General features: G+C 43.6%; 38 protein-coding genes and 3 pseudogenes (2 of these 41 cut by a window edge). All 41 read left to right on the forward strand.

The window, feature by feature from the left end:
* A pseudogene (locus tag D791_RS20990) lies at positions 1 to 1,573 on the forward strand (type I polyketide synthase) (it extends 1,615 nt beyond the left edge of the window).
* Positions 1,462 to 1,776, forward strand: a complete 315-nt coding sequence (locus D791_RS21470; RefSeq protein WP_081763845.1) for a polyketide synthase dehydratase domain-containing protein — start codon at positions 1,462 to 1,464, stop codon at positions 1,774 to 1,776. Before D791_RS20990 ends, D791_RS21470 begins: the two are co-directional and overlap by 112 nt.
* On the forward strand, positions 1,773 to 5,915 hold the full coding sequence (locus D791_RS19705) for an SDR family NAD(P)-dependent oxidoreductase (RefSeq protein WP_237748619.1): 4,143 nt from the start codon (positions 1,773 to 1,775) through the stop codon (positions 5,913 to 5,915). Before D791_RS21470 ends, D791_RS19705 begins: the two co-directional genes overlap by 4 nt.
* Complete coding sequence (locus D791_RS11190) at positions 5,912 to 7,243, forward strand: aminotransferase class I/II-fold pyridoxal phosphate-dependent enzyme (protein WP_036511636.1); 1,332 nt, start codon at positions 5,912 to 5,914, stop codon at positions 7,241 to 7,243. Before D791_RS19705 ends, D791_RS11190 begins: the two co-directional genes overlap by 4 nt.
* 139 nt (positions 7,244 to 7,382) lie before the next feature.
* A complete protein-coding gene (locus D791_RS11195) occupies positions 7,383 to 7,793 on the forward strand; it encodes a DVU3141 family protein (protein WP_036511639.1) in 411 nt (136 codons plus the stop codon).
* Between the two features lie 31 nt (positions 7,794 to 7,824).
* The gene (locus D791_RS11200; protein WP_051514449.1) at positions 7,825 to 9,513 is read left to right on the forward strand and encodes a polysaccharide biosynthesis/export family protein; all 1,689 of its coding nucleotides are present in this window, start codon (positions 7,825 to 7,827) and stop codon (positions 9,511 to 9,513) included.
* A 62-nt stretch (positions 9,514 to 9,575) separates the two neighbouring features.
* Positions 9,576 to 10,364, forward strand: a complete 789-nt coding sequence (locus D791_RS11205) for an ABC transporter permease (protein ID WP_036511646.1) — start codon at positions 9,576 to 9,578, stop codon at positions 10,362 to 10,364.
* Positions 10,361 to 11,053, forward strand: coding sequence for an ABC transporter ATP-binding protein (locus D791_RS11210; RefSeq protein ID WP_036511648.1), 693 nt, complete (start codon positions 10,361 to 10,363; stop codon positions 11,051 to 11,053). The genes D791_RS11205 and D791_RS11210 overlap by 4 nt, the downstream gene beginning before the upstream one ends.
* Positions 11,050 to 12,219 carry a KpsE/RkpR family capsule polysaccharide export protein gene (locus D791_RS11215; protein WP_081763840.1) on the forward strand — a complete coding sequence of 390 codons (1,170 nt, stop codon included), beginning with the start codon at positions 11,050 to 11,052 and terminating at the stop codon, positions 12,217 to 12,219. Before D791_RS11210 ends, D791_RS11215 begins: the two co-directional genes overlap by 4 nt.
* A 148-nt stretch (positions 12,220 to 12,367) precedes the next feature.
* Positions 12,368 to 15,154 carry a hypothetical protein gene (locus D791_RS11220; protein WP_036511649.1) on the forward strand — a complete coding sequence of 929 codons (2,787 nt, stop codon included), beginning with the start codon at positions 12,368 to 12,370 and terminating at the stop codon, positions 15,152 to 15,154.
* Positions 15,155 to 15,167: 13 nt separating this feature from the next.
* On the forward strand, positions 15,168 to 15,455 hold the full coding sequence (locus D791_RS11225) for a hypothetical protein (protein ID WP_157682337.1): 288 nt from the start codon (positions 15,168 to 15,170) through the stop codon (positions 15,453 to 15,455).
* Position 15,456: 1 nt separating this feature from the next.
* The gene (wecB, locus tag D791_RS11230; RefSeq protein WP_036511733.1) at positions 15,457 to 16,587 is read left to right on the forward strand and encodes a non-hydrolyzing UDP-N-acetylglucosamine 2-epimerase; all 1,131 of its coding nucleotides are present in this window, start codon (positions 15,457 to 15,459) and stop codon (positions 16,585 to 16,587) included.
* A 26-nt stretch (positions 16,588 to 16,613) separates the two neighbouring features.
* Positions 16,614 to 17,896 (forward strand): annotated as a pseudogene (gene wecC, locus D791_RS11235) (UDP-N-acetyl-D-mannosamine dehydrogenase).
* Between the two features lie 63 nt (positions 17,897 to 17,959).
* Positions 17,960 to 23,179, forward strand: a complete 5,220-nt coding sequence (locus D791_RS19005; protein ID WP_051514450.1) for a glycosyltransferase — start codon at positions 17,960 to 17,962, stop codon at positions 23,177 to 23,179.
* A gap of 22 nt (positions 23,180 to 23,201) precedes the next feature.
* On the forward strand, positions 23,202 to 24,788 hold the full coding sequence (locus tag D791_RS11245; protein WP_036511653.1) for a DUF6270 domain-containing protein: 1,587 nt from the start codon (positions 23,202 to 23,204) through the stop codon (positions 24,786 to 24,788).
* A gap of 492 nt (positions 24,789 to 25,280) precedes the next feature.
* A complete protein-coding gene (locus D791_RS11250) occupies positions 25,281 to 25,865 on the forward strand; it encodes a serine O-acetyltransferase (protein WP_051514451.1) in 585 nt (194 codons plus the stop codon).
* A 179-nt stretch (positions 25,866 to 26,044) separates the two neighbouring features.
* Positions 26,045 to 28,300, forward strand: coding sequence for a heparinase II/III family protein (locus D791_RS11255; protein ID WP_036511655.1), 2,256 nt, complete (start codon positions 26,045 to 26,047; stop codon positions 28,298 to 28,300).
* 11 nt (positions 28,301 to 28,311) lie between these two features.
* Entirely contained in the window at positions 28,312 to 28,647 is a 336-nt protein-coding gene (locus D791_RS11260) for a hypothetical protein (protein ID WP_036511657.1), read from the forward strand.
* 286 nt (positions 28,648 to 28,933) lie between these two features.
* Positions 28,934 to 29,620 carry an FkbM family methyltransferase gene (locus D791_RS11265; RefSeq protein WP_157682339.1) on the forward strand — a complete coding sequence of 229 codons (687 nt, stop codon included), beginning with the start codon at positions 28,934 to 28,936 and terminating at the stop codon, positions 29,618 to 29,620.
* A 48-nt stretch (positions 29,621 to 29,668) separates the two neighbouring features.
* Positions 29,669 to 31,000, forward strand: coding sequence for a phosphoglucosamine mutase (gene glmM / locus D791_RS11270; protein WP_036511661.1), 1,332 nt, complete (start codon positions 29,669 to 29,671; stop codon positions 30,998 to 31,000).
* 52 nt (positions 31,001 to 31,052) lie between these two features.
* A pseudogene (glmS, locus tag D791_RS11275) lies at positions 31,053 to 32,881 on the forward strand (glutamine--fructose-6-phosphate transaminase (isomerizing)).
* Between the two features lie 24 nt (positions 32,882 to 32,905).
* Positions 32,906 to 33,625 (forward strand): sugar phosphate nucleotidyltransferase, encoded by a 720-nt coding sequence (locus D791_RS11280; protein ID WP_051514452.1) that lies wholly within the window; start codon positions 32,906 to 32,908, stop codon positions 33,623 to 33,625.
* Positions 33,626 to 33,663: 38 nt separating this feature from the next.
* Entirely contained in the window at positions 33,664 to 35,727 is a 2,064-nt protein-coding gene (locus D791_RS19010; RefSeq protein WP_081763842.1) for a glycosyltransferase family A protein, read from the forward strand.
* Positions 35,724 to 36,749 carry an ATP-grasp fold amidoligase family protein gene (locus tag D791_RS11290; RefSeq protein WP_036511663.1) on the forward strand — a complete coding sequence of 342 codons (1,026 nt, stop codon included), beginning with the start codon at positions 35,724 to 35,726 and terminating at the stop codon, positions 36,747 to 36,749. The genes D791_RS19010 and D791_RS11290 overlap by 4 nt, the downstream gene beginning before the upstream one ends.
* Before the next feature lie 2 nt (positions 36,750 to 36,751).
* Entirely contained in the window at positions 36,752 to 37,684 is a 933-nt protein-coding gene (locus tag D791_RS11295; RefSeq protein WP_036511665.1) for an ATP-grasp fold amidoligase family protein, read from the forward strand.
* A 98-nt stretch (positions 37,685 to 37,782) separates the two neighbouring features.
* The gene (locus tag D791_RS11300; protein ID WP_036511667.1) at positions 37,783 to 38,850 is read left to right on the forward strand and encodes an SGNH/GDSL hydrolase family protein; all 1,068 of its coding nucleotides are present in this window, start codon (positions 37,783 to 37,785) and stop codon (positions 38,848 to 38,850) included.
* Positions 38,847 to 39,779 (forward strand): hypothetical protein, encoded by a 933-nt coding sequence (locus tag D791_RS11305; RefSeq protein ID WP_036511669.1) that lies wholly within the window; start codon positions 38,847 to 38,849, stop codon positions 39,777 to 39,779. The genes D791_RS11300 and D791_RS11305 overlap by 4 nt, the downstream gene beginning before the upstream one ends.
* 109 nt (positions 39,780 to 39,888) lie before the next feature.
* Positions 39,889 to 41,055 carry a nucleotide sugar dehydrogenase gene (locus D791_RS11310; RefSeq protein ID WP_036511743.1) on the forward strand — a complete coding sequence of 389 codons (1,167 nt, stop codon included), beginning with the start codon at positions 39,889 to 39,891 and terminating at the stop codon, positions 41,053 to 41,055.
* A 119-nt stretch (positions 41,056 to 41,174) separates the two neighbouring features.
* Positions 41,175 to 42,242: a dTDP-glucose 4,6-dehydratase gene (gene rfbB / locus D791_RS11315; protein ID WP_036511671.1), complete on the forward strand. Its 1,068-nt coding sequence runs from the start codon at positions 41,175 to 41,177 to the stop codon at positions 42,240 to 42,242.
* Positions 42,243 to 42,244: 2 nt separating this feature from the next.
* Positions 42,245 to 43,123 carry a dTDP-4-dehydrorhamnose reductase gene (rfbD, locus tag D791_RS11320; RefSeq protein WP_036511673.1) on the forward strand — a complete coding sequence of 293 codons (879 nt, stop codon included), beginning with the start codon at positions 42,245 to 42,247 and terminating at the stop codon, positions 43,121 to 43,123.
* Entirely contained in the window at positions 43,120 to 44,010 is an 891-nt protein-coding gene (rfbA, locus tag D791_RS11325) for a glucose-1-phosphate thymidylyltransferase RfbA (protein WP_036511675.1), read from the forward strand. Before rfbD ends, rfbA begins: the two co-directional genes overlap by 4 nt.
* Positions 44,011 to 44,052: 42 nt before the next feature.
* The gene (locus D791_RS11330; RefSeq protein ID WP_036511677.1) at positions 44,053 to 46,167 is read left to right on the forward strand and encodes a hypothetical protein; all 2,115 of its coding nucleotides are present in this window, start codon (positions 44,053 to 44,055) and stop codon (positions 46,165 to 46,167) included.
* Between the two features lie 34 nt (positions 46,168 to 46,201).
* Positions 46,202 to 47,311, forward strand: a complete 1,110-nt coding sequence (locus D791_RS11335) for a coiled-coil domain-containing protein (RefSeq protein ID WP_036511679.1) — start codon at positions 46,202 to 46,204, stop codon at positions 47,309 to 47,311.
* Positions 47,295 to 49,067: a glycosyltransferase family 2 protein gene (locus D791_RS11340; protein ID WP_051514454.1), complete on the forward strand. Its 1,773-nt coding sequence runs from the start codon at positions 47,295 to 47,297 to the stop codon at positions 49,065 to 49,067. The genes D791_RS11335 and D791_RS11340 overlap by 17 nt, the downstream gene beginning before the upstream one ends.
* A 71-nt stretch (positions 49,068 to 49,138) precedes the next feature.
* Positions 49,139 to 49,729: a hypothetical protein gene (locus D791_RS11345; protein WP_036511681.1), complete on the forward strand. Its 591-nt coding sequence runs from the start codon at positions 49,139 to 49,141 to the stop codon at positions 49,727 to 49,729.
* A 7-nt stretch (positions 49,730 to 49,736) separates the two neighbouring features.
* Positions 49,737 to 50,426 carry a hypothetical protein gene (locus D791_RS19710; RefSeq protein ID WP_081763843.1) on the forward strand — a complete coding sequence of 230 codons (690 nt, stop codon included), beginning with the start codon at positions 49,737 to 49,739 and terminating at the stop codon, positions 50,424 to 50,426.
* A 14-nt stretch (positions 50,427 to 50,440) separates the two neighbouring features.
* Entirely contained in the window at positions 50,441 to 50,983 is a 543-nt protein-coding gene (gene rfbC / locus D791_RS11355) for a dTDP-4-dehydrorhamnose 3,5-epimerase (protein WP_036511683.1), read from the forward strand.
* A gap of 24 nt (positions 50,984 to 51,007) precedes the next feature.
* The gene (locus D791_RS11360; RefSeq protein ID WP_036511685.1) at positions 51,008 to 52,606 is read left to right on the forward strand and encodes an aldolase catalytic domain-containing protein; all 1,599 of its coding nucleotides are present in this window, start codon (positions 51,008 to 51,010) and stop codon (positions 52,604 to 52,606) included.
* 37 nt (positions 52,607 to 52,643) lie between these two features.
* Positions 52,644 to 53,354, forward strand: coding sequence for an acylneuraminate cytidylyltransferase family protein (locus tag D791_RS11365; protein ID WP_036511687.1), 711 nt, complete (start codon positions 52,644 to 52,646; stop codon positions 53,352 to 53,354).
* 10 nt (positions 53,355 to 53,364) lie between these two features.
* Entirely contained in the window at positions 53,365 to 54,012 is a 648-nt protein-coding gene (locus D791_RS11370) for an HAD family hydrolase (protein ID WP_036511689.1), read from the forward strand.
* A gap of 36 nt (positions 54,013 to 54,048) precedes the next feature.
* Positions 54,049 to 57,671, forward strand: partial view of a glycosyltransferase gene (locus D791_RS19015; protein ID WP_051514455.1) — the 5' portion only. Its footprint extends 1,426 nt past the window's final position; the window shows 3,623 of its 5,049 coding nt (coding positions 1–3,623); its start codon is at positions 54,049 to 54,051; the stop codon falls past the right edge of the window.

A 57,671-nucleotide genomic window follows, 5' to 3' on the forward strand; every position in this document is an offset into this window, starting at 1 on the left:
GTTGTCAGTGGGAAACCATGGGGAAGCATCTGCTGAATGAATCGGCTGTGTTTCGTCTTGCGGTTGAAGAGGTCAATCAGCATTTTCAAACCTACGCCGACTTCTCAATTGTTGAAGAGCTGCAGGGACTCAATGGCAGCGGGCGCTTTGTCAAAACTGAAGTGGCACAGCTACCTTGTTTGCCATTCAGGTTGGGGTGACACGTTTTCTGGAAGAACAGGGTGTTGTGCCTGTTGCCGTCACGGGACATAGCGTGGGCGAAGTGGCGGCGGCTTGGGCCAGTGGAGCCTTGCCATTGGCCGATGCAGTCAAAGTGATTTATTTCCGCAGTGCCTATCAGGGTAAAACAGCCGGTGCTGGGCAAATGACGGCGGTGGCCTGCTCCAGTGAAGACATTCAGCAGTATTTAGACGAGCCACGCTTTAATGCCATTAACCTAGCGGGCATCAACTCCGCCAAGGGTATTACCCTTGCTGGCGACATTGAACAATTAACGTTGCTGGAAGCCGAGCTAAAAGACAAAGGTGTGCGTCTAAAACGCTTGGATCTTGACTATGCATTCCACAGTCAGTTTATGGATGTGATTGAAGAGGGCGTGATTGAAGCGCTGGACAGCATTCAGCCTGGACAGACTCGTGTTCCTTTTTACTCCACAGTCACGGGAGCTGAGCTTGAGGGTTCTGAGCTTAAAGCGGACTACTGGTGGCATAACATTCGCCAACCTGTTCTTTTTAAACCATCCATAGACGCTTTGCTTGAGCAGGGCAATAGCGTGTTTGTTGAAATAGGCGCGCACCCCGTTCTAAGTGGCTACATCAACGAAGGGCTCAGAACCCATCAACGCAAAGGGCTTGTCATTTCGACCTTGTCGCGTGATGATGACCGTTTATATACCTTGCAAAGTGCCTATGCCAAGCTGTTGCTCAGTGGTGCGTTGACGAATTTCTCGCAGACGTTTCCTGTGACAGGACGTTGTGTTGATCTGCCAAGTTATCCTTGGCAGCGCGAGCGCTTTTGGCACCCCGTAACCAGTGAATCCATGGGATTGCTCTATCGTCATTATGAGCACCCCTTGCTTGGCTATCGTTTAAAGCATCACCCTATGTCGTGGGAATCGGAGCTGGATACTCAGCGTCAGCCTTGGCTGGCAGATCACAAGGTTGGCGACGGTGTGCTTTTTCCGGGTGCAGGCTTTGTGGAATTGGCATTGGCGGCGGCTTTGTCAGCTCAAGCGCGTGATGTGTTGGACGTCGAAGAACTGGAAATTCTATCGCCCCTGCTATTGAGCGATCAGCACAGTAAAATGGTGCGTTTGCACCTGCTGTCAGACTCAGGTCAGTTGCGGGTTGAATCGCGTGAGCGTGGCTCAGATGAAGAGTGGAACACCCATCTGCGTGGGCGAGTCATCGCTCAATCACGGGGCTTGTCTTTGGCGATTGAGCGCCTGCATTGCCTTCGCGTGTGCCTGATTTTACGCGAGAAGCCCACCTGCAAGCCGCCAGCTCAATTGGTCTCGATTACGGCCCAGCTTTTCAAGCGGTGCAATCCGGTTGGGTCGATCAGGATCAGGTGATTGGTCGCTTTGATCTGTCGCCTGAGGTGAGAGCGAGTTTGCCTGACTTTGTTTTGCATCCGGGTGTGCTGGATAGCGCGTTCCAGCTCTTTATTCCCCTGCTTAAGCAGCATGCTCAAGAGTATGAAGGCTTGGCCTTTGTGCCGACGCAAGTTGGGCGCATTCAAGTTGCGGTGGAGCATCAAGCAGCTGCCCAGTATTGACGCGTGTTCGACTGTTAAAGCGCTCACCGCACTCTTTATTGGCGCGTGTCGAAATGTTCAACGAGCAGGGCAATGCCTTGGCGGTGTTGCAAGATGTGCGCTTTAAAGCGGTTCCGCTGCGCAAAACCCAACAGCAGGCCGTGAGTTGGCTGAACTACTACCTTACGCCAGCACCTTTGCCGCACATGCGTCAGCCTCTGTCATTGTTGACAGAAGACGTGCTGAACCACTTCAAACAAGGCTGTGAAAAAGCCTTTAGTAAAGATGTGTATGCCACCGATATTGAGCCGCTGCTCGATAGCATGGCCGATGCGATTCTGGGGCAGGTTTTCGAGTCCTACGCCGATGAGCGCGGACATATTCAGGACTGGCCAGATACACCTCTAGCGCAACGCTTGCTCCAGCGTGCCGAAAAGCAAATGTTGCTTGAGAGTACTGAAGAGGGCTGGACGTTGATCACGCCACCTGAAGTGGGGGCCGATGAAATCTGGAATGCGCTGGTGCAAGAATACCCGGCCTATTTCTCGATGACGCATTTAATGGGGCGCTTGAGTCTAGGCTTAGGTGCCTATCTATCAGGTGATGCAGACAGTCGTGAGTTGGAATTGACGCAAGAACGCTACTCCGAATTACTCAAACAAATGCCGGGTTCAGACGCCGTTGATTTGCTGACCACCCAGATTTCGAACTGGTTGGCGGCACAAACCCCCAGTCTTCCCGAAGGTGAGCGCCTGTCGATCATTGAGATGAGTTCAGGGGCGCCCTTGTTTGGTGAAAAAATTGCGAAAATGATCGATTTCAACGTTGCGGATTATGCGTTTGCTTCGTTCCAATCGGATGCCATCAATCAAGCCAACCTGATACTCGAATCTTACCCGCTGACCGATGTTGTGCCTTTAGACGACGGCCAGTCTCGCTTGACGCTGTCACAGGGGCCGCAGTTGGCCATCGTCCACTTGGATGCGATGAATCTGCATGAAGCCCAAGCCCAGCTCAAGCTCTTGAGCGAATCCTTGATGCCCGGTGCCGAACTCTTGGTCATTCATCATCATCCCGCGCTGTGGCTGGATTTTATCTACGGCTTACAAGACGAGTGGTGGATCGACAGTCATCAGTCGCAACAAGCCAGCGCTGAGCAATGGTCTGGCCTCTTGTCTGAAATGGGCTGGGTGGTTGACGGGCGTGTCGATCTTCAACCTATGTCCAGCGGCTGGTTGATGACGCTCTGTCGTTTGTCTGTGGTGCATCCGCAGGTTCAACTGGCAGGGGGCGAATCAAGTGACTCCGACCGTGAAGAAGAGCCAGAAGTGAAGCGCCAATGGTTCTTTATCGAAGACGCTTGTACCGATGAGCACACGGCGCTCGGTTCGGCCCTGGTCGGTGTGATGGAGGCTCACCAGCAATCGGCGGAATCCTTCACCGATATTGAGAGCCTGACACAGCGCGTGACCGAATGCTCTGGAGAAGGTGTGCTGCACTGGGTCTTGATTGCCGAGCCGCACCAGCAGGTGATTGACTGCAGCGTTGCGCGTTGCAGTCAGTTGCTCGATATATTGCGTTTGTCTGAATCCTTGAGCTTGCCGGTCTCCATCTGGGTGGTGACCACGGGCGTGGGCGCAACCTTGCCCGTGGATCAAGCACTCAGCAAGCAAGCCTTTGCTGCATCTGACACCTCATTGGCCAGCGCAATGGTGTGGGGCTTTGTTCGCACCTTAATGAATGAAGTGGGGCAGACACAACTGCGTCTTATCGATGTGCCGAGCATTTCACCTAGCCGTCATATTCTAATGGCATTGGTTGAATCCTTGCTGTATCCAGATGCTGAAAATGAAATTGTCATCAGTCCTTCCGGTGCGCGCTTGGCCACACGCCTGCGTATTGAGCCTCCAACGCTGGGGCTGGCATCAACTCAGTCCAATACGAGTGAGCATGGCGACGCTCTGACCCTGGGCTTTAAGCTCCCGGGTCAGCTGCGCAATTTGGCGTGGCAAACTAAAGCGCTCAGCCCAATGGGACCCAGAGATCTCACCGTCAAAGTTAAGGCGACAGGTCTTAACTTCCGTGATGTAATGTATGCCTTGGGGTTATTGTCTGACGAGGCCATCGAAAACGGCTTCTCGGGTCCAAGTTTAGGGCTTGAATTTTCGGGTTATGTGCTGGATGTGGGCGATGAAGTCACCGAGTTCTCTAAAGGTGATCGTGTTGTGGGCTTTGGGCCGTCCAGCTTTAGTACGACCATTGTGACATCGGCAGATACGCTCTCCATCATGCCTGAGGGCTTGGGATACGAAGCGGCGGCGACGATTCCAACCACCTTCTTCACGGTGTACTATGCCCTCAAACACTTAGCACGTATGGAGCCAGGTGAACGCATCCTGATACATGGTGCTGCTGGTGGTGTTGGCGTAGCGGCGATCCAAATTGCGCTATGGTTAGGTGCTGACATATATGCCACGGTTGGTTCACAAGAGAAGCGTGATTTCTTAACGCTGATGGGCGTCGATAAAATCTATGACTCACGCTCGCTGACTTTTGCCGAAGAAATCCTGGCTGACACCCCAGACGGCAAAGGCGTTGATGTCGTTTTAAACTCTTTGGCAGGCGAGGCCATCAATCAAAACCTGCGAGTGCTTAAGCCCTTTGGACGTTTTCTAGAGCTGGGCAAGCGTGACTTCTACGAAAACACCGCCATTGGGCTGCGTCCTTTCCGCAATAATATCAGCTATTTCGGTATCGATTCCGATCAGCTCATGAAAGAAAAGCCCGCGCTTACGCAACGTCTCTTCCGAGAAATGATGGCACTGTTCGAAGACGGCCAGTTTTTTGCCTTGCCGTACAGCCTGTTTAGTGCAGATCAGGTTGTTGAAGCCTTCCGTTACATGCAGCAAGCCAAGCAGATTGGCAAGGTCATTATTAACTATCCACAGCGGCCCAAGAGCAATGCGCCGTTGCTCAGTCAGCCTGTATCACCGCTGATGTTAAATCCCGATGCAACCTATCTCGTCACGGGTGGTTTGGGTGGTTTTGGCTTGCGAACCGCACAATGGCTGGTTGAAAAGGGCGCGCGGCACCTTGTCCTTTTCAACCGTTCGGGCATCGCGCAAGAAGACGCCTGTGCAACGCTAAAAGCGCTTGAAGCGCAAGGCGTGCAAGTGGTGCGTCGTGCCTGTGATGTTACCCAAAAAGCGGCCATTGAAACGCTCTTATCCGAAATTGAAGCGCACTTGCCGCCTCTAAAAGGGGTGGTGCATGCGGCAACGGTGTTTGAAGATGGTTTGGCGCTCAACCTAACTGAAGCACAAATACGTCAGGTGTTTGAGCCAAAGATGCAGGGCGCGCTGTATTTGCATGAGTTGACACGTAGCCTTGATCTGGATTTGTTTGTGCTGTTTTCATCGGCAACAACCCTGTTCGGTAATCCAGGGCAAAGCAATTATGTTGCGGCCAATCTTGGCTTGGAAGCCTTGGCCAGTCTTCGTGAACAGCAAGGCCTTGCTGCCACTTGTGTTCGCTGGGGGGCAATCGACGACGTGGGCTTTTTAGCCCGCAATGAAAAAATCAAAGAATCCTTGCAAAGCCGCATGGGTGGCGATGCACTTAAGTCAGACGTGGCCTTGTCTATTCTCGACATTCAGCTGCAACGCAACATCACCTTACTGGGTGTCATGGAGCTGGACTGGAGTGCCTTAAATCGCTTCTTACCCACGGCAGACTCACCTAAGTTTAAAGAGGTGGCCGCTTTTGCCGGGGATCTTGATCAGGATGCGGAAGGGCGTGCGTATATAGAGCATTTAATGCACACCCTCTCGCCAGAGGAATTTAAAAGGACCCTTATGGATATGTTAAAAACGGAGTTGAGTAAGATTTTGTTAATTTCAGAAGATAAAATTGACACGGAACGTTCAGTGTATGACATGGGCTTTGACTCGCTTATGGGCGTTGAGCTTATGACAGCCATCGACAATCGGTTCGGGTTGCAGTTGCCCGTTATGGCATTGAGTGAAGCCTCTTCGCTCTCTAAATTAAGCCAAATGCTGATTGACAAGCTTCAGTCCGCCGAAGCAACCAGTGACGATGTGACCCTTGCACAAATGGCGCACAGTCATGGAGTTGATGTTGAAGGGGCGTTGGCTGAATGAAACGTAAAAACTTATCCGGTCAGCTTAAGCAAAAGCTGATCGAGCGATCTATGCAGCGTAAGCTTGAAAACGCGCAAGATGACAGCCAAGGATTGCTCGAAAAGCTCACGCTCTCAGGTAGCCAGCGTCGCTCTCGATTTGTCGACTTTACGCGTCATCCTGCTCATCAGCAAATCACAATTATGCGCGAAGGTGCTCAGCGCTTAGGCGTGAAAGATCCCTTTTTTCGCGTGCATGAAGGTTGCGCAGGTGCCACAACACGCATTGACGGGCGAGAGTGCATTAACTTTGCCAGCTACAATTACTTAGGCCTATCTGGCGATCCGCGTGTCAATCAAGCCGCGATTGAAGCCGTTGAGCGCTACGGAACCTCTGTCTCTGCCAGTCGAATGGTGGCGGGCGAGCGTCCTATCCATCAAGCCTTAGAGAGCGAAATAGCGGACACCTATGGGGTCGATGATGCTGTAGCGTTCGTCAGTGGCCACGCCACTAACGTATCGAGCATTGGCTTTTTAATGGGGCCAAAAGACCTCATAGTGCATGATGAGTACATCCACAACAGCAGTGTGGTGGGTGCCCAGCTGGCCGGATCAAAGCGGATTGCCTTTAAGCACAATGATATGCGCTCGCTTGCCGATATTTTAGAAGCGCAGCGTCCACACTTCGAGCGGGTGTTAATCATTGTCGAAGGGCTGTACAGCATGGACGGCGATTTTCCTGATTTGCCAGAACTGGTGAGCTTAAAAAATCGCTATGATGCTTGGCTAATGGTGGATGAGGCTCACTCCTTCGGCGTGATGGGCTCAACCGGTATGGGTCTGCGTGAACATTTCGGCTTGCCGGGGCACGTGGTGGACATCTGGATGGGGACGTTTAGTAAAACCCTTGCGGGCTGTGGTGGCTATATTGCAGGCAGTCAAGCCTTGATTGATATGCTGAAAACCCTATCACCTGGTTTTTTATACAGTGTGGGTTTGCCAGCCCAAGTCGCGGCCCCCGTCTTGGCCAGTTTGCAAATTCTGCGGCAAGAACCTGAGCGAATTGTCAAGCTTAAGCTGATCTCGGATTACTTCTTAGACAAAGCCAAGTCTAAAGGATTCGATACAGGCCATAGCTTGGGGTGGGCCGTGGTGCCAATTTTGACGGGCAGCTCGTTAAAAGCAGGGCAGCTCTCGGTTGAGCTGTTTGATCGCGGTATCAATGTGCAACCGATTTTATACCCAGCGGTGCCTGAAAAAAGCGCACGTTTGCGATTCTTTTTAAGTTCGCAGCATAGCTACGAGCAAATTGACTATACATTAAACAATTTGTCTAAAATTTGGCAGTAATTAAACGATTGAATCAATTTTTACTAGCCGCAAAGTCTGAATAGGGTTACCATTTCGTTGCAGTTTTGCTGAGAGAGAATAAGAAAAGTCTTATTTAGCGAAGGTAACCCCTAAGGAATACACGGGAGACAAGGTCATAATGGTTTCAATCTCTTCAGCTCATACCAAGGCATTGGTCTTGGGCTCATTTGTTTTTTTATTGAGTGCATGTGCTCAGTTCCCACAAACGCCTCAACACGACGCTGCACACAGTACCCGCACGGTTTTGTCACCCTCTGTTTACCCCCCGTTACCAGCTGATATCAGTCAATATTTTTCAGACAGCCTTCAGGCATCCTTGATCGCTTTGCCCACGTCACCTTGGGGAAGTAATGTCGAAATCGAACTGCAAGATGCCTATTTTGCTGCCAATGGTCGCTTATGCCGGGCTTTCTTCGTTCGTGATATATCGGGCCAAGCCTCAGAGCGCTTGGCATGCCAAACCTCGGCTAAGCAGTGGCAAGAAGTGCGGCCAGTAACTCGAATTTTAAATACGTCAAGCCATGGATAACCTATCGCCATCGCGCCTAGAGAAACGGATTATGTTGCGTAAAACTTTTCAACGTGTTGTTCTGATCAGTAGTGTGCTTATGAGTGCTTGGGCAGGTGCCCAAAGCCTAACCGACTCCGGTATTTTACCCTCGGGTGACCGTGCCATTGCCGTGCCCGAGCGGGTAGAGGAACAAACCCGTAGCCAGTGGAACACTGGCACCTACGGTCCGATACCTCCTAGCACTATCACTGGTGAAATTCGCCCCTTTGGTTCACATTTGTTTACGGGCGGTTTTAGTGGGCTGCGCTCCGATGGCCTTAATGATGACTACGTGATAGCGCCGGGCGACCAAGTCACTTTGCGTGTCTGGGGTGCCATTGAGCTCGAACGTGTATTGCCCGTTGATGCTCAAGGCAACATTTTTATTCCATCTATTGGCCCCATCAGTGTTAAGGGACTTAGCAACAGTCAACTGAACGGGCGCGTCAAGTCGGCTATCCTTAGTGTTTACCCTGAGAATGTGAACGTCTACACCAACCTGCAGGGCGTACAGCCAGTTGCCGTGTTTGTTGCTGGATATGTGACACATCCGGGGCGTTACGCAGGCACACCCAATGACTCCTTATTGTACTTTTTAGACCAAGCGGGCGGTATTGACGATCAACTGGGCAGTTACCGTCGTGTGAAAGTGCTGCGCCAGAATAAAGTCATCGCTGAAGCGGATCTGTACGACTTTTTAATTGAAGGCAAGCTGGTTCGGCCACAATTTAAAGACGGCGACACCATCTTGATTGAAGAGCGTGGCCCGAGTGTGACGGTGACGGGTGATGTTCAACGTGAATACCATTATGAATTAAACCCCTCTGACTTATCCGGTGAAGCTTTATTACGCCTTGCGCGTCTTAAATCCGGTGTGTCGCATGTGTTATTAAGAGGCGGACGTACTCAGGGCCCGATTTCGGTGTATTACGATATTAGCGAGTTTCCGCAGCAACGTTTGCAAAGTGGGGATGAGTTATTGTTTAGCGCGGATCAACGTGACGAAACAATCGTGGTCCAGCTCGAAGGCAGTTTTTACGGCCCTTCACGTTATGCTTTGCCAAAAGATGCTCGCTTGCATGAACTGCTGAGCGCCGTTGCGGTGCCGCAAACCCTAACCGATGTCAATAGCGTGTCTTTGCGTCGTGTGAGTGTGGCCGAGCGGCAAAAGCAATCCTTGCTGGATAGCCTCAACCGCTTAGAAGCGACCTATTTAGGTGCCTCTTCATCGACAGCTCAAGAAGCACAGATTCGGGTGACGGAGTCTGAGTTGATTTCGCGCTTTGTGCAAAAAGCCTCGCAGGTTGAGCCAACAGGGCGCTTAGTTGTCGCGCGTAACGATCAAATCAGTGATATACGCCTGCAAGATGGCGACATCATCACACTGCCAGAATACAGTGATGCCGTGTTAATTAGCGGTGAAGTGCGCGTGCCTCAATCTGTTGTCTTTACACCGGGATTAACGGCCTACGAGTACATTGAGGGGGCCGGTGGCTTTACCCAGCATGCGGACATGAACCAAGTGCTGGTGATCCGCCAAAACGGTGAAGTCGTGGAAGCTCGGAACATTGTTTTGCGTGCAGGTGACGAGATTCTTGTTCTGCCGAAAGTGCCTGTTAAGAATCTGCAGTTGGCCTCTGTTATCAGCCAAATTGTGTTTAATATGGCCGCTGTTGCAAAAGTGGTGTTGGACCTGTAAACCCATCGGAATTTGAAGACGTCAGTGCTGGCTGACGTCTTTGTTGTAAAAGGGAGCCAGTTGTGAAAAAACGTACGCCTTGGCAAGTGACGAGAGCGGTTTGGTACGCCATGTTTATGCGCGAGGCCGTCGCACGCACCATGGCTGACCGTATGGCGTGGTTTTGGATGTTGGCTGAGCCGATTCTGTTTGTATCTATCATGATTTTCGTGCGAACAGTCATCCTTGGGCGTAGCCGTATGCTTTACAATGCTGACTTTGTGCCTTGGCTAATTGTTGGTTTGCTTGGATTCTTTCTATTCAGAGAAAATATGATGCGCTCGTTAGGAGCGGTTGAAGCAAACAGTGGGCTATTCGCGTATCGTCAAGTTAAACCTGTGGATTCAGTACTGGTGCGTTGCTTTTTAGAGGGAATTCTAAAAAGCTTTATTCTGGTGCTGTTTATCTTGGGTGGTTATCTCTTAGATTTAAAACTCATTCCCGATCTAGCTTTAGAAGCCATGTTTGCTTGGGTTTCCTTATGGTTGCTGGGGCTCGGCATAGGTCTAGTGGTGTCTGCTCTTGCAGGTCTTGTGGCTGAAGTGGGGATTATCGTTAAACTTTTATCTTTCCCACTGATGATTTTGTCGGGAGTTATACTTCCCGTTACTATGCTTCCACATTTTCTTCAGCCGTATGTGCTAATGAATCCAATCGCTCATGGAATCGAAGTTCTTCGTCTCGGTTTTTTTGAGCACTATGTTACCTTGCCAGGTATTAACCTCTTGTACCTTTGGTACTGGATCATTGGCAGCATCGCTCTTGGCTTGCTGTTGCACATCCGTTTTGAAATGAGGTTAAAAGCACAATGATTAAAATCCATAAAATGTGGAAGCGCTATCACCACCACATCGCCAATGATTGGATTTTAAAAGATGTGAATCTCCTTATTCCCAAAAAAGTCAGTGTGGGTCTTATCGGCCATAACGGTGCAGGGAAATCGACGTTGCTGCGTTTAATTGCGGGCATGGATACACCGACACGTGGCAATATTTGGCGCAAATGCAGCGTGTCTTGGCCCATAGGCTTATCCGGTGGTTTCAAACCCTCCATGACCGGACGTCAGAATGTCAAATTTGTAGCCAGAGTGATGGGCGGGGACGATGACGAAATTCAACGCGTTATCGCCTTTGTGCAAGATTTTGCCGAGATCGGTAAGTCTTTTGACGAGCCTGTGCAAACCTATTCATCGGGGATGCAAGCGCGTTTACGCTTTGGCTTGTCACTGGCATTTGATTTCGACGTGTATTTGTCTGACGAAGCAACGGCCGTGGGGGACAAAGCCTTTAAAGCAAAAGCCACCAAGGCTTTTAAAAAACGGGTGGGCAAGTCCAGCTTGATAATTGTTTCGCACAGCGAAGGGATCATCAAAGACTTATGTCAAGCCGGGGTGTGGGTACACGAAGGTCAAGCGCATTGGTATGAAGACGTCAACGACGCGTTAAATGATTACACCGACAGTTTAAAAAATCGCACAATTAAGGTTCCGACAGCATCATGAGTGATTCTTCCGTTTACAAGGGCGTTCGTTTGGCAAGGCATCAACAGGGTAAGCTTAATCCCGTTAGCTTGCAGGCCATAAAGCGCTACCCACATTGGTTCTTAGCCATCGTCTTGTCCATTATTGTCGGTTTGTATTGGAACCTGGTGGCCACCCATCGCTATGTGTCGGAAGCCAACGTGGTATTAGAAAGCCCACAATTAGCCGCCCCAACACTCACCTTTCAATCCTTGATTGGCGGCGGTGGGGCTCAAGGGCGTGGTGATATGCTCCTGCTGAGAGATCATTTGTTGTCCGTGGATATGTTAAATAAGCTGCAAGCACAACTGGACGTTCGTGCTCACTATTCTGGCCAAGGTGGCCACTCCATTGACTGGTTAAGCCGAATGCGTCGAGCTGATTTACCGATGGAAGACTTTCATAAATACTTTAAAAAGCGAGTGTCTGTTGAATTAGACGATTACGCGCAGGTGTTGCGTGTGCGGGTTGAGGCCTTTGATGCAGAAACGGCACAAAGTATTGCTCAACTCTTATTGGCGGAAGGCGAGCAGCACATGAACAACATGGGCCAACGCCTTGCGCAAGAGCAAATTCGGTTTTTAGAAGTACAAGTGAATGAGTTGAGCGAGCGTTTTGATGAAGCCTTGGGCGTCTTAATTGATTATCAAAACCAAAGTGGTTTAGTGTCACCCCAGGGTACAGTTGAAAGTATTAATGCAGTGGTCGCAGGGTTAGAGTCACAGTTAGCCAACCTACAAGCACGTCGCAATGCACTTTTAAGCTTCCAAAGCGCAAGATCACCCGAAGTGGTTCGGGTGGACAGTGAAATACAAGCATTGAATCAGCAAATCAATCAAGAGCGTGCGCGTATGGCGCAGGCATCAGGTGGGGCATTGAATACCATTTCGTCTGAATACCAGTTGTTGGAGATGAAAACGCAGTTTGCGAAAGAAAGTTACGCAGGGGCATTGGCAGCCTTAGAGAACACTCGAATTGATGCGGCGCGCAAGCTCAAACAGATTTCAGTCCTGCAAAGCCCAAGTTTGGCTGAATACGCAATAGAGCCCAGACGCGTGTATAACACGGCTGTCTTTGCAATTATTGCGTTGTTCTTAGCCATTATTACGCAAATGCTGGTGTTGATCATTAAAGATCATTTGGATTAACCCGTTTAACCTTGGCTGTCTGTCGCAGCCTGTTTGACATCGACAGATCCTTTCCCGAGGTTGTTGCTGAACTGTCAGTACCGCGACCGGGCGGTAGCGTACCAAATCTATACCGAACTTTTGTCAAAGTGCTCAAAATGGAAATCCTATGCAAAATATAAAACTAGATCAGTCAATAAAAACGGTTGTTCATCTAGGAGCAGGGTACTGCTCTGAGCTTGCCTTTTATCAGGATTCAAAAATTGAGCGAATCATTTTGGTTGAAGGGGATACTGAGATTGCTCAAGAGTTAAGAGAAAACTATCAAACTATTCCATCCGTTGAAGTGGTAGAAGCTGTTGTTGATGTAGATGCTAATACAAAACCTTTCTTTGTCTTTTCATTAAGTGAGTTGAACAGCGTAAGGAGAGCGACAAGCCTTACTGAGTTTTTTCCAAGTGTACGACAGCTCAGCAGCGTGGAAAAAAACGTTCAGGACATTAATACTTTAGTTCAAAACCTTAAAATAAGTGAAGGTGCTTTGTTAGTTGTCGATTTGCCTGGTATTAGTTTAGACGTTCTTACACATCTTGAGGTACACGATCAATTATCCGTCTTTACTCAAGTTTGTGTACATGCGAATAGATCCGCTCTGTATGAGAGTGAGTCTACGGCTGATGAGCTCAAGAGTTGGATGGAAGAGCAAGGGTTTGTTATTGAGGCTAAAGATGAAAACACAGACTTTGATCGACCTGTGTTTGTTTTTCAACGTAGCGCTTTGTTTATTAAGAATAAAGAGTTGCAGGAAGTAAATACTAATTTGATAAAGAAAGTCGCTGAGCAGTCTGATCTTCTATGTACTGAACGCCAAGAAAAAGCAGATTTGTCTAATAAGCTTAATGAAGAACAAGAAAAATTTTCTACGTTACTTGCAGATCATTCAGCGTTGTCAAAGCGGAAAGAAAGTTTGGATGATGCCGTTAGTCAGCTTACAGAACAGCTAAGTCAACTGAAAAGTGAGTTAGATGCGACGATACTTAAGAAGAATGAAGACATTGATCAATTAAAGAAAAAGATCGTAGATTTAGAGTCTATTCATTCGTCAGTTTCATCTGCACTCGATGATTTAAAAGTAGAACATGCTGCTCAGGCTGATCTTTTGTCTACTGAGCGTGAACAAAAAGCAGACTTGGCTAATCAACTTAAGGAAGAGCAATCTAAGCTCGCTGCGTTATTCGCAGATAATTCGGTTTTATCAAAACAGAATGAAAGTTTGGATGCTACTGTTAGTCAGCTTACAGAACAGCTAAGTCAAGTGAAAAGTGAGTTAGATGCGACGACACTAAAGAAGAATGAAGAAGTTGATCAATTAAAGAAAAAGATCGTAGATTTAGAGTCTATTCATTCGTCAGTTTCATCTGCACTCGATGAATTAAAAGTAGAACATGCTGCTCAGGCTGATCTTTTGTCTACTGAGCGTGAACAAAAAGCAGATTTGACTAAGCAACTTAAGGAAGAGCAATCTAAGCTTGCTGCGTTACTCGCAGATAACTCGGTATTATCTAAACAGAATGAAACTTTGGATGCTGCTGCTAGTCAGCTTACAGAGCAGCTCAGCCAAGTAAAAAATGAGTTAGAAAAGTCTGCACTTAAAAATAATGAAGACGTAAAACAATTAAAAATCCAGATTGAAAATAATCATGCTCAAAGAAATACTGAAGTTGAAGGGTTAAAAAAACAGATATCAGAGCTATTTGTTGATCTAGATACAAAAAAATTAGCTATAGTTGGGCTTGAAAAAAATATTAGTGATCAAGTCCTAGTGTTACAAAGTGAAAAAAAATCGAAAGTCGAATTGCAAGAAACCTTAAAGAAAATACAAGCTGACTCTGAAAAAAAACTATCAGATCAAAAAGAAGCTTATACTAAAATTAAAGATGAGTTGGATAAGACAAAAGCAAAGCTTGATGAAACGCACCAGTACTTTATTAATCGTCGAAAACAGGCCGAAGAAGGGGAAGTTAAAATTAAAGAGCTTTCTGTTATAAATGCATCTCTACAGAAAGAGCTTGATCATGCAAAGACCTTAATAGAGAACGAAGCCACCGCGAAAAAAAACTTGGATTTGTTGGAGTCTAAACTTGTAGATCTGCTAACCAAGCAAAGTGAGCAAATTAATCAAAATACCAATGCGCTTGGACAACATGTCACCCGAATGGTTACGAACTCATCAAAGCAGATTGAGTCATTTGTGGGTTTGCAGAGTTACTTTGCAAATGATGGTCAGCCTTTAGTACTTCAAAATACAGGGCTGTCCTCGGATTTGGCTTTGTATCTAACTGAAAAAATACATTCAACGAATTTTGATTGTATTTTGCAATTTGGTACAGGTGCAACCACCCTGTTACTTGCCAAGGCGCTTCGTAAACAGAAATTCCAAAAATCTGAAAATCATAAGCTAGTTGTTCACGATCAGTTAGACATGGAAAAGTTAGATACTTTGCCAAGGCATATCATCTGTTTTGAACATGATAAAAAACAGACATCACAGCTTCAGACTGATCTAAATAACAGCTCATTTCATAATCTAGTAGACCTTAATTTTAGTCCGCTGGTTGATTATAGACATAAAGGTGAAGATTTCTTGTTTTACGATTGTAAAGCAAAGTTGCAACATCTTGCCCATGTTTTTAGCCAGCGAACTGCAAAGTTTCTTGTGTTAGTTGAAGGGCCAAATACACTTGATGGCTGTCTATCACGCTACCCCGTTTTAACGCACTTACTCAAATACCTGTCTGCTCATCAGTTGCAAATACTAATTGTTGATAAAGACAATAGTTTCAATGCAGAAACTGAAAAGCGTTGGGACGAGTTGCTGGAAAAAAGAGAGTTGGTGTTTAGTAAAAAGAGGCTAGCACTTACTACGAATACTCTCTTACTAAATATAAATGTTTAATATGGAAATAATCATGGGGACTTTGATTAAATTAGCAGTTGAAAACTTCAAACAAGGAAACTATCAACAGGCAAAAGAGTATTACCAAAAAGCCAGTGTGGCCTATGGTGAAGAGCTCTTTAAAGAAAATATTATTATTTGTGAACGCTATTTATCATTAGATACGTCTTGTGCCATATCTACTGATCAAAAATCTGTGACAATTTCTGAAAAAACACAGTTAATTCAGACACAAGCATTACTCGAGTACTATTACACGCAGTGTCAGGAACTTCAACACAAACTTATGGATGTTAAGTGAAATGCAAACCCCTAAAAAAATACTGACTGTTTTTGGTACACGACCAGAAGCGATTAAAATGGCCCCCTTAGCCTTGCAATTAGCGGCTGATGAGCGTTTTGACGCCAAAGTCTGTGTGACTGCACAACATAGAGAAATGCTTGATCAGGTTTTAGAACTGTTTGAATTAAAACCTGATTTTGATCTTAATTTAATGAAGCCCGGGCAGGATTTAACGGATATTACAACGGGTATTCTACAAGGACTTAAACAGGTTTTTTTAGATTTTAAACCTGATGTTGTTCTTGTTCATGGTGACACTGCCACGACTTTCGCCACCACTTTAGCAGCTTACTATCAGCAAATTGCTGTTGGTCACGTGGAAGCGGGGTTAAGAACTGGCAATATTTATTCGCCCTGGCCTGAAGAAGGTAATCGCAAACTAACGGGTGCACTTGCTAATATTCATTTTGCTCCTACGTCAACGTCAAAGCAAAACTTGCTTAATGAAGGTGTCAGTCCCGAGTGTGTTCATGTTACCGGCAATACGGTGATTGATGCGCTTTTCGAAGTTATTGAAAAGCTTAAGAGCAATGCGACCCTTTCCAGTCAGTTCAATACTCAATTTGAATTTTTAGACTCTTCAAAAAAATTGATATTGGTTACAGGCCATCGTCGAGAAAGTTTCGGAGGTGGATTTGAGCGGATCTGTCAGGCACTTGCTAACACGGCGATAAGTCATCCAGATGTTGAAATCGTTTACCCAGTTCACTTAAATCCTAATGTACAAGAGCCCGTCAATCGTTTATTGGCAGGTATTGATAACATTCATTTGATCGACCCTTTAGATTATTTACCCTTTGTGTATTTAATGAACCAAGCTCACATCATTCTCACTGACTCAGGTGGAATTCAGGAAGAGGCGCCATCTTTAGGAAAGCCTGTGTTGGTTATGCGAGATACCACTGAAAGGCCTGAGGCGGTTGAAGCGGGCACTGTTAAATTGGTCGGAACAGATTCTGATGTGATTACTCAGGAACTGACTCGTCTTTTACGTGACCAAGATGCTTACAATACAATGAGTTTTGCTCACAATCCGTATGGTGATGGTCAAGCATGCCTTCGTATACGCGATTATCTTGCAAGTCTTTAATTTTTACTTTACAAAAGGAATTCTAAATGAGTTTTAAAACAATTTCAGTCGTGGGTCTTGGATATATCGGTTTACCAACAGCGGCTGTGTTTGCATCTAGAAAACAACCTGTTATAGGGGTCGATGTTAATCAACATGCTGTTGACACAATCAACAAGGGTGAAATACACATCGTTGAACCTGAGTTGGATATAGTTGTCCGTGCAGCTGTATCTCAAGGGTTTTTAAAAGCTGTTACAAAACCTGAACCTGCTGATGCTTTTATGTTGCAGTGCCTACACCTTTTATTCACGACACTGAAGGTGATAGCCATAAAGCCGATTTGAGTTATATCGAAGCCGCCAGTAAGGCGATCGCACCCGTATTAAAATCAGGCGATCTTGTTGTTTTAGAGTCAACCAGTCCCGTTGGTGCAACGGAGCAAATGGCCGCATGGCTAGCGGAGGCTCGTCCTGATCTAACTTTTCCACAAACACATGGTGAGTCATCGGATATCCGAATTGCGCATTGTCCAGAGCGTGTTTTGCCGGGGCATGTGATACGTGAACTTGTTGAAAATGATCGAGTGATCGGCGGCTTGACGTCCAAGTGTTCACAGCGCGCAGTTGAACTGTATAAAATTATCGTTGAAGGTGAATGTGTCGTTACTAACGCTCGCACTGCTGAAATGGCAAAGTTAACGGAAAATAGTTTCCGAGATGTCAATATTGCATTTGCGAATGAGCTTTCAACTATTTGTCATGAGCTAAATATTAATGTTTGGGAGCTTATCGCTCTCGCTAATCGTCATCCTCGTGTGAGTATTCTGCAGCCGGGTGCAGGTGTTGGTGGGCACTGTATAGCCGTAGATCCATGGTTCATTGTTGACTCATGCCCAGAGCATGCTCGTCTGATTAAAACTGCCAGAATAGTCAACGATGATAAGCCTAAGTGGGTACTAGAGCAGATTAAACAGCAACTCGATCAAATACATCAAAATAAACCCAATGTATCGAGAGCCTCAATCAAGGTTGCCTGTTTGGGCATTGCGTTTAAGCCGGATATCGATGACCTGCGTGAGAGTCCTGCTATGGGCATTGCAGAGCAAGTGTCGGCCTTAGGCTGCCAGCTGATGATTGTTGAGCCGAACATACATCAATTACCTAAAACACTCGCTCAATCAGCTTCTTTAGTTTCCCTTGATGAAGCGCTAGTCCAAGCTGATGTTGTTGCCGTTCTTGTTAAACATAAACCCTTTATTGAAAACACGGCAAAACTGATCAATTTAGCTCATATAATTGATGCTGTTGGTTTACTTAACACAAAATAAATGATGATCCGCAGGCATCGGTTAGATGCCTGCACTAAGGAATACCCTGAGGTCTTTTGTAATATGGATGCGCTTCTTCAGCTTGCACAGCAGTGTGCTCAGCAGTCAGCAGTAAATTTTCTTCCAATTCACAACCGTGTTGCATACGTTGTCAGTCACGGTCAAAGCTACGCAAGCAATGGCTATGCAATCAGAACTCAAGCCGTGGCGAAGGCGCTTAACGAACATGGCTTTGAGGTGCTATGTTTTGTTAAGCCTGGTCGCCCGTGGGAGTTGAATAAAGATATTACAAAAGACATCGCACCAGAAGTGATAGTTGATGGTGTGCGCTATATCCACAGTCGCTTGTGGGAAAAAGCACATAATGCACAAAAACAGTTTGAAAAGAGTGTTGAAAAGTTCGTTGAACTTTTTCAAGTGTATCGTCCTAGCGTTGTCTTAGCGGCTTCAAATTGGATAGTAGGACTGCCTGCTTGGGTTGCAGCAAAGCGTCTTGGTATTCCATTTCACAACGAGGTGCGTGGTTTTTGGGAACTTTCGCGTGATGCACGCGAGCCCGGATATGCAGATACAGAAGAGTATCTAATTGAAAAGGAGCGAGATACGTTTGTTTCGATGCAGGCAGAATCTGTTTTTACGCTCAATAATGCCATGAAGCATGAACTTATTGGTCGTGGAGTGGATGCTGAAAAAATTCATTTAGTGCCAAATGGCGTGAGTGAGTTACCTGAGATTAAGAGTATAGATCAGGCACTGATAAAACAGTTAGGGATAGAACAGCAGGAAAAAGTTGTTGGATATATTGGAAGTTTTAGTGCTTACGAAGGTCTTGAGACATTACTAGATGCATGTGCTAAATTGATTCAACAGGGAGAGAAACTCAAACTTTTACTTGTCGGCGATGATCAACCCTTAACAGTCAAGTTGGCAGATACCGGCAAACCAAAAACACTGTCTGATCAGCCTTGGGTGATTCAAGTGGGGCGCGTGCCTCATGAACAAGTGGGTGATTACTATGCTTTAGTTGATGCGATAGTCATACCACGTAAGAAGTTAAAAGTGTGTAATATTGTCCCTCCGATGAAAGTCGTTGAGGTACTTACATATGGAAAGCCTTTACTTGTATCTGATGTTGAAGCGCTTATGGAATATGCAGATAAATATCATCATATTCATTCATTTAAGGTTGATAACAGTGAAAGCTTGTCAATAGAGCTTAAAAAACTATTGAATATGGCTGCGCCAAAACCTGTATCCTTACGGATGTCATATAATCTAGAAACACTCATTGCTAAGTTAGCAGGGAAAACGCTGCTGGGTGCAGCTACCAATCAACGACTTGGAAAATCCGCCACGATCGATTTAAACACGGCGACCTACAAAACTGCAAGTGAACTCTTTTATAAGCAGGGTAACCTAAACGAAACTCTTGAAATCCTTGATCATCTTATCGCCAATAATGTCAAGTTCGATAAGACGCAGCGCGACTTTCATGAATTTGTAAAAGGTTTAGCAAGACTTCAACAGGGGTGGAAGTTACCTTCAAGACAACCTAACGCGGGTCTAATGACACGACGTAAGCATTTGCTTTATTGTTTACATCAATCTGTACCTCATGCAACAAACGGTTATTCAACGCGTTCTCATGGTATTGCTGTTGGTCTAAAAGAATCGGGTTGGAAAGTCAACGCAGCAACTCGCACAGGTTTTCCTTGGGATGCGAATATCAATGTGGCAGGAAAAGGCTACCATCTTGAAGAGGTTGATGGCATTACTTATACCGCCTGTGCGGGGTGGAGCCTCGCTAAAACACCATTGGACCGTTATTTAGCAGAAACTGCAGACCACTTCTTGAGGGAAGCGCAAACCTCGGGTGCAGAGGTAATAGTCGCTGCATCCAACCATATTACTGCACTTCCTGCACTTATGGCTGCCAGGCGTTTAGGACTCCCGTTTGTTTATGAAGTCAGAGGCCTTTGGGAAGTTACTCAAGCCTCGACACAACCAGAGTGGATGGATTCAGATCGCTATCATTTGATGAAATCATTGGAATCACTGACATCACGTGAAGCTGATTTAGTCATTACGCTTACAGAAGAGTTAGCCGATGAACTGGTTGCTCGTGGAACATCAAGGGATCGTATCCAAGTCGTCCCTAATGCCGTAGATGCAGATAGATTTAAACCCACAGCGGCTGATCCTGAACTACTTAAGCAGCTAAATATAAAACCAAATGTTCCTGTCATAGGTTATGCAGGCAGTGCCGTGGCTTACGAGGGTTTAGAATTACTTCTAGAAGCCTTAGCAGAGCTTAAGAAAGCGGAGATTGAGTTCTGTTTTGTGTTAGTAGGTGATGGGAAAGTTATCGATCTTGTTAAGGCTAAGGCAAAAGCGCTTGAAATCGAAAGTGAATGTCGCTTTACGGGCAGAATTCCATTTGATCAAGTGCCTAACTATTTGGCGTGCATGGATATTATGCCTATTCCTAGACTCTCGTCTGCGGTCACTGAAATGGTATCCCCACTTAAGCCCCTAGAAGCCATGGCGATGGCAAAGGCAGTGGTGCTTTCAAATGTATCACCGCATAAAGTATTTGCGGGCAACAATGAACGCGGTCGGTTGTTCCAGAAAGATAGCGTTGCATCCTTAACTGAACTTTTAAAAGAGTTAATCGCCAATCCGAATGAGCGTGAGCGGTTAGGTCAAGCCGCCCGTCAATGGATAGAAAAAGAGCGTACTTGGAATCAAGTCACTAGTCATTACAGCTCTTTCATTAATAGGTTGTTGCATCAACAAGCTAAGTCAAGATCACAACGAACAACTCAATGTAAAACCCTAGGTCAGATCACCATAGGTTTGATTGCAGATCAATTCACGACTGATACTTTAGCCAGTGCCGTTAAAGTGGTTAGACTATCACCAGATAACTGGCAACAAGAGCTTTCACAGCAACCGATTGATGCCATGTTCGTTGAATCTGCATGGAAGGGTAATGATTGGGAGTGGCATAAAAAAGTTGGATACTACAGTGATGAAGAGTTTGCACCACTAGCAGCTTTGTTAACCTATTGTCGCAAGCAAGGTATCCCTTCACTGTTTTGGAACAAAGAAGACCCAGTTCATTTCGATCGTTTCCGTAAAGCTGCTAGTATGTGTGATCATGTATTTACCACGGATAGCCGTCGTATTATTCCTTATTTGGCTACACCGAATGCCATCACGCAAACAGCAAGCAGCTGTCCTTTCTATGCATCACCGAAAATTCATAACTTGCTACCATCTAGAAGGCCATGGCAGCAAACGGCCGCATATGGGGGCACTTACTACGGTAAACGCTACCCAGAGCGCACCGAATACATGGATAAAATCATGAGTGCAGCAGCGCCTCTAGGATTGACAATTTATGATCGACAACATGATGATCCTGAATCTCCTTACAAATATCCGGGCGGCTTAGGAGGTTATGTTGCAGGAAGCTTATCTTATGAAGAGATGATTCAAGCCTATAAATCGCATCCTGTCCAAATTAATGTTAACTCGGTACTTGATTCACCTACCATGTTCTCGCGCAGAGTGGTGGAAACTGCAGCCTGTGGTTCACCTATGATCTCAGGTCCAGCATTGGGCATGAATCGTTATTTAGAGAATGCAGGCCATGTTATACAAACTGAAAGCGAAGCAGCTCAGGCATTAGAGAATCTAATGCAGCACCCTGCCTATCGTTGGCGTGTAGCATTAAAAGGTGCTAGAGCAATCATGCGTGCGCATACCACTGAGCTTCGTCTTGCTCAAATGCTCAGAACAGCGGGTATGGTGATTGATGCACCGCAACCTCCAAAGATAAACCTAGTATCTGATGAAATAACACAAACGGCTGTCAAGTGCATATTACAACAAACGCTACGACCATTCGCTGTGTTTGCACATCAATGGTTAGAAGGCACAAAAGTTGAGTTACAAGCAGCGGGTATTAAATGTTGCGATATAAGAGATACCTCGACTCCCCCTAACAGTCTTTGGCTTTACGCAAATCCTAGAGCCTTAGAAAACTTAGAAGAAGAGGATTTAGAGGATCTCGCATGGCCAACAACTTACACCCAACATGCTCGTTTAGGATTTATAAGAGACACAAGTCTTAAAGATCAACAATGGCCTGGTGTTGCCTTAGAAGAAAACGAGATAGATACAGGCTTACAGTTATTGCAACTGCAATCATCTGTTGAGCTGGAAAACATAGGCGCTTGGGCAGAAAAACAATCAACCCTAGCCATTAGAAAACCAACACGCTTGCATGAAACTGCACCAAATGTAACACCAAAGAAAACGGTTGTGATTGCAGGTCATGACCTTAAATTTATCAAACCCTTCTACCCTTATTTTACAAATGCAGGTTTTAGGGTGTTGTTAGATTTTTGGACAGGTCATAACCAACATAATGAAGACGCGAGTAAACGACTCATCAAACAAGCAGATACCGTGTTTTGTGAATGGACACTAGGTAATGCGATTTGGTACGGCAAGTATAAGTTACCAATGCAGAAGTTAGTCGGCCGTTTGCATGCACAAGAGATTCGTAGTGTGCTGTTCGATAAGGTACCCTTTGAGGTATTCGATACGGTGATCTTTGTAGGCCCCCATATGCTTCGCAATGCCAAGAAACGTAATCCTGCCCTTAAGAAAAACGGTGTGGTGATCTATAACGGCGTAGATATCAATTCCCTGCAGGCTGTGCAGCGAAAGCCAACTAACTCCAAGGTGATTGGTCTGGTAGGCATGGTGCCTCAAAGCAAGCGACTTGATCGCGCGCTTGATATCCTCAGGGAGCTGCGCCAAGAAGATGACGGCTACACCCTGCGGGTAAAGGGTAAGCGACCGGAGGACTACCCTTGGATGGCTCAGCGTACCGAAGAGATGGCCTGGTATGAAGCACAATATCGTCGTTTGGAAGAGGATGCGGATCTTAAAGGAGCAGTGTTCTTTGATGGCCACGGCGACGATATGCCCGAGTGGTATGTGGGTATCAATTACATTCTTTCCGTCAGTGACCATGAAAGTTTTCATCTTGCTATTGCAGAAGGGGGGGCAGCAGGTTGTACGCCTATCTCACTATCTTGGGAAGGCGCGGATGAGATTTACCCCAAAGAATGGGTGTATTCGAATGCTTCACATGCTGCGCAAGGGATAAAAGCAAGGCTTGGCGTTCAGACTCAAGTGGCCCAGTACATCAAGGTAAAATTTGATATTCAAAAAATAGCTAAAGAACTAATCGAATTTTTTGAATGATGCTTTTTTATGTGGATTTTTTATGACATCTCCAATTAAGATTTTTATTTTTGGTAGCTGCGTTTCGAGAGATTTTATAGAGATTTCTGGCGCAAAAAACTTTAAGCTAGTTGAGTATTATGCACGGTCAAGTTTTGCGTCGATAAATGCTAAGCCAATAAAAGATGAACAATTGCTTAGTAAAATAGATTCAAAGTGGCAGCGATTAATGGTTGCAAGAGATCTCCATAAAAACATTTTTAATGATCTGTTAAAAAATAATTATGATACGATACTTATAGATCTTATTGATGAAAGATTTAATTTAGCTAAAATTGATGGTAGTTTCTGCACAATATCTACAGAATATAAAAAAAATCAAGAAAAAAAATTTAATGCGATCTCATTTGACTCAGAAGAAAAATTTGAGCATTGGAAGCTTGGGTTTGAGAAGTTTATAAAGACACTAGAAAGCATTGGTGCTGTTAATAAATTAAGAGTAAATAGAGTCTGGTGGGTTGATCAAATAGATAGAGGAAATCTTTTTTCAGAAGAAATCTCTGCTTACATACAGCGAAATAATAAAATGCTGGATAGAATGTATGCTTATATAGCAAAATTTATAAATATAAACCAGTTCTTAGATTATCCTAGAGATGTTTTAGTTTCTGCAAGCAATCACAAGTGGGGAGTTCAGCCTTTTCATTATGTTGATGATTTTTATAATTATACTAAAAAAAGCCTTGAAATAAGTTTGCTAAGTAAAATTGAAATGCCTATAAATCAAAACTCAGGTAAAGTTTTCCCAGATCTATTTAGTGCTTATAAGGCATTAAAAATTGGTGTGTTTTTTATAAATAGGGATGGAGTGATGTATCCGTTTAAATGGGATATGTCCGCTGGTATTGAATACCCGATTGTGTTTTTTACCCCAGGCAGAACTATTCGTGGTAAACCAACTCCTATTTTTCAACGATCTAAATACTTTGATGCGCTTGAAGGGTATAACTGTGTTTCTTGCTTTGATCCTACCTTATTTAAAGATGATGAAATAAATTTGGCTTGGTTTCAGGGCGAGAAAAAAAAGTTTTATGCGCTTGAGCTTGCTAAGTTATGGCAGGAATTTGTAATTAAGTTAAAAATAAACACTGGTAAGATTCTTTATTTCGGTACAAGTGGAGGTGGTATACCAGGTTTCTATCTTGCTAAAAGTACACCAAACTCTAATCTCTTTATGTCTAATGTTCAAACTGATGTAAGAGATTATGATCCAAGAGCACTTATTAAGTTAGTTCAAGTGGCTTTTGGTGGTGATATGAAATATGTCGAAAATGCGAGTGATAATCAAAATAGATTTAGCATAAATGGCCATAGTGGTCCATTTAATTTGATCTATGCCCAGAATAAAGCAGATGTTTTCCATTATGAAAGGCATTATAAAAGATGGCGTAGTGAAACGAGTCTATCATTCTTCAAAAGTGTAAAATTTATTGAATATGATGATCCAGACACTGGTCACGCCCCTCTTGATGCTAAATCTGAAATTCAAATAATTAAAGGGATTCTTGAAAATAAAACGTACGATTTCATTTTTCCCAATGCTAAAATAGAGCTAATGTGTTGTAGTTAAATATAGTGTTAGTTAGGGCTTGTGTAGAACTTTTTGGATGGTTTTTACATTAGATTTAGTTTTATTTTCTTTGTGTGGACGCTTGTTCATCGATGAATGTAGTAGGTTAACTATAATTTTTTATAACTATATTTTTCGATCTCTATTTTTATTTTCAGCTGTGCTTGATTTTTCATTTTCAATGAATCTAAGTTTCTTAGTGGAAGTCAAGATTTATTTAATGATGTGAGTATGCTTTTTTAATTTTTGGTTGTCTGAGTCAAAACCAATTTATGATTTTGTATAAAACTGTATCTTATAAATTCTCGAAATTTATACTTTTCTTGGTTTGATATTCATAATAATTTTAAATTTCCTTCTGTAACAAATTTAGTTTAATTGTGTTGTCGGAAATCTATAAATTAGAAGATAATTGTAAACGATGTGTTATGTGTTGGCTGAAGAAGTATGGGTTGTCAAAATTTCCATCTATTTTGTTGAGGAAACAGAAGTATGAAGCTTGGTGAACACTTTATTAATATTCTGGGTGGCTTAGATTCTGTTCCAAGTATTCAGTATCTCTGGAAAGAAGCACAGGAATATGTAGTAAAAAATGACGTGAGGATGATTAAAAAATATCAGAATCTAATTCTTGTTTTACATAATTCATTCGTTTCTCCTGAAACAAAAATGGGCGATGGTGTAAGCTTTGGATATGGTGGTATTGGTGTTGTATTACATAAAAATTGTGTGATCGGGAATGGTGTCAGCATTTCTCAAAACGTGACGTTGGGAGGAACCCCAGGATCAGTATCTAAAGATGAAAGTGGTAAAAACTTCTTTGTACCGATCGTGAAAGATAATTGTTACATAGCCTGTGGTTCTAAGGTGTTGGGGGTAGTTGTGTTAGAGAAGTTTACTGTTATTGGTGCGAATTCTGTTGTGTTATCCAATACCGAACCATTTTCAGTGTATGTTGGTAATCCAGCAAGAAAGGTAAAAAATATAAGAAAAGAAAATTGCTTAAAATACCGCGGCTTCTTTCGTTCTCTTCAGTTGCTAAATGACATTGAATATACTTTGTTGTTTCCTAGCTGAGGATCTTTTATTAATTATTAATTTAAGTCGGCGGGAATTTTGTTATTGTTGTTTTTTGAGCGGATGAAATATGCTTGCGTAGTTGAGTTAATTTGGCAATTATAATTAAAAATTATAGCATTCCTTGGTGTTTTTGCTTGATTAATTCTTTTTGAAGTTAATGGACATTTTATTTTATTATGAATTTAAGAAAATTAGAGGATGCAGAGCTAAAGCTCTGCATCCAAGATAAACTGCAGTTGTTCTCAAACCAATCAACCAACAAAGATCTTGGCGAGAAGTTGGTTGTCAACAAGCAGCTTGAGTTGGCACCTTTTAAGGCGGTCAAATTTCAGGGCTGGTGTAACTGGGAGCAAAACCCACTTAACAACCGCAGTTGGCAGTGGCGTCTCAATTGGCTGTCGTTTCTGTCTTACCTCATGGCTTACCATCGTGCCTCTGGCGATGAGGCGGTGCTGGACTCGGCCCGCGAGGCGATTCAGTCATGGTTAGATACCTACCTAGAAACTGATACTAGCTATCCATTTGAGTTTATCTGGCATGACCATGCAACAGCATTACGTGCAGAGCAATTGATTTTCTTTTTATATTACTGTCGTGAATCTGCTTCTGAGTGGGCGAATAGACATGCTGGTTTTTTAATCTACATTGAGCAGGCATTACTAGTTCATGGTCAGTGGCTTGCTAAGGATAGTTTTTATTCTGAGCACACGAATCATGGGCTTGAACAGGCACGGGTTCTGCTTTTGCTGGGCACTGTCTATGATGGTGAACAGGCACAGCAGTGGCAGCAGATTGCCATACAGAGAATTAAAAGTGAATTAGAATTTGCCTTTACATTTGAAGGCGTTCACGTTGAGAATAGCCCTGCCTATCATATATTCGTCTTTAAGGTATTTCTTGGAATAATTAAAGATTATCCAGAAGAGGTCTTAGGTGATCTTGCTGAACAGTTTAATCAATTTTCTGCGAAAGCACTTAGTTTTGTAACCAATATATTGCGTCCAGATGGAAGGCTTCCACCAATAGGTGATACAGAACAGCTACCAACATCTGATGCATATAAAGAGATGTTTGGGCATCGTTTAGAGTACCAGTATTTTCTTTACTCACTTACACAAGGCAAACAAGGTGTCAAACCGCCAATACTTAACAAAGTCTACCCTAGGTCTGGTTACGCAATATTTCGTAATGAATGGCCGGCTAAAGAACACTATCAAAAAGCCTTTCATCTAATTGTGAAAGTGGGTTGTTCCAGTCGTTATCATCATCAGCAAGATGAAGGTCACATTAGTTTGTATGCCGGTGGTGAAGATTGGCTGATCGACTCTGGTTTATATAACTACATTAATAACGATCCAGTTCGTAAGTATATGCGTGGTCGTCCTGGTCATAATGTTCCAATCATATCTCATGCAAGCTATTCGAAGGAGTTTGAGCATCGTTTATCTGCTTGGAAGGTGTCTGAGTTTTCGGAGTCAGATACCAAACCAAATATAAAAATGCAACTTGATGTGCTCACACCTGTTTTTCATGAACGAAATGTTACTTTTGATTCACAAAATAAACTGGTTGAAGTTCAAGATAAAATTTTAGCTGACGATGAGCAGTCTAGGAATATAACTCTGCAATGGCATTTCCCAAAAGACAAAACTTTGTCGATCAATAACAATCAAGTACTGGTTACCAGTGATACAGGTAATCAGTTAGCTATCGAGTTTGAAGGTGATACGCCGGATGATCTTTCTGTAGTCTCCGGCCGTAAGGAGGATCGTGTATTTAGCTGTATCTCTTATAAAGCCAATCAAGTTGAACCTAGTCAACTCCTTAGAGTGGTTTTTAAGGAGCGAAATCAGCTAAATGTGACTACACGCTTCCATTTTGATATGGCGGATATGTACACCATTCCACTGCAAGTACATGATCAAATACCTTTATATTCCTTAGAACAACTTTTAGGAGCTACCAATAATGATGAACCTATATTAACTTCCGTTTTATTAGGTGATTCGCCGGCATGCTTGGCACTTGCAAAAGTACACCGTAATCAAGGTATAGGACATTTGCAATTAATAGTGAATGAGAAAAAATCATGTGACCATATACTGAAAATCTTAGAGACGAACTACCTTACAACATGGGTGAAATGCCATGTTGTGCAGATTTCAAAGCAGCCGCCTATTACGATTGATAAAAAAGTTTTATCAGGTGTTGAAGGGGTGGGAAGGTTAGTTGTTACAGATTCTGGTTTCAATGAGAAAAATTTGACAACAGTGTTACTCACTATGCTACCTATGCTAGTCAAACGTATGACAAAATCTGGTGAGGTGTGGATCAGTGTGGAACTTTCAGATCAGTTAAAAAGTCTGTGTGCCGCTCTTGCAAAAAATCGAGGTTTGAAAGTTTTCTTTTTCTATGGCGTGAGTGGTTTTTAAGGTGGTGTTCTATGATTGCTGATGACAAAAATAATCCTAAAATTGAAGCTGATGATAAAGGCTTGACTGATCTAGTAGTAGCAGATACTGAGTGCAATGATAATGAGGATGATCTTGCAATACGTTTGCAGTGTTTAACTATTGAATTTGCGCGAGAAAGAGCTTTGTTATCAGAAAAGATTAGCCAACTTCAAGAAGAAAATGACCAGCTTAAATTTCGAATTGAAGAGCTAATCTGTTCAAGTGATGTAAATTCTATAAAAAGCCCTTTAAGGGTTGATGCAACTAGACATCCTGAACATCTTTTAGGGTTAGATTTTTCTATACCTTCTGATTCTGATTCTTAGTCTTGTTTATCTGAAAGTTCAAACAGTTTCTTAAAGAATCCACTATAATCCTATCGCTTCTTCAGTTTAGATCAAACAAACACCCGTAACTCTGACATTACATAAGATTACAGTATTATTAAAACTATTTTTCTATTTTATTATAATTAGGCTCATCATGTCCAATGTTGAAAGTTGCATAAGGCTATGCATCGAAAATAAAATTTATACTATTGTTATGCCTGATTATGAAGTGGATTATATTCAGAGTACAATTTACGAAAGCAAAAGGCCTTATGAGTATGAAATGCTACAAGTTATTAAAAAGGGGCTTTCCGATAATGATTTGTTTGTAGATGTTGGTGCTAATATTGGTAATCACTCATTGTATTTAGCCTCAGTAGCAGGTTGTAAGGTGGTTGCATTCGAACCAAATAAGCGCTTGTATGAACCGTTTTGTAAAAGTGTAGAATTAAATAGCTTAAATGATCGGGTTAAAGTTTTTAATATCGGGCTTGGTCAAGCTGTATCTAAAGCAAAACTTATTAATCTTGATGATAGGAATCTTGGCGCACAATCATTACAAATCTCCGAAACAGGTAAATGTGATATTTCAGTTTATCCATTGGATCAAATTTCATTTGATGCGAGAATTACAGTTCTAAAGATTGATGTGGAAGGAATGGAATTTGAGGTATTAATGGGGGCGAAATCTAAAATCTTAACAGATAAACCCTTACTTATAGTTGAGGCAGCCGACACCAATGCTTTCGATAAAATACGAGGTTTTGTTGAGGAATGTAATTACGTCTATTGCCATTCTTTTAATGGAACACCAACACATTTTTTTATACATCAAGATGAAATCAAAGACTCTCCATGGAAATTTTTGTTTTTTGATAATGCAAAATCATTTTATCAAATGCGGCATTATCATAAAAAACTTAAAAAAGCTGTTAATGTTTTAAGACAATTAAAAGTTAAAGGTTGGTAAGCACCTTAACAAAGCTTTGAAGCGACCAACACAAACAAAGGATAGAAAATGCAGTATTTTGGCACCGACGGTATCCGTGGCTTTGTAGGCCAATTCCCCATGACACCAGACTTTATCATGAAGCTTGGATGGGCTGCGGGCAAAGTTTTAGGGGCAGAGGGTACACAAGAAATTCTAATTGGCAAAGATACGCGCGCCAGTGGTTATATGATCGAATCTGCGCTGGAGTCGGGTTTATCCGCAGCGGGTGTCAATATCGCTCTAGCAGGCCCTTTACCCACACCAGCAGTGGCTTACTTAACCTCTACCTTCCGTGCGGATGCTGGGGTGGTAATTAGTGCGTCACACAATCCTTATTACGATAACGGTATTAAGTTTTTCTCTAACGAGGGATCAAAGTTATCGGATGCACAGCAACAAGCGATTGAGAAGATGCTGCAACATGCACTTGAGCATGGCATAGAGTGTGTGGCATCGGAACATTTAGGCAAAGCTCGCCGTATCGAAGACGCCGCTGGGCGCTATATCGAATACTGTAAGCGCAGTTTCCCGAGCCATTTACAACTGACGGGCTTAAAAATCGTTGTGGACAGTGCTAATGGCGCCGCTTATAAGATTGCTGCTAAGGTGTACCGTGAGCTGGGTGCCCAAGTTATCAGTATTCATGATCAACCAAATGGTATCAATATCAATGCGCAGTGTGGCGCAACCTCATTATCCAGTCTTGTTGAGGCGGTGAAGAATCATCAAGCGGATATCGGCCTTGCTGTTGACGGTGATGCAGACCGTATTATGCTAGTCGACCATACTGGAGCTGTTGTAGACGGTGATGAGATTCTCTGGATACTGGCTCGGGATGCCCAAAGAAAGGGGTATGAGGGGGGAGTTGTGGGCACGCTGATGGCAAATTTTGGTTTAGAGTTGGCATTGCAATCACTTAAGATTCCGTTTGTCCGTGCCAATGTAGGTGATCGTTATGTGATGGAGCAGCTAAGTAAAACAGGCTGGCGTATTGGAGGCGAGGGGTCTGGTCATATTCTTTTGCTAGATTATGCTCAAACAGGTGATGCAATAGTGGCATCGCTGCGTGTATTGGCATTAATGGTTGAGCAACAAGCCTCTTTAGCGGTTTTGAAGCAAGGTATGCAAAAACTGCCTCAAGTATTAATTAACGTAAAATACCAAGACACCGGTATTAATCCTCTCGACACACGCCCTATGCGTGAACGGTTAGTGAGTATTGAGAATCGTTTAGGTCAAAATGGGCGAGTGCTATTAAGAAAGTCAGGTACAGAGCCTTTGATTCGAGTAATGGTCGAGGCGACCTGCAGAGAAACAGCACAAGACTGCGCTGAAGCGTTGGTTGAAATGTTAGTGTAATGTAAAGCTGTTTCATTTTTATACTTGATGTGTTTTCTAAAGGAATTTAAACATGTGCGGAATTGTTGCGGCCAATGCATCGGTCGACAGTATTGATTTTTTAATCAGTGGATTGAAACAACTAGAGTATCGTGGATATGACTCAGCGGGTTTAGCGGTACTAGGTGAAAGAGAACCTCAGCGGTTTAGAGCGCTGGGGCGTGTTGCAGAATTAGAAGCATTAACCAAGCACAAAAAGCTGAGGGGGCTTTAGGCATAGCCCATACACGCTGGGCAACTCATGGTGTTCCTGCCGAGCGTAATGCGCATCCGCATATCTCTGGTAAACTGGCCTTAGTGCATAACGGTATCATCGAAAACTATGCGGAATTAAAAACGCAACTTCAAGCCTTAGGTTATGAGTTTACTTCGGATACGGATACTGAAACTGTCGCGCATCTAATCGAGTATCAATTAAAATCCCATCCAGATCTATTGATGGCTGTTCAAGTGGCCTTAACTCAAGTGAAGGGTGCTTATGCATTGGCCATTATTCATCAAGATTTTCCTGATCAACTGATCGTGGCACGTGAAGGGTCTCCCTTAATGCTCGGAATCGCTGATAATGGCATCTATGCCGCTTCTGATGCGTCTGCTTTGATCAGTGTGACTCGTCGTTTGATCTATTTGGAGAACGGTGACATTGTTCGTATTCAGCAAAACCTGCTTGAGATCCATGATGCGAAGGGCAAAACAGTCGAGCGCCCAGAAACCTTGTCACAGCTTTCAGCAAGTGCAGTAGAGTTGGGACCATACCAGCACTTTATGCAAAAAGAGATGTTCGAACAGCCACAAGCGTTAGGCAATACCTTAGAAATGCTCAGTGGTATGGCGCAGCTAGATCCGGGTTTATTTGGCGCTCAGGCGGCTGACATCTTTTCTCAGGTTGATTCTGTGTTAATTGTTGCCTGTGGAACATCAAGTTATGCCGGTATGACTGCTAAATACTGGATTGAGGACTTAGTTGGCATTCCCTGTAGTGTTGAAATTGCCAGCGAGTACCGTTACCGAAAGACCGTAGTGAATCCTAATCAGTTAGTGGTTGTAATCTCACAATCCGGTGAAACGGCTGATACGTTAGCGGCTTTACAAGAGGCCAAAGCGCTTGGTCATAAATTTACCTTAGCAATCTGTAATGTTCCTGAATCTGCTATCGTGCGTGAAACGGCGTTACGCTTCATTACCCGAGCGGGTCCAGAAATAGGCGTTGCATCCACTAAAGCTTTTACTACACAATTGGCAACGTTGTTTGTATTAACCTTAGTTTTAGCAAAGCAACATGGGCGTTTGTGCGCTGACTCAGAACAACAATACTTACAAGAGTTGCTGCACTTGCCTCTCGCCGTTGAAAAAGTATTGGCATTAGAGCCAGAAATTAAAAACTGGTCCGGGCATTTTGCTGATAAACACCACGCATTATTTTTAGGGCGTGGGTATCACTATCCGATTGCATTAGAAGGAGCATTAAAGCTAAAGGAAATTTCATACATTCATGCTGAGGCCTATCCAGCAGGTGAGTTGAAACATGGGCCTTTAGCACTTGTAGATGCCAACATGCCTGTTGTAATCGTTGCGCCTAATGACAGCTTGCTTGATAAACTAAAAGCCAACATGCAAGAGGTGAGTGCCCGTGGCGGTGTTCTCTATGTGTTTGCAGATGCAGATACGGCAATAGACTCCAGTGAAGGGGTAGTAGTTTTAAAAATGCCGGAGCACTATGGGCTTTTGTCGCCAGTGTTGCATGTTGTGGCTCTTCAGCTCTTGGCTTATCATGTCGCTTTAGTAAAAGGAACAGATGTCGACAAACCTCGTAATTTAGCTAAAAGCGTCACCGTCGAGTGAGTCAGTGTTTGCAGGGAATTTAATATGTCATTAGAAGTGATTATTTTAGCGGCGGGTAAAGGCAGTCGTATGCAATCAGCCTTGCCGAAAGTACTTCATCCTCTCAAGAGTAAACCCTTGATACAATGGGTTATAGAGAGCGCAAAAAAACTAAATCCACGCCAAATTCACCTTGTTGTTGGCTATGGTGCCGATCAAGTTAAAGCAGTTGTCAAGGATGAAGGTATTCAGTTTGCGTCACAACACGAGCAATTAGGAACAGGTCATGCAGTTGCTCAAGCGATGCCTCTGGTCAATGAACACAGTCAGGCTTTAATTCTGTATGGTGATGTCCCACTCATTTCTGCGATCACACTTAATCAGTTGCTCACATGCGCGACTGTGCCGAGTGTTGGGTTGTTAACCGTCGTCTTGGATAATCCGAAAGGATATGGACGAGTCCTTAGAAATAGCAGCGGCGAAGTGGTTGCGATTGTAGAGGAAAAAGATGCGAATGACGAACAGAAGTTAGTACGTGAGGTCAATACCGGAATCATGACTTTACCTGCGAGTTTGCTCAAGTCCTGGTTGCCAAAACTATCGGCAAATAATGCTCAAGGAGAGTATTATTTAACAGATATCATCTCAATTGCTAAAGAGCAGGGTATACCTATTCACGCTCAGCAGGCCTTATCAGCGGAAGAGGTCGAGGGTGTCAATACGCTTGAGCAGTTGGCAAGTCTTGAGCAGCGGCTGGATGATTAAATCTTTGCTACCAGTAATGCCTTGTAATTAAATGAAAAATGAGTTTTAAAATGACAAAATGTAGCTTTTCTGAAGGGAATTTGTATTATAGACAGGGTGAGTACACGAAAGCATTGAACAGCTACACTCAATCTGTCATTGAGCTTCCATCCTTTAAATACTCATATACTAACTTCTCGTTTGCTGCGATGAGATCAAATGTGCGTGCAGACGATATACATTTGCTTTTGCGGAGTATGTATTCTTTTCCTATAGATCTTGAAAATGACTATGCGCTTATTAAAAAGTCAAAATTAGTCAATGGGAAATGGTACAGAGAGGAATATAGAGAGTTTTTACCAAAGGGGGTTGATCCAATCCTACACTATATGGTCATTGGTTGGCGGCTTGGATTTAACCCATGTAAGCGTTTTGATACAATTTTTTATTTACAGAACTACGCCTTAGATGTAAATCAGAATCCTCTGGTTCATTATTTGAAAGAAGGTAAACGAAAGGGATATAAAATTAAGGGGGCTGAATCAAACCTTACCAATAATTTATCTGTTCAATTATGGAATGGACACTCTATTTCGGCTTTAAAAGAGCTTGAAAAAGTATATAAGGATACAGATTCAAAAGAAGAGTCGCGCTGGTGGGCAATGTGGCACACAGCACGTTGGTTGTATTTTTGTGGGGAAATAGAGAAGGCATTAGAATTTGCTTGCGAAATGCAGGGGTTAGTTTCCGCAAACAAATCTCGTAAGGAAACAGTATATCTTAGCTTTTTTTGCCTCATGAGCTTAGGGCGTCCTAAAGACGCGTATCAAGTACTTAAAGCGTATATTGATTTGCACCCTAAGGATGCAGATGCTCATTTTGCATTGTCAAATTCTTTGGATCGTGATATTGACCGACTGGAAATGATCAACCACGCATTATCGATTCATGGGTTTAGTAAAATACGTATTAAGGATGAAACTAAGCCATTATCTATTGCAAACGTTCGAGGTGAACCTCTTCCAGTAATTAAAGGAAGTAAGAAAGTCTCAATAATCATGCCTATATACAGTGCAGGCGAGCAAGTGCGCATTGCAATTGAGTCCTTGCTCGAGCAATCGTATGACAATATTGAGATTATTGCGGTTGATGATTGCTCTCCAGATAACACATTTGAGATTCTTAAGGCTTTAGAGAAAGAAGACCCTCGCATTAAAGCCATACAGCCGCCAGTGAATGGTGGTGCTTATGCTGCGCGTAACTTTGGTTTAAAGTTTGCTACTGGGGAGCTCTTAACAACGCACGATAGTGATGACTGGTCCCACCCACAAAAAATAGCAACACAAGTTGCGTTCTTGGAAACGCATCCCGAAGTTAAGGGTTGCTCTGCACATTGGATTCGAGCTCAGCAAAACCTCCTGTTTACACAGAATTGGCGCCCTAATAACTGTTTAACCCACTGGAGTCAGTCTTCTTTTATGTTTCATAGAGATGTATTAGACACGATTGGTGAATGGGATCATGTTCGCATAGGTGGTGATACAGAATATATTTGGAGAATGCAGGCCCACTACGGCAAAAAAGCCTTTGCAAAGATTTTTGATGATACCCCTCTTGCGTTTGCGCTTGATGAGGAGTCCTCCTTGACGCGTACTAAGGCAACTCATGTTAGAACAGTTTACTTTGGGCTTCGACATATATATCGAGAAATTTGTGCTTGGTGGCATGCATCAAATGAAAAATTAAATATCAATGATGCAAAAAAAAATCGGGCATTTCCAGCTCCTCGTAGTATGTTTGAGAGATCTGATGACCCATTAAAATTCGATATTGTGATTGCAGGTGATTTTTCACGGTTGGAGGACTGCAAAAAAGTAGTGAAACACTTAGCTACAAACCCCAAGCAAAAAGTTGCCCTTTTTCATTGGCCTAGCTTCCATAAAGCTCCAGAGTCCTTGTGCACACTTTACTTTGAGCAACTTGAACAGGGTAAAGTTGAGCCCGTTGTCATGGGACAAATTGTTGAGTGTAATGAGTATAGAATAACAGATAAAAGTCTGATTGATTACCCACTTGATGGGTATCCTGATTTTATTGGATTCAAAATGTGGGGTGTTATTTGAGCAAAAATCGGGTTGATGAACTTTTATCCGCACTAGCACGAGCGGATGAAAGGCTAAAGATTGAGAAGGAACAGAAAAGCATCATATCGAATCAAATTGCTACTGCTGTTCAGCATCTATCGAGTGATGTACGTAGATCTGTATTAGAAGAAATGGTCGCTTTACTAAGGATTGATGAGCTAACAGAGAAAAATACAAGGCTATTAAGTCAAAATAAAATTCCCTTAAAAAATGCATCGTCATTTCAACAGCTGCTTGTTCAAGCAACTCGCAGAAGACAATTGTTTGATTTTCAGCCAGAATGGAAACTGAATAATAAGCGACATGCATATGAATTTATTGACAAGCTAGGAGTGAAAAGACCAAAGACCTATGCATACAATCAACCGATTAATAAAATAGTACCTATTAATGGATCGGTTTTAAAACCTGAAAATGGCTCATCTAGTCATGGGGTTTTTATTTTTGATGAATTAGGTGGTGTTTTTGAAGTGCGAACAGGAGAAAGTTTTTCTTCGGTTCAGAATGCTTTAGATAAAGCCACGGATTTGATGAAAAGTGGTATTATTAAAAAAGATTCTTGGTTGTTAGAAGAGTTTATTGGTGATTTTGATGAAGGTGCATTAGTTCCACCCGTGGATTTAAAATTTTACTGTTTTTACGGTGAAGTCGGGTTTGTTCTAGAGGTTGAAAGGGCTAATGAAACTCGATATTGCGAGTGGATGCCAGATGGCAGCCTAGCGAGCACAGGTCGTTATAAAGATAAATCTTTTATTGGTAGTGGTTTTAGTGCCAGACATTTAGAAACGGCGAAGCATATCAGTAAAGAAATTCTGACACCGTTTATGCGAATTGATTTTATAAAGAGCAGAAAAGATTTTGCTTTTGGCGAATTTACTCCCAGACCTGGTCAGTTTTCATCTTTTAATCAGGAATTTGATAGATACTTAGGAGAGTGTTACTTGTCTGCTGAAGCAAGACTTTTTTCATACTTCTATAAAAACAGTAAAGTTAAGAGCTGAAAATGGAAAATGACAGTTTTGTTCTGATAGAAGAAGAGCTTTCTAAAATCCGAAATTCTTTTAAGGAAATTGATTCTCATATAAAAAGAATGGCCAAGTCAGGTGATTATGATAGCCTTAATAGTCTTAGGAAAAGGATTAAAAGGCTAAGCATAGTGCCTCCGGTTTCACATTCGTTTACTGTTGTGTTGAATGATTTGTTCTCTAAGTCATTCAAATTCCAAAGAATAGTTAATAGTAGTCTTATGGCCTCAATGGTCAGTAGTAGAAATAGAATTAATAGTAAAGCTGGTGGTAAAGATTTCTGTGCTGAACTGGGCTGTCGCTTACCAAAAACATACCTTACAAATGCTTCATACAGTGACGTCAGAAAATTTGATTTTTCTGTCATTAAGAATGGGTTTGTACTTAAGCCAGTTTTTGGAGCACAATCAAAAAATGTGCATGGTCTTTTGCAAAATAAAAGTGGAGTTGTTAAAGATGTTTTTTCGGGAAAGACTTTTAGCTCAATTGATCATGCATTGACTAGCATTGCTCAAAACTCACCGTCTGGTCTTAAGTGGGAAGTTGAAGAGCTTATTTTAAATAGCGAAGGCGACTGTTCTTATGATGTTAAGTTTTATACTTTTTATGGGAAAGTTGTTTTGGTGCTCCAAGTAAATCGTTGGGAGAAGAGAAGAGAGGACGTTTTCTTTGATAGAAATGGCAATTTGGTGCAGGCTAAAATATCCCGTTATTATAGATCAGATGGGAAAATAGTGAATCCACTTTTCAACGAGAGAGATATAGAACTAGTTGAAAAGCTAAGCACAGAGATTCCATTTCCTTTTTGTAGGATTGACTTTTTAGCCGGTAGAGAAGGTCTTTATTTCGGTGAGCTTACCTTCAATGCAGGGGGGCAGGTAGTTTCTACGATGAGTGGGATAAAGTCTTAGGTGAAGAGTTTGTGTTAGCTAAAAATAGATTGATTTTAGATCTACTAAATAACAAAGAATTTAAGACCTACAAAAAAATTTCTAAGTAAGGCTCGGAGATGCTGGATGTGAATATTCTTTTTATCGGTGGTAGTAATCTAGTTATACGAGATGGCTTGTCTGAAATGATACCCAAATCTTTAATGTCATCTGGTGTTGATGTTAAGAATGTATATAACATCGCTGTTGGCGCTACTACTTGTCTATTTGGTCTTGAGAATACACATCTCTTTGGGAAAAAGAATATCGATGTTATCTTTATAGAGTATGGTATTAATGATCTTCCTCTTTTTTCTAATGATAGAAAATTATGGGAGTACTCATTTTCCGCGTTGCTAGAATGTGTACGCAACAAGTACCCAAAGGCTCTAGTTGTAACAATTTTGCTTGGTCGTCGCAAAGAACGATTCTGGAAGAACCAATCGCTTATGCATGATAAAATGAAGCTTTTAACATCAAAGTATGGCGGTTTATCTGTCGATGTTGATAGCATGCTTAAAAGTAAGGCTGGCATTGTAGCCGCGTTCGATGATTTTTATCTAGATGATAGTCATTATAGTAGTCCATCTGTTACTAGCTATATATCACAACAAGTAGTATCTGAAATGTTGTTGGCACAATCAGTGAACTTTTTTTCTGATTCAATCAATGTAGCTATTGATCCACTTCCACGTCTTGATATCAGTAGCATTTCGGGGGAGATTAAATGCTTCGAAAATACAAGGTTTATGCAGAAAACCTCAATTCTAAATAAGAATGATAGCACAGTTGTACGTGTGAGAGGTATACCGGTAGGAGTTTCCTTTATTTCTGAGTATGAGTCTTGCTCGCTTTTAATAGAGGTTGATGGCTATAAGAAAATAATAAATACTAAAAGAAAAAAATCCTCTTTGGGGCGCTTTAGTTTTATTCTTAAGCACATCCCCTTGTATGGTTTTTTATCAAAAGATCTTGAAATAAATCGATGCTATGAAGTCAAACTGTCAGCGGTTGATATAAATAGTCCTGATTGGGATGATTCAATAATACAAAGCACTTATGGTATGGAGCCTGCGGACCATTCCACAAGTGGAAAAGTTTTCTTGTCACACATTACTTCGTGCTCTGGTACTAGGATTAATAAATGAATTGGGTAATAAAGACTATTAAGGATGAGAGATCATTTCAAAAATGGGGTGTTCCATCTGAGTTTTCTTCATTAAACAGTTTCGAAGATGCTGGTTGTATTGCAACGGGTGTCTATTCTATATATGAGCGTGGGGCACTAATAGACATTAATCTTGATGTTCAGAGTGGAAAACCGCTGTTAGTGTTTTTCAATGGCGCCCAAAAAAGAGATGTTGGTTTAAAGCTTCCTATCTTTTCAGGTTTAGGTGTTGCACCAAAGGGATTAGTTACAAGGCTTTCAATTAATGATCCTTGCTTGTATATGTCTGATGATATGAATATGGCATGGTATGTGGGAAGTAAGCATTATTCATTACAAAATGATATAATCCCACGTATCATTGATAAAATTATCACGGTTACTAATGCATCAAGCGTAATCTTTGTAGGCGGGTCCGCTGGAGGGGCAGCAAGTCTTTTTTACGCGAGGGCTTATCCAAATTCTTTCTGTATAACATCAAATCCGCAAACAAATATTCTTGACTATCATAGACCACACGTTAATAGGTTTTTAAAGAACTGTTTTGGTGTTGATAATGTTTCTATGGTTAAAAATAACCCCCGATTGATTGGTAGTCATGTTCTAAATATCAGGAAACATTACGGTGGTAGTGTTGTGAATCCTACTATTTACCTTCAGAATCTTCCCGATGAGCATCATGTAGAAAGGCACTATAAGCCATTCATGAAATCTCTTAAAGTAAAGATTCCTGATTCAGTTGGCACATATCAATTAAATAATAATCTTTTAGTCCACATTGGTGACTGGGGTAAAGGGCATAAAAGTGCTCCCCGTGATTTCTGGGCAGATATGATCCTGAAGGTTGTTGAAAAACAGGGTGAATGGATTGATATGTTTAAGAATGGTCGGAGTCCTGAGTTTTTATAAATTTTGTTTTTAGAATTATTATTTTCTCAGTTGTTGAGATTTTTTAAGATTGTTTCTCAATAATTGATTTTCTATTTTTATATTTTAAAGTGATTAAGAAATGAATAATATTAATATTGCCATTGCTGGTACTGGTTATGTAGGTTTGTCAAATGCTATGTTGCTTTCACAGCATCATAATGTTGTAGCAGTAGATATAGTGCCTGAGAAAGTAGAAATGCTTAATAATAGGATTTCTCCCATCGAGGATGCGGAAATATCTGACTTTCTTGCAAATCGAACCTTAAATTTTTTTGCGACCCTTGATAAAGAGTTGGCATATAAAAATGCTGATTTTGTTGTGATTGCAACCCCTACTGATTACGATCCAGAGACAAATTATTTTAATACTAAAAGTGTTGAGTCTGTCATACAGGATGTAATGTCAATAAACCCTAGTGCAGTAATGGTTATTAAATCAACTGTTCCTGTCGGTTATACATCGAATGCACGTGAAAAATTTAATTGCCCTAATTTAATATTCTCTCCTGAGTTTTTACGTGAAGGTAAAGCCTTGTATGACAATCTTTATCCATCACGTATTATTGTAGGTGAACAATCTGAGCGTGCACAGATCTTTGCTGGCTTGCTTCAAGAGGGGGCAGTTAAGAAAGATGCACCGATTTTATTTACAGACAGTACTGAAGCAGAAGCAATTAAGTTATTCTCAAATACGTATTTGGCAATGCGTGTATCCTACTTTAATGAGCTTGACACTTATGCAGCTGAGCACGGGTTGGACTCGCGTCAAATTATAGAGGGTGTTGGTTTAGATCCAAGAATAGGTGGACACTACAACAATCCAAGTTTTGGCTACGGTGGTTACTGTCTACCTAAGGATACTAAGCAACTTCTAGCTAACTATAAAGATGTACCAAATAATTTGATAGAGGCAATTGTAGAAGCTAACCGTACCCGTAAAGATTATATTGCAAGTGCAGTTTTAAAACGTAATCCCAATGTTGTTGGTATCTACCGCTTAGTTATGAAGTCTGGGTCAGATAACTTTCGTGCATCTGCAATTCAAGGCATCATGAAGCGTATCAAGGCAAAAGGGGTCGAAGTTGTGATCTATGAACCAGAGCTCAAGCAGGATGACTTCTTCCATTCAAAAGTTGTCCGTGACTTGTCAACCTTTAAAAAAATGTCTGATGTGATTATTGCTAATCGAATGTCAGAAAACTTATCTGATGTGGTTGAAAAAGTTTATACTCGGGATTTGTTCGGGAGCGATTAATTTCGTTCCTTTGCCATATCGTCCCTAGTGCATTCAGTATGCTACACTGTGCACTTGTGTGGAGCGCTAGGGATACCTCCAGCATAAGTCGACAATAAAGGAATAATAGGATAGCGTTGATGAAGACCTTTTTAGTAACAGGTGGTGCTGGATTCATTGGTTCGGCAGTCGTACGTGAGTTAATAAAGAATACTGATTTTACGGTTGTTAACGTCGATAAACTTACATATGCAGGCAATCTAGAGTCCCTAACTGAGGTGTCAGATAACGAACGCTACACCTTTATACATTCGGATATAGTCGATGCAGCTACAATGGCTGAGGTGTTCAGAACGTATCAGCCAGATATCGTTATGCATCTTGCAGCTGAGAGTCATGTTGATCGTTCCATTGATGGACCTGCCGTGTTTATACAGACAAATATTGTAGGGACTTACACTCTGCTCGAATCGGCGCGGGCGTATTGGATGGATTTAAAGTGCTCTCACCCTGAAAAGGCAGAAGCGTTTAGATTTCATCATATCTCAACGGATGAAGTTTTTGGTGATTTGCATGGAACTGATGATCTTTTTGTCGAATCTACGCCTTATGCTCCAAGTTCGCCTTACTCTGCGAGTAAGGCGAGCTCTGATCATTTGGTACGCGCTTGGCAACGTACGTTTGGTTTGCCAACTGTAGTGACCAACTGTTCAAATAACTATGGCCCCTATCATTTCCCTGAAAAACTCATTCCTTTGATGATTCTAAATGCATTGGCTGGAAAACCATTGCCCGTGTATGGGGATGGTAAACAAATTCGCGACTGGTTGTATGTTGAAGATCATGCAAGGGCGTTGATTCGAGTAGCGTTAGCGGGTGATATTGGCGAAACCTACAACATCGGCGGCCATAACGAAAAGCAAAATATTCAAGTGGTTACGTTGTTGTGTGAACTGTTGGATGAGATGTGCCCGAAGTCCGAGCCCTATGCCAAGCAAATTACTTTTGTTCAAGATCGACCAGGACATGACGTGCGTTATGCCATAGATGCCAGCAAAATAGCGCGTGAACTTGGGTGGACACCGCAAGAAACCTTTGAAACAGGTTTGCGAAAAACAGTTGAGTGGTATCTGAATAACACGGAATGGTGGCAGAGAGTGCTTGATGGGCGTTATCAAGGGGAGCGTTTAGGTATTTCAGGACATTAATCATGGCAAGCAATCGTATTTTAGTTTTAGGCGGAACTGGGCAAGTAGGATTTGAATTGGTTCGTGCGTTTTCATTGCTTGGCGATGTCAGAGCGCCTTCGCGTATAGAATTGGATTTAACGTCTGAATTAGCAGTTTCTAACTTTTTGGATCAGTTCCAACCTAGTTTAATTCTTAACGCCGCAGCTTATACGGCAGTTGATAAGGCTGAATCAGAGCCAGTTCTTGCAGATCGACTTAACCATCTATTGCCCGCTCAGCTTTCAAATTGGTCTGCAAAACATTCAGCTAAGTTGGTGCATTACTCCTCTGACTATGTTTATCCAGGGAATGGGCGCCATGCTTGGATAGAAACTGATTTAACAGCACCCTGTAATGAGTATGGGCGGACCAAGCTAAAAGGTGATCAGGCAGTGGAGTCATCTGGCTGTATGTATTTGATATTTAGAACCAGTTGGGTGTATTCGGCGCGTGGTCATAACTTTATGAAAACGATGCTTGCTTTAGGTAAAGAGAGGACATCACTTAAAGTTGTCAACGATCAAGTTGGTGCTCCTACTCCTGCACGTTTAATTGCTTTAGTGACGTTGCAAGCCTGTCTGAAGTCAGTTACTTCGGGTACTTATCACTTGGCTCCACGAGGAGAGGTGAGTTGGCATGGATTCGCACAAGCGATTTTTAAGTTTGCAGCAGTTGCAGGCATTAATTTAGCAATCACTCCTGATGCGGTTGAGCCAATACCATCCTCGGATTACCCAACTCCGGCCCAGCGCCCTCAAAATTCGCGTTTAAACCTTACACAGTTAGAATCAGCTCTGAATTGTGAATTACCCTCTTGGCAGTCACAGTTACAACTGACAATCGAGGAGTATTTGTTATGACTCAACAGCACAAAACGAAAGGGATTGTGCTTGCCGGTGGGTCGGGCACTCGATTACATCCGATTACGCTAGGCATATCTAAGCAGCTCTTACCTATTTATGATAAGCCAATGATTTACTATCCAATATCTGTCTTAATGCTATCCGGTATTCGAGAGATATTGATTATATCAACGCCGGATGATCTACCACAGTATCAAAAGCTATTGGGATCGGGCGAGCAGTTCGGAGTGCATTTTGAGTATGCCGTTCAGCCTAGTCCCGATGGTCTGGCACAGGCTTTTATTATCGGTGAAGAGTTTATTGGGGTTGACTCAGTATGTTTGGTCTTGGGAGATAATATTTTCCATGGCCAGCGGTTTTCTGAACAGCTCAAGCGTGCAGTTTCTCGCGATACAGGTGCAACTGTTTTTGGTTATTTGGTTCAAGATCCAGAACGTTTTGGTGTGGTTGCCTTTGATGATGAAGGCAATGCGCTTTCGATCGAAGAAAAACCAGCACATCCAAAATCTAATTACGCTGTTACAGGCCTTTATTTTTACGATAATGACGTCGTTGAAATCGCTAAAGCTGTTAAGCCATCTGCTCGGGGTGAGGTAGAAATTACGAGCGTAAATAATGCTTACTTAGAGCGTGGTGATTTACGGGTTGAGCGTTTAGGTCGTGGCTTTGCTTGGTTAGACACGGGTACACACGATAGCCTGATAGAAGCCAGTACTTATGTTCAAACTATAGAACATCGTCAAGGTTTGAAGATTGCGTGCTTGCAAGAAATTGGATGGAATCAAGGCTGGATCAGTGATGATCAGTTAAAAGTTCAAGGGCAATCACTGAATAAAACCCAGTACGGGCAGTATTTGTTAAACTTGCTTAAAACTGCTGTTTGATTTGTATATTTTAAAGAATAAAAGACACTGCTGGAGTTGTGTATGCCGGAGTTGGTAGGTTCCATGTCGTTTGGGCAGTCCAAAGTCACCACCGAATTGCTAAAAATGATAGGCTGCAAAAATGATGGAGAGAGCGTTTCAGATTCGTTTGTCGAAAAAGTGGCAAAGTGCCAATCGACAGTAATTCTGTTATACCGCCCACTAAGCGCAAGTTTACAATTTGCTTTGAATCAGTCAAAAGAGCTTGAATCGGAACTGACGGCTTGGACGGATCAAGCTGTATGCATTCTAAAGCTTGCAAAGTCGTATCGAAAACACGTTTTGTTGTTTCAAGAAAAGTTAGTTTCTGAAAATCCAAAAGCATTCATCGGCCAATGTCAAGCAAAGGGTCTTATAGATCAGGCCTTTGATTTCGAGTCTACCTCTACCTCATCGAAAGTATCTTACGTCTATGATCTGGTAGCGGCTGAAATTAAGCGCCGCCATCCAGCTATTTCTCGATTGGAAAGTCAATTAGAGGCCCTATCTATACCGCTTACCGAAGATGTTGATCAAACTCCTTATGATCCATTAGAGGTACTGGCTGAGCATAAGCAGTTGAGGTCTAGACGTGACCAGTTAAAAAGAGAGCTTGTTCAGGCTCAGGAAAAGATAAGTTCATTATCCGATAAGAATGTGTCATTGAGTGATAAACTCAAGCAAGCAGAGTTGAATGTTAATACTAAAAGTAAAGACTTTCTAGCTTTAGAGCAGCAGCATAAGAAGCTTACTGCTGAGCATGAGAAACTAAAAAAACAGAAGTCTGATTTAGATAAAGCTTTAGAAAATGCTAAATCTGACTTGTTAGCTTCTCACTCGCTCGTCGAAATGAATAATCATTTGGTTTCTCAATTGAATAATAGAGTTGGGACCTTGGAGGGTGAGCTTTCCAATGGAAATAGTGAAAACGCAGCACTTCTTAATCAGTTACACATTGTTCAAGAAACACTCGAGTCGAAAATAGTAGCACTTAATGAAAGCTTAGATAAGAACAAAACGCTTTCAGCTTCTTTGAATACGTCAGAGACAGATCTAAAGACAAAGCAGAAGCGCGTTGAAGAGTTAAATAAAAAATTAAAGGCACTTGAGCTTAGTTCATCAGACTTACAAGAGCAAAATAAAACTGTATTGAAACAGTTAAGTGCAGCGAAAAATGAAGTTAAATCAATTTCTGATAAGAATAAGCTTTTACAAAGTGAACTGGATGCAGCGCATCAATACAGTAAGCGCCTTTCTGATCAAAAAAATAGATTGACTAAAGCGTTAAGCTCTGTTGAAGAAAAATTAACGGAAGTGACTGAAGCATGGTCTGTAAGTGACCTAGAGTCTGCTCGATTGTCGGAGTCATTGCTGGCTATGCAAAATGAAAAAAGCGCATGGCTAACTGAGAAAACTTTACTTCATAGTGAAAATCATTCACTTAAAAAAATGCAAGAAGAACAGCGTATTCTTAATACTAAACTTGAAGAGCAAAGGTGCAAACTGGCTGCGTTTGAGTCAGATAGCCAGAAACATCTTGAAAAGTTAAGAACCGTTGAAACTGCCTTAAAAGAGAAACAAAAGATAGTTGAAGACTTAGAACTTTCTTTGCAAAACGAAAAAAAATTAACCAAGGATCTTAGAACTTCAGTAGACTCTGGGTTTGTTAAAAGTGTTGTGTCTAATAATAGTACAGACCTAGATAAAGATTCCATAAGTTTAAAGAACGAGAATACGTACTTATTAGAACAGTTGCATTCAGTGCAAGAGGAGCTTAAAGGTTATTTTGTCAAGTATAGTGGTGCAGAAAAACAAGAAGATCGTTTTGTTGCTTGCTTGCCTTCGCTTTTAGCTTTGTTACGGAAGTATCCTTACACTCAGTTGTCCAGAAAAAATCAGATGCAAATTGCAAACACTTTATTTGATTCTAAATGGTATTTAAGTACTTACCTCGATGTTGCACAGAATCCAACGAGTGCGAAAGATCCTTTCTCTCATTTTTTACACCATGGTTTTTTTGAGGGACGAAATCCAAACGCCGATTTAAATACAATGGCTTTTATTCGATCATATCCTGAAGTTTTATCAAGTGATCGACACCCTTTGTTGTTATGTGTTGAGCGGCTGAACCAAAACTAATTGGTGTAATTAAACAGATTATATGAGTCAAGTTATGTCTAAAAATACCGCGAATAATGTCTCAGCGAAGAGTATCTCAAAAATTGGGAAAGTAGCTGAAGTGAATCAGCACCTAGTGCAGGTTAATGCGTTAAACAAAATTATTGCATCTAAAGACCAACAACTAAAAGCAGCCAATGAGCGTCTGACATGCCTAGAATTATCTTTAAGCGATAGCCAGTCGTATATTCAACAAATTCAAGAACAGCTAGAGCAGCAGCTGGATCAGCTCCAAGCGGCAAACACAAGACAACACGAAACCGCTCAGCAGTTGCAAGAGCGCTTTGATGAAGTGGCCAGCTTAACTGCGTTGATTCAGCAGCAAGAAACGCAACTCGCTAATTTGAAAAAGGAGCAGGCGGCGCTCAATAAAAAAGCGGATGCTCAGGCCCAAGAAATTAAAACGCTAACACAGTCGAACAAGACACTTACAGCACAATTACAGACAAAAGCCAAGCAAGAAAAAGCGCTAGTGCAGGATGCTGAGCAGTTTAAGAAGCAAAAACTAGCGGTAGAGTCCAAGTTGAGTCAAGCTCAAGCAGCGTTAGAGCAAAGCAAAAAGTCAGCATCGACGGCCAATAAAAATAAAGAAACTGAAATTAAAGCCTATAAAAAGCGGATTGCTGAGCTTGAATCCTCCGTGACCAAGCAATCGGCTAATTTGCTTGCTGAGCAAAAGCGGGCACAAAAACTGGAGCGCCAGTTAACCATTCAGAAGATCACTTACCAAAACCCGGCAGAGGACTATTCAAAGCTGGAGTCCTTGTTGGTGAATCATCGCGCCTTGATGGCAAAAATGCATAAAACGCCCGGTGAGTTAGAGTTAATCGAGGCCCACCGTGAAGTGATTGCCAGCAGCGATTTCTTTGATGCCAAGTGGTACTTGGCGACCTATCAAGACCTGGCTAAGAACCCAAAAGCGGCTAAAGATCCTGCGCGTCACTTTTTATTGCACGGTGGTTTGGAAGGCCGTAATCCGAGCCCAAAATTTGATTCTGAGTTCTATCTGGCCCAGTACCCAGATGTATTTGAGTCTGGCATGAATCCATTACTTCATTATTTAGGGATAGGACAGTTCGAGAATCGATATGCCACTAAGCCCTAATCAGTTGCCGAAAGAGCTGCTTGATGTGCTGGTGTCAGAACAATTATTTGATGCGCAAGACTACGTAAAACGCTACCCCGATGTGCTCAAGTCCGGACTTGAGCCCTTGGAGCATTTTTTAGGCTACGGTTTGTATTTAAACCGTCGCCCAAGTGCTGCGTTTGACCCCAAAGTGTACTTAGATCTTCATCCAGACGTTAAAGCAGCGGGTGTGAACCCTCTTTTTCATTATTTAAAAAACGGAATTAAGGAAAAACGAGCAACCAGTCGAGTATCCCCCGTGGCCTGTGATTTTTATCTCTGGCGTGGGCTGGATAGCCTGTATGCACCGATTTTACAAGCGTTGATTGAAGACGCCTCCATTGCGGATGACGTGAGGTCTGCATACGCAGTGGTGTTGTGTCGCTGGTGGGCGTATCAGCAAAATTGGACTGAAGTGTCGGCTGTGTTGAAGCAAGCCTTACAGCTGAACACGGGTGCAAATAGCCATTTATATATTCTTTTTTATGCCCAGCTCTGCTTTGCCGAGCCCAAGCACTGGCAGGCCAAGACTCTAAAGGCGTGGTTAAGTAAGTCGCCATTTGTTCAGGTTGAAGCGTTTAATGTGAATTTGGCTCAGTCCAACCTTCTGGTATTGGATGAGTCTTTAAGTCCAAATGAACGAACCGCACAACGCTTAACGCTCATTAATCAGTGTTATCTAGAAAGTGGGTTAGCATTGATTTCATCAGATGCACCCGAGCTAAACTTGTCCGTACTTTCGACAAGCGTACCCAAGCGTTCAAGCATGGGGCTGCCATGGGTCTCTGTGATTGTGCCCGTGTTTAATTCGTCAGCCTATCTTGACGTCGCTGTGCGGAGTTTGGTGGCGCAAACTTGGCCGAATCTTGAGATCATTTTGATTGACGATGCCAGTACGGATGACAGTTTGGCCATTTGTCAGCGGCTGCAAGCGCAATATGCCTCCTCCACCTTACGTATAAAGGTGGAGGCAAATGCAACGAATCTAGGTGCCTATACGTCAAGAAACAAAGGCTTGGCATTGAGCACAGGCGATTACATAACGGTGCACGATGCAGATGACTGGTCGCATCCTCAAAAAATTGAGCTGCAGGTTATGGCCTTGCTTGACAATGCGTCGGCAAAGGGCAGTTTTTCGCATTGGGTCAGGTGCAACGATGATGTGATTTTTTCGCATTGGCGAACGGATCAGGGGTGGATTTATCGCAACACTTCATCTTTGTTGCTCGATCGATCGGTGTTTGAAGCACTGGGTTTTTGGGATCAGGTAACAGTCAATGCCGATACGGAATACTTGAACCGCATGCTTAAAGCCTTTGGCCCTAAAGCCTTGGTTGAGGTGTTGCCGGGTGTGCCGCTTGCATTGGGTCGCACAGAGCATGCATCCTTAACTCAAAATGAGACGACGCATCTCATTACTCAGTTCAATGGTCTCAGAAAGCTCTACCAAGATGCTGCCGCGCGTTGGCATCAGCGTGCATCCGCACCCCGCGATTTGTATATGCCACAAAACCCGGTTAAGCGTCCATTCTTGGCACCCAAAGACATGGTGTTGGATCAAACACGCCAAGCGGTTGAAACCTATCGAGCTGACGATGCATTGCAACAATCCGGCTGGTTTGATCCGGTTTGGTATGTGTATCGTTATCCCGAGGTGAGGGTACGTCCCCAAGACCCCTTCAGCCATTTTTGGAAGCAGGGGATCAATAAGGGGTATGATCCGGGCCTTTATTGAGTCTGAGCGGTTATCAGTTCATTCAACGCAATATCTCTGAACGTCACTTCCCTTGGCAAAGGGAAACGTTCATGGATGAAAGCCAGCGGATGACCTTACCCTTGTACAGCAAGACTCGGGATTTAGTCTTAGACCAGACGACGCTCGTGATAGTTTGCAGCTCGTTAAGCCCCAATCAAGAGAGGCTAACAGGTTGGATAACCGATCTTAAACGTCGGGGCTGTCAGTTGGTGCTCTGTGTGCCTGACGGGCAGGATGTACCTTGGCTTGAATCGGTATTACCCAGCGTTGATCTTTTGGTGTTTCTTCCAGCCTTAGTTAAGACGGATGCGAGACAACAAGTGTCTTTGGCGGCGGTATTCAGACTAGTGGAGGCAAACGCTGGGCGGGTCGATCATCTTGTCTTGTTCGAGACGGTGCTGCCCCTTGATGTGTCTGAGATGTCGAGTGTTTGTGATACACTCTATTTGATAACGGAGAAGGCACCGATGGATTTTGTCGTATCTGGTGATGTGGCTGATCATCAAGCCTTATTGTCGTGGTGTCATGCATTGGATGTCACGTTTGTGACGTCTGATGAGGCCCGTGCGAGTTGGGTATATTTCGGCCCAGTGGTTTCCTCAGAAATGTTTTTGTCAAATTTAGATGCATGTGAGAGTTGAGGTTTTTATGCAAAATACGGACGTACCGCGCGAGGAGTATTTCAGGGTTAAGGCAGAGGCTGAAGAGTTGATGCAGCGTTTAATCCAAGCACATGCAAAAATCGAGGTTTTGCAGAGCCAAGGCCCTACGAATCCATCATCCGCATCAGCCCCTGCCACGACGCAAGCGGATCTAGCCAATACGCCTAAGCGAGTGGAAGAACAGCAGCGTTTATTTTTAGATACATCGCCCTTGTTGGCTGGTATGAGGAAAACGCAAGCTGAATTGACACATCGTATTCAGCAGCTTGAGTCTCAGTTGAAGCAAGAGCAGGTTCAAGTGAGCTGGTACCGCACGCTGGCGCTGAAAACACTGCGCGAGGTTTACCGTAAAAGCTGGAAATACAAGCGCGAGCTTAAGGATCAAATCAAGCAGTTGCGTGCATCTGACTACTTTGATGGTAAGTGGTATTTAGAGACCTATTCCGATGTAGCGTCGTCTCGTCTAGATCCTGTTATTCATTATTTAAAGTTTGGTGCATTGGAAGGGCGTAATCCCAGTGCACATTTTGATACGCTCTATTATATCCAGCAAAATCCCGATGTGGCGAAAGCCGGGCTGAACCCTTTACTGCACTTTATTCTGTATGGAATTAATGAAGGGCGTCGCCCCGCGGCCAATCAAAAGCTGCTACCCACCTCAAACGCCACAGCCTAACGGAGTCTTTGAAGATGCATTACGAACCGCTTAAGGTAAAGGATGTTGTGTTAATGACGCCGGCCGTGTTTGGTGACGAAAGGGGGTTCTTTATGGAAACCTTTCGTCATACCGAGTTTGTTAAGCACTGCGGTCAATACGAGTTTGTGCAAGATAACCACAGCAAGTCTAAAAAGGGCATCTTGCGTGGTTTGCATTATCAGCACCAGAACCCACAGGGCAAGTTAGTTCGGGTAACACGGGGTGAGGTGTATGATGTGGCGGTTGATTTACGCAAGTCATCGCCGACCTTTGGGCAATGGGTAGGGGTGCTGTTAAGCGAAGAGAATAAGCAAATGCTCTGGGTGCCGCCGGGGTTTGCTCATGGTTTTTATGTGACGAGCGATGAAGCCGAGTTTCAGTATAAGTGTACGGATTATTACGCGCCGGGTGATGAGTATTCCTTGGCGTGGAATGATGAAAGCTTGGCGATTGATTGGCCATTGGACGGTGAGCCAAGTTTGTCTGCAAAAGATGCGCAAGGGCTAGTATTCAGTGAGTGCCCTTTATTTGATTAGTGAGCTCAGTAGGAGCGATAGGATATGATTCATTTAGATTGCACACCGAGAGATGGTGGCTATTACAATGCATGGAATTTTTCACAAGAGGTGATAGAAGACTACCTTGAGTCCATGTTGGCAGTGGGTGTCAATGCCGTTGAACTGGGTTTACGATCCTTACTGAACAAAGGGTTCAAGGGCCCCAATGCCTATACAACGGATGCGTATTTACGTTCTTTAAAAGTGCCCAGCGGCCTTACATTGGCAGTGATGATTAATGCAGCGGAGATAGTTGGTGTTGAGGATCTTCCGTCGACCTTGCGCCGTTTATTTCCTGAAGGTGCAGCAACGTCACCTGTCAAACTGGTTAGGGTTGCCTGCCATATACATGAATTTGCTGCCGCTTTACCAGCGGTAAATTGGTTAAAAGAGCAAGGCTTCTTAGTCGGCTTTAACTTAATGCAAATTGCGGATCGTACAGAAGCCGAAGTAATCGAGTTGGCAAAGATCGCATCGGCCTATCCATTGGATGTGTTGTATTTTGCGGACAGCATGGGCAGCATGAAGCCTGCTGAGGTGGGCCGTATTATTGGCTGGCTTAAAACACACTGGAAGGGTGCGCTGGGTATTCACACACATGATAACCTTGGCTTGGCGTTGTCCAATACCTTGCAAGCAATTGATGATGGCGTGACTTGGGTTGATAGCACCATCACTGGAATGGGGCGTGGGCCTGGCAATGCACTGACAGAGCAGTTGTGTATTGAGTTGGCAGAGCGCTCAGGCAAGAAAATCAATTTAACACCTTTGATGAGTCTGATCGCGCGCGTGTTTAAGCCCATGCAAGCAGAGTGTGGGTGGGGAACCAATCCTTATTATTACCTAGCTGGCAAATACGGAATCCACCCGACCTACATCCAAGAGATGTTGCAAGATAGCCGTTACTGCGAAGTGGATATTTTATCTGTAATAGATCACCTTCGTGTTGAAGGCGGCAAAAAGTTCAGTCTGAATACCTTAGATGCGGCTCGTCACTTTTATCAAGGTGAACCCCGCGGACAGTGGCATCCTAGCGAGTTGTTTAAAGACCGCGAAGTGCTGTTGCTGGGGAGTGGGCCGGGTGTTGCAGCACATAAAGCGGCCTTGGAAGCCTATATTCAGCGCGAGAAACCTATTGTGTTGGCGTTAAATACGCAATCCAGTCTTCATCAAGACTTAATTGATGTGCGTGTAGCGTGTCATCCAACTCGGTTATTGGCTGACTGTGAGGCGCACCAATCCTTACCTCAGCCCTTGATTGCGCCCGCTTCTATGTTACCTGATGACGTGAAGACAGCCTTAAGCCATAAATCTTTATTGGATTTTGGCATGGGGGTGCAAGAGGCTAAGTTCGAGTTCAATGCCAATTACTGCGTCATTCCGTCATCAATTGTTGTGGTCTACGCACTGGCGGTGTTAACCAGTGGTGAAGCGAAGCGTATTCTGATGGCTGGGTTTGATGGTTACAGTGCAGATGACCCGCGTAGCAAAGAGATGGATCGTTTGTTAAATGCCTATTTAGCGGAGCCTTCGGCTGTAGATATGGTGGCGATTACGCCGACGCGCTATCCATTGCCGAGTATTTCAGTGTATGCCCTTTAAGGGCATCGATTAACTGTTTAGAGTCGAGAGATATTTCGTGAATCAAGCGATTAGTATTTACCTGCCACTGCGCAGTGGCAGTACGCGTGTTATCCATAAAAATACACGTCCTTTCACGCCGGATGGCCGCAGTCTCCTGCAGTTTAAGCTAGATGAGTTGGTGAAAATTCTCGACCATGTAGGTGAGTTGGTAGTATCCACGAATGATCCGTTGGTGTTGGAGCAGGTTGCGCCTTATACGAGCGATTCGCGCATTAAAATTGACCATCGCCCTGATCATTTGTGCACGTCAACGACCAAGGTTCAAGATTTGATTAACTATGTTCCCAGCGTTGTTTCGGGGCAGCATGTTTTCTGGTTGCACGTAACGGCACCCTTTTTTACAGCCCAGGATTATCTAACTGCTTTAGATGAGTACCAAGCGCAGGTGATTGACGGTGATTACGACTCTATTATGTCGGTGAATAAACTTCAGCAGTTTATTTGGGATGATAACCAGAAGAAAATCATCAACTGTGATCGCAGTGTCAATCCTTGGCCTAACACCCAAGATCTAGCGCCGCTCTATGAGATCAATCACGCGTTTTACATTAACAGTGTCGAGAACTACAAAGCGTTTCAAGATCGAATTGGGCGCAATCCGTGCTTGTTCATCACAGAGGGTGAAAAGTGCATTGATATTGATTGGGAGGCGGATTTTAAGTTGGCCCAGAATATGCTTGTTAGTTTGATGATGCAAACACAATAAGGCTATTTAAATGTATCAATCCTATGTGTTCGATTGTGATGGTGTGGTGCTCGACTCAAATAAAGTCAAAACCGATGCCTTTTACAAAACCGCCATCCCTTTTGGGGAAGAGGCGGCTAAGGCGTTGGTTGATTACCATGTCGCCAATGGCGGCATTTCACGCTATGTCAAATTTGCTAAGTTCATTGATGAAATGCTGCCGCCGACATCGACTAAACCTAATTTAGACGATCTGTTGGCGACCTATGCAAATGAAGTGATTGCGGGTTTGTTAAGTTGCCAAGTGGTGGAGGGGCTGCATGAACTGCGTGCCCTGAGTCCAGACAGTCGTTGGTTGATTGTATCGGGCGGGGATCAAGCCGAGTTGCGAGAGGTCTTTGCAGAGCGTGGCTTGGCTGAGCTCTTTAACGGTGGCATCTTTGGCAGCCCCGATACCAAGGACGACATTCTTAAGCGCGAGCTGTTGTCGGGGAATATTCAGCAGCCTGCGTTGTTTCTGGGCGACAGTCGTTATGACCATGTGGCCTCGTCCGCGGCGGGTTTGGATTTTGTCTTTATTACGCAATGGAGTGAGTTTCATGAATGGCCTTCGTATTGTGCGGAGCATCAGTTAAAAACCGTTGAAAGTTTAACTGAGCTGACGCAGAAAATTTTTTAAACCTTTATACACGACAGTCACTAGGGTGTGTTTTTAATGGATACGAATACAGGCGCATCGGCTTTTGCGCGCGGTAATGATTACTTAGCACAAAAAGACTTTGTGCTGGCTATTCGACACTACATGGAGTCGTTGCGTGAGACCCCTGTGATGCAAGAAGAGGCGATTTTTAGCCTCCGTTATGCGATAAAGCAACTGAAACGTGCTCCCGATCAGGCTGGGTTAGGTCAAGCGGTGTGGGTGGCTAAAGGCTCAGCGTCTGAGCCGATGGCAGAGGAGCTGCAGCGCCATCTAGACAGCCTTGCCAGTACGGACATTTGGGTTGATGCCAGTGGCGATCTAGACACTCTCTTTCCTAAGCTTACAGTCGCCGATCTAGAACGCTTGGTGTCACAGGTGTTGAGTCATCCATGTGCGCTTGTTGTGATGCTGGATGCCTCGCGTGATGCCTGTGTGATGGCGGGGCTTTATCAAGTAATCTGGGGCACATGTATTGTGGCCGACGTGCGGTTGCAGCCAGTCTTGTCAAATCCAGCGATCAGTCAAGCGTTATTGGCAGGTGAGAGTAAGGTAGTGCTTGCATCCTGTGTGGATCATTGGGTGAGTTTTAATTTTCATCAACATGTTCATTCTGCGGCGGAGTATCTGCCTTTAGCTGCTGCACCGAGTGTGAATGAAAGCACGCAACGCCGTTTCTTACACTACCGTCAGCTTGCCTTACATGAGCCTTCGTCTTATACACGTGAGATTCAAAGCCGCGTATTCAATGCACACTTGGCCCTGTTGCAAGCCGTTAGGTCACCTGAATCAGATGTCTTGCAGGCTTTGCGCGCTGACCTTTTACAGTCCGGCCCGTTGGATCGTTCGGTTGCATCGGCGCAAAAAGTTGCGGTGCTGGTGCATTATTATTATGAAGATATCTGGCAGGAGATTGCCGAGTATTTAGATCAAATAACCTCATCCTTTGATTTGTTTATTACAACGACCTCCAACGTAGGGGCAAAGGTTGTTGCGGATATTGCCAAGCGTTACCCCAGTGCCCGTGTGTTTGTGTCGCCCAACAAAGGCATGGACATAGTGCCCTTCTTGAATGTGATTCCCTTAATGGTGAATGAGGGCTATGTTGCCGTTTTAAAATTACAAACCAAGAAGGGTGACAGTCATCTTGCGACCATTTGGCGCGATGTGATGCTGAAGTCTTTAATTGGAAAAACCGCTCAGTTTGATCAAGTCGTGACCGCATTTAAACACGATCCTGATTTGGTGTGTGCAGGCCCAGCAACCTTGTTTCAGTCTGCCCCCCGGATCATGTATGAGAATTTGACCAACATACAGCGTTTGACGGAGCAGGTGTATGGGTGTGCCTATCCCGAAGGGGATTGGGGCTTTTTTGCCGGAACCATGTTTTGGGCAAGGCCGGAGTCCTTGCTTGCGTTAAGCCAAGTTGCGAACTTTACCAATCCCGAGTTGACTGACGACTATAAAGTGGATGGCAAGCTTGAGCACGCGATTGAGCGTTTTTTTGGTTTAGTACCTGTTTTAACCGAGTCTAAAATTGGTTTGTTGCAGCCGACGTCGACGGCGCTGGATGAGGTCGATTTGGTGTGTGTTGCACCGGGTCAGGCGGTCGGGCAGGCCGATATTGGTGCCTTGATGCGTCAGTATGAGCGTTTGCAAGCCGATTACGCATTGGTTCGGTCTTATGAGTTGTTTAATGCTCAACACTATTACGTGCAATGCCCTGAGCTCAAAGCGTCGCGCACCGATTTGATTGTGCATTATCTGTTAAGTGGCACCTACAAGGGCCTTTCACCGGATCAGGCTTTTTCACCTTCTCAATATCGGGCGCTGAATCAAGACGTCGTCAAAGCCTATGTAGAGCCCTATGTGCACTATTTGAAATCCGGTGCACGTGAAAAGCGCGCCTTATACAAGGAGCCTGCGGCACTGGAGGCCAATGCGGCACATTTACGCTATGCCGTACTGAATCAGCAGCTGATTTCCTGGCCGGATTTGGTGAGTAAAAAGTACGATCAGGATCTGGTTTCAATTGTGATTCCAGTATACAGCCAGCCTGAACTTACTGAAGACTGTATAAAGTCGTTAATTCAGTGTAAAAACAAGCGCCGATGTGAAGTGATTTTGGTGGACAATGGCAGTGATGCGGTCACCGCCGAGATCTTGCAACGTTATGCCCAAGAGTACGAGTGGATACATTGCGTCAGCAATGGTGAGAATATGAATTTTGCCTTGGGATGTAACCTTGGCTTCAATGCCGCGAAAGGCGAGCAGGTCATTTTCTTAAATAATGATACAACCCTAACCGACGGTTGGGTTGATCAGTTGGTTGCGCCCTTAAGCGATGCGTCGGTGGCGGCGGTTCAGCCTAAGTTGTTGTTCCCAGATAACACGATTCAATGTGCGGGTGTTGTCTTTAATGCCTGGAGCAGTTTGGGGTATCCCTTATACGCAGGCTTTGAGCCAGAGGGTAAAGAAGCTAACACACCGCGTGAGCTTCAGGCGATTACAGCGGCCTGTATTGCATTAAGGTCGCAGGATTTTGCCAAGCTAAAAGGCTTTGATCCTATTTTTGTTAATGGCCAAGAAGACGTGGATTTATGTTTACGCCTGACTCATGGCACGGGTAAGCATTGTTATTATCAACCAGAATCCTTGGTGTACCACCATGAGGGTAAGAGTCAGGGACGTGGCAAGTATGTCCTGCGCAACCGTCAAGTGTTTTTACGCCGTTGGGAAAGCCGTATTCGCGCCGATGATTTAGCCATTTATGCAGCGGATGGTTGGCAAGTACAAGGCTGGACACTTGATCTGCCTGAGAAAACCCAGCAGGGTCTTTCTATTTATCGTCCTGTGCTGGGGCATCAACCCGTTCAGCCAGTGTTTGCAGAGCCCTTTGTCGACTTTGCAACGCAAGATGAGGCAAGGCAAAAAGGGGCGAAGCTGGATACCGCCTTTAGCGGGCAGCGCGAAGTGAACCCTGATGCGCCCAGCGTGCTGGTGTGTGCGCATGCAGCGGGCGTGCATTTGTTCGGTGGCGAGCGTAGCTTTTTAGATATGCTGGATGCGCTGAACGCAATGCAGCTGAATGTAGTGGTGTCGGTGCCGGGTGTTCAGAATTTTGACTATCTGGCTGCGATTCAGGCGCGTGCCAGTGCCGTGTATTGTTTGCATTACCCGCATTGGAAAGAGTCGTTAGTCCCGGATCGCCGTTCGATTAATAAGTTTAAATCGATTATCCAGCATCATGGCATCGAGTTTGTGCATTGCAATACTATTATGCTGCGTGAGCCGATGCTGGCAGCGAGAGAGTTGTCGGTGACAACCTTTATGCATATTCGCGAGTTAATCAGCCAAGACACGGCGATTGCGAAGCACATTGGCCTATCAACCGATGCCATCATCGATAAGATGTATGAGCGCACGGATTACTTTATTGCAAACTCCAAGACCACGGCGCAGGATTTTACGCGTGGGCGCAATACCTTTATTGCACCGAATATTGTTCAGGTGGACACGCTGGATATTGCCAATTCGATCAAACCTGAGTGTATTGTGTTTGGTTTGATCAGCAGTAATCTCCCGAAAAAAGGCATTTACGAGTTTGCGGAGCTGGCTAAGCGTTGTGCGAAGTCTGCCCC

This window comes from Nitrincola nitratireducens, assembly GCF_000585235.1.
In the GTDB taxonomy this organism is placed as follows: domain Bacteria; phylum Pseudomonadota; class Gammaproteobacteria; order Pseudomonadales; family Balneatricaceae; genus Nitrincola; species Nitrincola alkalisediminis.

What these genes read in the sequence shown, in the direction of transcription:
- D791_RS11190 (WP_036511636.1), top strand. Translation starts at nt 5,912, where the DNA reads ATGAAACGTAAAAACTTATCCGGTCAGCTTAAGCAAAAGCTGATCGAG.
- D791_RS11195 (WP_036511639.1), top strand. Translation starts at nt 7,383, where the DNA reads ATGGTTTCAATCTCTTCAGCTCATACCAAGGCATTGGTCTTGGGCTCA.
- D791_RS11200 (WP_051514449.1), top strand. Translation starts at nt 7,825, where the DNA reads ATGTTGCGTAAAACTTTTCAACGTGTTGTTCTGATCAGTAGTGTGCTT.
- D791_RS11210 (WP_036511648.1), top strand. Translation starts at nt 10,361, where the DNA reads ATGATTAAAATCCATAAAATGTGGAAGCGCTATCACCACCACATCGCC.
- D791_RS11215 (WP_081763840.1), top strand. Translation starts at nt 11,050, where the DNA reads ATGAGTGATTCTTCCGTTTACAAGGGCGTTCGTTTGGCAAGGCATCAA.
- D791_RS11220 (WP_036511649.1), top strand. Translation starts at nt 12,368, where the DNA reads ATGCAAAATATAAAACTAGATCAGTCAATAAAAACGGTTGTTCATCTA.
- D791_RS11225 (WP_157682337.1), top strand. Translation starts at nt 15,168, where the DNA reads ATGGGGACTTTGATTAAATTAGCAGTTGAAAACTTCAAACAAGGAAAC.
- wecB (WP_036511733.1), top strand. Translation starts at nt 15,457, where the DNA reads ATGCAAACCCCTAAAAAAATACTGACTGTTTTTGGTACACGACCAGAA.
- D791_RS19005 (WP_051514450.1), top strand. Translation starts at nt 17,960, where the DNA reads ATGGATGCGCTTCTTCAGCTTGCACAGCAGTGTGCTCAGCAGTCAGCA.
- D791_RS11245 (WP_036511653.1), top strand. Translation starts at nt 23,202, where the DNA reads ATGACATCTCCAATTAAGATTTTTATTTTTGGTAGCTGCGTTTCGAGA.
- D791_RS11250 (WP_051514451.1), top strand. Translation starts at nt 25,281, where the DNA reads ATGAAGCTTGGTGAACACTTTATTAATATTCTGGGTGGCTTAGATTCT.
- D791_RS11255 (WP_036511655.1), top strand. Translation starts at nt 26,045, where the DNA reads ATGAATTTAAGAAAATTAGAGGATGCAGAGCTAAAGCTCTGCATCCAA.
- D791_RS11260 (WP_036511657.1), top strand. Translation starts at nt 28,312, where the DNA reads ATGATTGCTGATGACAAAAATAATCCTAAAATTGAAGCTGATGATAAA.
- D791_RS11265 (WP_157682339.1), top strand. Translation starts at nt 28,934, where the DNA reads ATGCTACAAGTTATTAAAAAGGGGCTTTCCGATAATGATTTGTTTGTA.
- glmM (WP_036511661.1), top strand. Translation starts at nt 29,669, where the DNA reads ATGCAGTATTTTGGCACCGACGGTATCCGTGGCTTTGTAGGCCAATTC.
- D791_RS11280 (WP_051514452.1), top strand. Translation starts at nt 32,906, where the DNA reads ATGTCATTAGAAGTGATTATTTTAGCGGCGGGTAAAGGCAGTCGTATG.
- D791_RS19010 (WP_081763842.1), top strand. Translation starts at nt 33,664, where the DNA reads ATGAGTTTTAAAATGACAAAATGTAGCTTTTCTGAAGGGAATTTGTAT.
- D791_RS11295 (WP_036511665.1), top strand. Translation starts at nt 36,752, where the DNA reads ATGGAAAATGACAGTTTTGTTCTGATAGAAGAAGAGCTTTCTAAAATC.
- D791_RS11300 (WP_036511667.1), top strand. Translation starts at nt 37,783, where the DNA reads ATGCTGGATGTGAATATTCTTTTTATCGGTGGTAGTAATCTAGTTATA.
- D791_RS11305 (WP_036511669.1), top strand. Translation starts at nt 38,847, where the DNA reads ATGAATTGGGTAATAAAGACTATTAAGGATGAGAGATCATTTCAAAAA.
- rfbB (WP_036511671.1), top strand. Translation starts at nt 41,175, where the DNA reads ATGAAGACCTTTTTAGTAACAGGTGGTGCTGGATTCATTGGTTCGGCA.
- rfbD (WP_036511673.1), top strand. Translation starts at nt 42,245, where the DNA reads ATGGCAAGCAATCGTATTTTAGTTTTAGGCGGAACTGGGCAAGTAGGA.
- rfbA (WP_036511675.1), top strand. Translation starts at nt 43,120, where the DNA reads ATGACTCAACAGCACAAAACGAAAGGGATTGTGCTTGCCGGTGGGTCG.
- D791_RS11330 (WP_036511677.1), top strand. Translation starts at nt 44,053, where the DNA reads ATGCCGGAGTTGGTAGGTTCCATGTCGTTTGGGCAGTCCAAAGTCACC.
- D791_RS11335 (WP_036511679.1), top strand. Translation starts at nt 46,202, where the DNA reads ATGTCTAAAAATACCGCGAATAATGTCTCAGCGAAGAGTATCTCAAAA.
- D791_RS11340 (WP_051514454.1), top strand. Translation starts at nt 47,295, where the DNA reads ATGCCACTAAGCCCTAATCAGTTGCCGAAAGAGCTGCTTGATGTGCTG.
- D791_RS11345 (WP_036511681.1), top strand. Translation starts at nt 49,139, where the DNA reads ATGGATGAAAGCCAGCGGATGACCTTACCCTTGTACAGCAAGACTCGG.
- D791_RS19710 (WP_081763843.1), top strand. Translation starts at nt 49,737, where the DNA reads ATGCAAAATACGGACGTACCGCGCGAGGAGTATTTCAGGGTTAAGGCA.
- rfbC (WP_036511683.1), top strand. Translation starts at nt 50,441, where the DNA reads ATGCATTACGAACCGCTTAAGGTAAAGGATGTTGTGTTAATGACGCCG.
- D791_RS11360 (WP_036511685.1), top strand. Translation starts at nt 51,008, where the DNA reads ATGATTCATTTAGATTGCACACCGAGAGATGGTGGCTATTACAATGCA.
- D791_RS11370 (WP_036511689.1), top strand. Translation starts at nt 53,365, where the DNA reads ATGTATCAATCCTATGTGTTCGATTGTGATGGTGTGGTGCTCGACTCA.